The following is a 55921-nucleotide window of genomic DNA, read 5'->3' as shown; positions in this document are numbered from 1 at the left end:
CATCCTCTTCTTCGATCCGGCTTCCCAAAAGTCTCTTCAAAGGATCCTCCGGGCTGCTGAAAAACTGGCCCGCGAAATTTTCCGTTTTCACCTCTGCAGCCAGGAAATTTATATCACTTCTGAAAAAATTCCCAACGCAATCGCAGAAATCCACCTTTTCCAGCTTTACGCGTCCTGTACTGTTCACCGCCCATTGTTCAGTCGAATCAATGGTCAGATTCTCAACCCTGCAGTTTTCAATTTTCAAAACGCCTGAACTCTGAATCAGACATCCGTATTTATCTTTCGACCGCCATGCCTCTCCGGGCTCCGCCCCCTTTATCACACAGTTTTTGAGATTAAGAGACCCACTTTGCCAGATATCAACGTAGGCACGCGGCGTGATCCGGATCTCACAGTTCTCGCAAACTACATTTGCACCGATATCTACCTTTGCATTCAGATACAGGACCTGATTCATCAGCGCAGCATCCTTCCAAAATTCCCGGTTCGTGCTCACATGGGAGATTGCTTGCTGCTTTGCTTGCTGAAAGTCAATGTTCATCGTTTTTTCACTCCTCAAATAGTGCTGTCTTTTATCTTGCGAATATATGCGTCCTGACTTCCAAGCCACATGTCAATTCCTTTTCCGAACACCTCGGCGGTGACGAGCCAGCCGGTTTCCGTCTTTCGCTCAACTTTTGCGGTGGGCAGCCGGTCGAGCACGGCCTCGATACTGGGCCCGGTGTACTCAAAGCGGATGCGCCGCAGCTCGCCGCCGTACATGAACTGGATGCGCTTGCGCATCTCGCCCTCCTGAAACCGGTCCTTGTACGGAACGTGGAAATGTTCACCTGTCACGGTCAGCGCTTCGATTTTGTCGATGCGGTAAATGGTAGGGGATTGATCCTGCGGATTTTCAAAGTGCTCTTCCTTATCGATCCCCTCAATGAAAGCCGCAAGATAGAAATAGTACTCGCTGAACAGGATTCCCACCGGCTGGACCCGCCGGGTGACCGTATCGTTTTTGTGTGTGCGGTGATACGTGATCTCCAGAACCTGATGCTTTTCTACCGCAGTGCCGATCGTCCATAACTGCTCCACAAACATTTTCCCATGATGCGGCTCGACATAGTGGAATTTCTCATTGGCAATCAGCGACTGCACCTGTTTCAGGCTCTCTCTCGGTGTGCAGCAGCGCACCAGTTTATCAAGGATGGGGAACATTTCATCGCATACCATGCTGCGGCTTTCCAGCAGGATTTTGGCTACGGCTAGCACTTCACTGTTGGTCAGTGCTGTTGCTTGATCTGCCCTCAGAACATAAGCGCGCGTTTTTGCATCATATACCAGACACCGGGATTCGCCGGAAAGAGTAAAAAAATTCCGGAGATCTTCAATATCTCGCTGAATGCTCTTTTCGGCTACTCCAAATTTTTGAGCAAGCTCACTTTTTCTCAGGGCTTCGCCCTGGGTAAGCATGATGTACAGTTCTAAAAGGCGTGTGTTCTTATCAGTATCCGCCATCTTTTCATCACCTCCTCAGTCACTTTAGCACAAGTGCATACCCCAAAACTGTCCAACCGGCAAAATCTATATTATTTTCTCTATATTTGCAGCAATTCTATCATATATTCACGGCAAATTCTACTATATTCTCTTAATATCACTTATATATTCATGGTACACTCAGCAGGAGGTATCGAGTTATGAGTGATATTACAGTCGCACTGGGTAAAAAAATAAGGTCGCTCCGTCAGGCACATGGCTGGACGCAGGAAAATCTTGCCGAGTATGCCGATCTTCATGTATCGTATATTGTTCTTTTGGAAAAGGGAAGCAACCGGGCAACCATTGAGACTCTGGACAAACTGGCAAAGGCCTTTGGCATTTCCATCTCAGATCTGGTCCAGTCTCTGGATGAAGCACGCGATGATCCCGTGCAGAAACAGCTGCGTGAAGTTCTCGAAGATTTTGTTCAGAAGATCGATGCCATATACAAGCAATAATCATCCGGTTCAGCCATTTTCTGTCCTTCTTCCATGATACGGTCTGTCTGTCTGCAGTTGTTAAGCTGCGAGCATAAAAAAGGAACGATGCGCAGGCATCGTTCCTTTTTGTTATTCCATCGCTTCCAGAATTTTCTTGATCTGGGCAACAATGGCATTCAACTGTTCCTCGGCCTGATGATCTTCTTTCCTTTTTTCAGCCTCCCGGCTGCAGAACTCCAAAAGCTGTTTCAATAATACCAATAAATCAGGTGTCACTTCCATTAATAAGCTCCTCTCCCATGCGAGTCACGAAATCCAAATCAGTTGCTCTGAAAGCGCAGAATAAAAGATCCGTACAATCCGGGATCTGCCCACTTGATAAAATAACATACAATGCGTTAAAAGACGAGCGTTTCTCCTGAAGAAGAGTGCGGGAAAAGAATTTCAATCTGCAGCCGCAACCCGGTAAAACGTACTCTTGCTGACGTTCATCTTCCGCATGGCCTGCGTGGCGGTCAGATTGCCTTTACGATATTCCTCTAAAACAGGTTGAAGCGCCGTTCGGTCAATGGGTTTGCGTCCCTTGTATCTCCCGGCCTGTTTGGCGATGGCGATGCCCTCCCGCTGTCTTTGCAGAATATATTCCCGCTCCAGTTCGGCCACGGCGGCAAATACCGTCAGCATAAATTTTCCCGTTGGTGTGGTCGTATCAATGGCTTCTTTTTTACTGACGAACCCGATGCCCTTCGCGTTCAGCTGTTCCATCAGCTCCAGCAGATCCCGGGTGTTTCTGGCAAAGCGGCTGATGCTCTCCACCACGATGGTATCGCCCTGCCGTGCGAATGCCAGCATCTCCTGCAGCTGGGGACGGTTCGCATTTTTGCCGCTGGCCTTATCAAGATACACTTTCTCAACGCCCAATTCCCGCATCAGTACTTCCTGACGGGCACTGTTCTGCTCCGCGGTGCTGACGCGGACATATCCAATCAACATAAACTTCATCCTCTCTTCGATAAAAAAGAAAGCCCGCGGGCTTTCTTTTTTTGCTGTTATTCATCCATCCGTGCATAGACGGTTTCTGCAATGGCATCGTAAAACGCTCCCGGCATATTCAGCAGTTCTTCAATATCACTTTCATCGAATCCTTCCTCGAGCAGAAGAAACACATCGTCTTCCAGAAATCCCATATTGCAGGCGGTTTCCAACAGCGTGTCCAGAGAGGTGGCCGTGTTCTTCCTAAAATGGCGGCGGCTTTGGGGCATCCAGCAGTCATAAGCGCCGCAGTCCCACCAGCGCAGGTGTTTGTGCAGGTGGGACGTATCAAAGCGGCTCATCTGCAGCCGTCCGTCCGGGCGGCTACACAGGATGTCCCCTTCGGACAGACTGACGATCTCTTTGCTGTGCGGCAAAAAACTGCACTGGGTAAGGGCTTCTTTCAGGATGTCTGCGGTGCTGGCATAACAGATCAGACCGTTCTCAAACCGATAGATGCAGAGCGGACTGTTTCCCTTGACCAGATACAAATGATTGAACTGATTGAGAATTGTCAGGGAGAACGAACCTTCCAGCCGGGCAGCTGTATTTCCAATGGTTTCGGCATCCAGCCGTCCGTCCTGCTCCAGAAGCTGCACCGCTACATAGCGGCGAACACGTAGGTAATTGAGGAGACTGTATACGTCTTTACGTTATTTGTTAGAGTTGAATAAAAAAATAAACAAAAGGTTTATGACAACCCTATACAAATTTCGCGCTCAATTTCTTTCTGGTGGGCCGGTGTAAAAGTGTAAGCATGTTTGTTTTTACACTCTGCCTAAATACTTATGTCCATGAGGCAAAATTAAAAAGGCTGAGAGCTATCCCAGCCTTTTGAGCTATATATAATTACGAATTATCTCTTATTTGATGTACATCCAACAAGCTGTCCAGCACTTTCAAGAACGCGTCGGGCGGTAACTGATCAGAACCTCCCACAATATAAAAATTAACGAAAAAGAAATGCTGTATGGCACATATAAAACGATTCGCCAGCGTCACCAACTGACTTACGACTGAATTCACACGATTCTCGTCTATCACTTCCATTTGATGATGTTGATAATGATACAAGTCACCTATCGTTTCTTCCCATTGCTTTCTGCACGTAGGTGTAGGAAGAGATTCCAACCATTCAAATATAGTAATTCCTTCAATTTTAGGGAAAGCCGTCTGAAGCCGTTTTCTCCACACCGCCCGTTCTCTTTTAGGGAAGGTATCCGTTATATCACTCGCCTGATTCTGTTCAAGTAACATGATGTACCTGTAATACACATTTTTCCAAAGATACCTGTAGCGAAACTGTCCCCATCGCTTCAAATCATGCGAATTACATCTTTTCTCCAGCTCCTCTAATGGGGGCCGTCCATTTCTAAGTGCAGATTTATATACACGCCATCCACTCCTCGCATAGTTTAAAAGCATTGACGCTGTTGAAAGAGCTTTTTGTGTATTCTCGATGTCATAGACCTGCTGGACCAAGTTTGCAAAAGAGCGCAAAATCAGTTCTTCGCGAAGGATTTCAAGAGAGCAATCCTTGTCACCTTCTTTGATCGACACACTTCTTTTGTTTTCTAAATCCCTTGGCCCTTTGATGTACTTCGGTGTTGGTGTAGACGCATAATAAAAAAGGACATTGGTATGATAGGCAAATCGTGAAATGATTTTGGGACTCCAACCTTTTACCAAGTTGCTGTGCTCCTCTTTTGAATAATTGCTCAGAAGGTCATTCTGGACAGTTGGATTACGTTCATAATTTTTGACACCACACAAAAACAGTTCATCTTTTCGCAATTCGGCATATGACATAAATGCATTTCGAAAGCGCCGCGACTCCGTTTCGATGACCTGTTGCACATCATAGACATCACCTTGAGAAACAAATCCAACCAACGTCTTGTTTTTATGATAGAGCTTACTTATGTTCCTTTTGAAATCTGTGTACTTCTCTTCCGCGCCTTTTAAAAAAGGTCTGAATATTTCATAACAAAATTGATTGTACCCTACTGTCCATATAACATTCTCATCATCGGAAGTCGCAGATACCAATGCTTCTCCCACACCACGCATACAGTACCACAGGTTTTCTTCATATGTTTGCCAGAGAAAATCAAACAACTCTTCTTTTTCCCATGAAAGTATCGTCTGGATATTTACGATTGTATTATGAATGTCTAGTGATGCATCCGTTTTGATCCAATTCCAAAAATCAAACTTCAACAGATTCACCCATGTAGCAAGCTCATCCTCACCATGCATAAGCTTCTTTACCTGTTCAGCCTGATAAATAAAAAATTCTGCCAAATCTTCGCCCCAGTATGCATATAGGCCGTCAACTAATTTGTCGAATTCTGGAATCACCATCGTATTCAGCTCCTAAAAAATCGCAAAAACTGCTTTAAAATCCGCTTTGAATCCAGAGTAAAATAGAAAAAAACAAGCAAAGGAGCGCCGACTGAACATGAATGACTTTCTGGAAATGCTGAAAGAAATTGAAGAACTGGGCCAACTTGCCACTCGAGAGAACGATCTGCCCGAAGATAGAGTGGTAAAAGAGCCCCCGTTTGACGAGACAGACACCCCCGTCTCAGATGACTTGGACTCGATTCCGGTAGCGGACTGGTTTGATGCGCCAGAATACACACAGGAGGAGCTTGAAAAAGCGTGCCAGTGTGTAGGCTGGGCGGTATACCTCGCCACTCGCAGTGGATACGGTGAAGCTGCTCTGGCCTACCTCACGATTAATGGTCAGAACGCATTTATCGAACAGTGCCGCAATGAGCTTCTTCCACATTTCGATCAAACCAGTTCGCCGCTTCTGCCAAGTGGATCACTCATTGGGCCTTTTCGGCTGGAAAGCGAGGATGATCAAGATGAACTCCACTAACTTGTCTCTCCATCTCCAAAGCGAAAATGGAACAACTTTCCATTTATCTGAAAGTGGGATTCGCTTTACTGAATCTGGTAAAACAGGGTCAGTAGTGCTATCCAATTTTTGTCTTCTGGTGCAGGACTTTTTTATTTTAATTGAAGAATCCAATACTAGCAAAGGCCCATTGTTCCGTCTGTCTGTTACCCAAGAATCTGAAACAAGTCTTCTACCAGATGCCTTCTCCACGCAATCGCTCCGCAAGTGGCTCAAGGCTATACCGGATCCGCGGCTGACAATCTTTCCAGAGCGCAAGGCCATTGAACTGATTATCGACAGCGTCCGTCTTCAGCTACGAGATGAACCTCGAAAAGTTTTTTCAGTTGCGCACACCGGCTGGAATCGGTTGGGTGACCGCTGGGCCTATGTCCTCAGGGAGAAAATCTTTTTGCCCTCAGATATAGGGCTTAACGATGTGCAAAGCGATTGGAAACTGCAAGCGCGTGAAGAGCATTTCGCTGTAGATGATGCCGACAACGAAAGACTGCAATCCGCCGCCTATTTTCTCTCTCTCGCCCGCTCCATTCCACAGGTAACAGCACCGCTCTGCTTATACTTGATTCTCATGCTTCTCTATACTCGGCTGATACGACTAGGCATATTCCCCGATTTTTGGCTATGGGTGGCAGGTCCTTCCGGAAGCGGCAAGACCAGCATCTGCGAACAATCGCTCTGTTTTCTTTCTGGCACTGGGCGGAAAGCCTTTACTGTCAGCTTGACCAGCACAAGCGCCGGTCTCAACCATCTCCTTGCCAGCCAGTACGACCTTCCGCTGATCCTGGATGATTATTCCACCAGCGAAGGCACGAAGCAACAGCGAGGCTATCAAGATGTAATAGATGCTACCATGCGCCATGCCACTAATGGTACTGGACGGTACACACGAAACGGCTTCCAGAAAGATCACTGTCTCGCCGTTGTAACTGCCGAAATGCCTCTGCAAAAATACTCTATGGCATCACGAGCTCTATCCGTTTTCGTACCTACTGGAATTAATTTTTCTCTGCTCGATCGGATTCAGGAAGATTCCCATTTCTCATCCTTCATCGATCATTTTTTAGCCTGGCTGGTCGCCCACCCCGATATTTTCCAAATATTCGAATCCGGGAAAACGTGGATTCTGTCTCCCGATCACCATCGTCCCTATACTGATGCAAGGCTCACTTCGCACACCCGCTTTTTGCATGCAGCGCATCTGATGCTTAGGAAGTATCTGCAGGACATTAAATTTCCTGAATCGAGTTTGGATAAAGAGATCCGCTATTTGTCCACTGAGGTTCAAAAGTTGGGGGAAATCAACACCGCCTTCCTTCAGAAGCTCAAGCAAAGCGCCATTATCGGGGATGACGCCGGTTGGATACCACAACTGAGTCGTGCTTTGCTGGGGAACGGAGCCTTCGTTTTTGGAAAAAATGCCAACAGTCTGACGGATGTCACCGTTGATGCTTGCTGGCATCAAGGCAATATCGCAGTGAAACCTCAAGCAATTCTCCGTTTTCTGCGGCAAACATTCCCAGAAGGGGCTTGGGACACACAAACAGTTTACCGAGCCCTTGCTGCAGCCAATCTGGTGAAACCCGGAAAAGACGGAAAGACTACGCGGGTCATCGGAAGATGCTGCAGAGTGCTGGTTTTTGAGACTGAAAATCTGCGCCTGCATGCTGCCGCAAGTTTGTGAAGTTGAAACAGATATTATCAATATGAAAGCGACATGATATACGACATTCAAGGAGGATTCTGCTATGGATAAGAATGCATACACACAGATCAAATTCGACAGTTCACGCACATCATCGAAACTGCTTGCCAGACTTTTGGCCCGCCAACTTGCAGCCCGCTGGATGCGTGATCCACATACTGCTTTCATAACGACACTCTGACGCTCTATGTAACCCGGAATATCCCTGCTTATTTCATAGGCAGGGACATCCCACAACAAACACGAAAGGAGGCCGCAGCTTATGGCCAAATCGAAAATGCGTGCCGCGGCCTACTGCCGTGTATCCACCAGTAAAGAGGAACAACTCGACAGCTATTCTGCCCAACAGGACTTTTTCAAGGAATATTGCCAACATCACAATTTCGACCTTCTCCGCATTTATGGTGATGAAGGCAAATCCGGCACAAAAATGAAGAATCGAAAACAGCTGCTGGAGCTTCTGTCTGATGCAGAGCGTGGACTATATGACGTGGTGCTGATTAAAGATCCCAGTCGCCTCGCCCGCAATACGATTGATTTCCTGACGGCCGTTCGCAAATTAAAGGCTTGTGGCATTCAGGTCATTTTTGTAAACTATGATCTCACCAGTTCGGAAAGCAACGAATTCACTCTCACCATAATGTCTGCTATCGCTCAAGAAGAAAGCGCCAATATGTCCCGCCGCGTCAAATTTGGAAAACGACTCAATGCGGAGAAAGGACGCGTTCCGAACATTGTCTATGGGTATGATAAGACCAAAGGTGATTACTTTCATCTTAGCGTAAATGAACAGGAAGCGCAAGTCGTTCGAGAAATTTTCGAACTCTACGCCAACAAAACGATGGGGGCATCCTTGATTGCGCGCGAGTTGAATCGCCGTGGACTAAAGACTAAAAGAGGCTGCGATTTTAATTCCAACGGTATCGTAACAATCATTAAAAACCCCATTTATATTGGCAAAATCGTCAATGGTCGGCAGAGGGTAGAAGATTTTCTGACTGGTACTCGAGTCGATACACCTCCGGAAGAATGGCTTATTACGGAAAATCCTGACTTGCGAATCATTTCCGACGAACTTTTTTCCCGTGCACAACAGGCACATGCAGATGCTCGCAAACAGTATCCCCACCCTCATACCCACAATGTAGGTGCCTACAAATTCTCGGGTCTCATTCGCTGCAAATGCTGCGGGTATCATTTTACCCGGTACACCCGGACCTACAAAAACACGTATGTGCGCTGGTGCTGTGCAAACAAAAATCTTCCCGGTGGAAAACTTTGTCCCAATCGGACCCACCTAAAAGAAGATGAGCTTGAACAGGCAATTCGCAACTATCTTTCCTCGTTTCTATCGGAGCAAAAAGACTTGCAGAAACTGATGGCTGAGGAATTTGAACGTGTAATCCGGCAAAACAGCGCAGGAGAATATACAGTTGATTCCATTCAAAAAGCCCTTTCGAAGCTGAGCCGGGAAAAGGACAAGTTGATTGAGTTGTTCAACAACGACATCATTACATTGGATGAGATGAAAGTGCGCGCAAGTTCCATCAACTCCGAAATTGCAGAATGGGAGCGCAGGAAACAATCTTCTGCCGCTGTTTTTGACCCCAATGAACTACATAAACAAATTGCTTCTCTGTTTGGAGATATACGGTCTGTTCTTCTCAATAACAGCTTCGACAACAGACTGCTGAAACAGCTCATCGATGAAATCATCGTTGACGAGGCAGGACAAATCGAAATCAAGTTCCGAGCACTGAAAGAATTACCGCCTTTTTCTATGGCACTTTATGAACCGGCTGAATAGTCGGTTCTTTTTTATGGAAATCACCGCGAATCATTACCCCAGTTTGCACATATTCCATGGTCAGGGCAACCAAATTTTTTAGTTCAAATCACCTGCAATCTTTTGGATGTCTTTCCAGTTAGTTCTCCTTTATCTCTATCGAGCTCCACACGCTATCCAGCTGAATAAAATCCGATTTATAAGCGTACTCCATAAATATTGAACCCCAAATAACGCTTCTTGTCCCAGAAAGCTCTCCAGCATAAAGTTTTGTGTATGAAAACCGATGTTAACATCGACTTTTCTATTTGATAAAGCCAATTCTTTCCGCAATCAGATTGAACAAAGTCTTGGCACTCCAGCCCGAGCAGATGAGGTTCCTGTCTTTAGAAGTCAAAGGGGTATGAAGCTCACGTTCTGCAAAAGAAAAGCAGCGATGAATCAAAAGAATTCATCGCTGCTTTTACGTGGAGTGTAAGACCAATTGAGATATTTGCAAAAAGTCTTTATTCTCAAGGCTTCGCCGGTCTTCACTCATTATTTTTCTGCCGTTTTCGCTGCGATAGCTGCGGACTTTCCACTCGAGGGTCATTTTAGTGTTCGACCAAAAAAGATGTCCGCTTTATCCATGCCGAAAGATTGACTGAGGGAAGCACCTGCTTCATCGGACACATTATCCAAGGAGTTCGTCCAGCAGGTAGTTGTATTCCGGCAGCTGATCCGTGTACTCTTTCATCCATTCCCGCATAGCTCGCTTTTCCAGATTGGTGGCTTCCGTGTAATCCTCGCTGTGCCCTTCCTGCTCCATAAAGTCGTATGCGAGATTCTGATAGATCTCTTTCACCAATGTTTCGGGATCTTCCAGTCGTGTTACATCGGAGTCATCAATGGAATCCGCCGCAGGCAGGCCAAGCAGAACATACCCGAACTTTTTCGAATAGACCACATCGAGCAATTCAGAGCCTTCAATGTAGTTCTGGAATACCCCAAGGACCCTCTCAAGCTCACTTTTCTTTTCCTCTAATGAACTCATGGCAACATCTCCTTCCCGCCGGAATGACCGACTTTCCCGGTCTGGTGTATGTGGTTCTTTTATTATACCGCATTTTCTTTGGCCGTGGAAGAGAGGTGGGACGGGAACTTTTCCCAATCACATGGTCTGTTCCATTGTTGCCACACGGAAATAACCATGAGAATAGGCGGGGGCCAGATCGATTTCGCCATCTGGGCAATAGACCCGGACTCCTGCTGCGGTCAGCTTTTCTCCAATCGCCGCCAAACCTTCGGCGTCACGAGCCAGACGGTCGCCGTTCATCACCAGCACCCGGTCATAGACCCCATGTCGTGCATCACGGATCAGCGTTCGAATGCTCTGTCGGTTTGCGTCCAAGCCGCTCTCATATTGGAGCATCTCTGCGGAAATCGAAAAGCCAAGCTGGCCGGCGAGGCTTCGGAGTGCGGTAAGCTGCTGGTTCATGGCGAGACGGTTGCTTTCCGTGGACGCTCCATCCACCCGGCAGTAAAGGCAGCACTTAGGCATCTGATTTGACCTCCTTGAACGAATTTTGGAAGAAGCTGCCACTTAGCCCTGACATTCATCCCGGATGAAATCGTACAGGACTTCCGGCTCCTTCAGGCACCACTTGGTTTTTTCATCATCGGTCCAGACTTCGTAGCCTGGGGCGGCCTCGTAAAGCCACCAGCTGATATAGTCGTACTGGTCGTTGACCGCTTCCTTCAGCACATCCAGCAAGGCGGCAAGAACCAGCGCTCCGCCCTCAAAGACGAAATGTCCATCTCCCATCATGGCGAGTGCCTTACTGAACTGTTCGTCTCGATCCTTTTGCGCTTGGATCTTTCGCAGGGCTTCACAGAAGGTTTCCTTGGACAGCATTAAAGTCCCCCTCCCGGATTCTCCCCCTCCGCTTCCTGTTCGGCTTTCCATTTCAGAAGCAAGGAGATGGCCAACTCCTGAGTAGCGGGATTGACGCAGAACTCGAAAAACTTCACAGCCAACATTTCTGGCGTCAGCCCCATCGGGGCGATCACCGCTTCCAACTGTTCCAGAAGCTCCGCATCTACTTGGATTTCCACGAGCTCATATTGCTTTTCATCCATGGTGCGTTTCCTCGCCTTCCGAAGATTCCTTCCGCAACTCGTCCAGTCGCTGCCGGAACAGCTCCTGGAGCTCCTTCCAGACCTGCGGCTGCTTGAGGGTCACTATCGGCTGGTTCAGTTCCCGCTCCAGATCGGCGACAGCCACCGAAAGCGTCTTTTCATCGAACAACTGGTAGTGGCGACGAAGATACTGGACGACCGCCGCACTCTCCTCATCTTCGCTGCGCATGGCATAGCGGAGGGCGCTGTTGATGACACAGGAAAAGTCATCCACATAGTCAAGGTTGAACCAGGAGGCTGGGCAGAGAACCAGGTCATCTTTGCCTTCCTCGGTGATCACCAGCCCAATGTCCTCGCGGCTTATCCTTTCCAGCACGGTGTCCAGGTCATCTGCCAGTGCCTGGCGTGAGATGCGTTCCATGTTTTCCAGAGGTTGCAGAATCGGCATCCTTTCTTTCCTCCTATCGTATTCTTTGATTTTGCCAGATGTAAGCACTCGGCTTAAGCCGTGCCACACTTGCGGATATGGCTCCTGCTCTCCATATCGACTCAAATGTTCGCTGATCTTTGCTGCGGCGGCGGAACGGGCAGCCGCATCAAGACGGCTCAGGTTCCGGCAGGTAAATTCTGCAGCTATGCCGGGCATATAGGTGTGCCGCCCCAGACTGTACTGGATCGCCGCCAGAACGATATGCCGCTGCCCTCCATCTAAAATGGGAGCGAGGATTCTCACGGAGAACAGCAGCCCGGTGCTTCCTTTTTGGGACTGGAGAGAGAGGCCGTTTCGCTCGGCTCGTTCCATCGTGTGCGTCCAGTCCTGCCGTGCGATGAAACCGGCTACAGGAGCCACCTCATAAAAGCCTTTTTTATGTCTCACGGCTGCACCTCAAGCCCGGCTTTTGACTGACCTTTATACAGAAGATTGTTGGCCTCCATCTCCTCAAAGGTGACCGGCTCGAAGTGATTGACATCCACTCCGGCATTCAGCATTCTCTCGTTTGCCTGGATGAGCGGCCAGTAATCCGCGTCGGTATTGCCGTGGATGTGGCCAAAGACCATGTAGCAGCGCATGATGTGAGGCCAAGACATCATGGGGTAGTGACAAAGTGTGTACTGCCGCTTCCCGTCTGCGACATACAGCAGGTTATTGACGCTTTCAAAGAATCGTTCCGTCTGACAACTCCTGATCCATCCCCTGTCATGATTCCCAAGGATGAGATGTTTCTTCCCCCGCAGCCGCCGCAGGTATTCCTCCGGCGGCTTTTGGCTGCGGTAGATCAGGTCGCCGAGGATATAGACAGTATCCTTCCCTGTGACCTTGTGGTTCCAGTTTTCGATGAGAGTTTCGTCCATCTCCTCGATACTGGAAAAGGGCCGATTGCAAAGGCGGATGCAGTTTTCGTGACCGAGATGCAGGTCAGAGGTAAAGAAGATCATGGGGTTTCACCCTCCTTCTTCATCCTGGGAACTGGGATTGGCTGCCATCGGCAGTATTTTGCAAGTTCATCCTGACGCTCCCGAGGCAGGTTCATAAAATCGACAATGCTCTCTCCCGGAAACCTGTCGTGGCAGTAGGCGGGAAAGACTCCCTCCGGCACGATGCCGATGGACTCCGCTCCGGTCAGGCGGGCCTTCAGTTCCTCTGCATTTCGGATGCATACGGGAACGCCTGCCCGATAAAGCGCCAGGAAGAAACGGACCGCCTCAATCGTCCGGGTCTCCGCAAGACCGGCCACCACCAGATAGTAGCCATGCGCATCTTGGTGTACGATGCAGTCGATATGGGTGCTGTTGCCGCCCCGGCATACCTCCCAGGGGTGACCGGTGCGGGGACGCTCCTTCAGCCACCGTGCAAAAGCTTCGGGGGAATCTCCGCCCAGCTTGGACAGTCCCTCGTCCCGCCCATCGGCGTGGAGAGCGTACTGCTCTTTTTCCGATTTCTCCGTTCCAGTGTATCCCATGGCCCGATAGCCCAGGGCACAGAAGTGATAGAATTCGTTTGCGGTCACGGATGGGAGCCGCTTGTTATTTTCCAAAGGATACCCAACCGCCGAGGTGAGAAACTCCTCCACCTCCTGCTGGGAGAAGTCCTGGAAGAACTCCTCCTTCCACTGTGGGAATACCCTCCACAGATCCCGGCGCAGGATGGTTCCGGTTCGATGCCAGATGGGCAGCTCCCGCTCCACCAGTTCCTGATAAGAACCGGTTTCCACCATCTGAACGGTGTCCCGTACCGCACCCTCCAGCCAGGCGGTGAATGGGGCGATGTCATAGGGGAAGGCGCGCTCTTTGCGGCTGTCCACCTCCAGCACATGCCGATGCCCCAAGAATATTGCCCGATACCCGATCTTCTGATCCTCGCCGGCGGCAAAGTGGAACCACGCTGCCTCCTCCGGGAACTCGGAATGCCACCAGGTTTCAAACTCCTCAAAGCTCTCCACCTGGCCGTCCGCCCGCAGCTCCTCAAAGCTGCCGAAGTCTTCAATGGTACCTCGCTCCGCACGGAGCCATAGTTTCCAGCTTGTGTTCTCCGGGCCTGGCTCCAGCCGGTGGAGAAGGCGGAAGATCCGGTCGATGGCCGCATAGGATGTCTCGTCATAGGTGAAGGAGCAGTTGATGTTTCGGTATTCCACCCGACCCAGCCAGTTGATGTAATGCTTGATCTCCGGCGCTTTCATGTTTCCACCTCCTCAGTATCCGTATCCCCATCCTCCGTTTCCTCAAACTGGAGCCGGAAGAGGGCAGTGTGCTCTCCCACAAGAGCGGGGTATTTGTAATAGACATGGCGGCAGAGGGTTTTGTACAGTTCAAGGAGCCTCGGATTATCTCCGAAGTCCACAAGCCCGTCCATGATTCGCTCGATCTCCCGCTCCTCGGTGATCCTGCCGTTCAACACCTGTTCTACCAAACGGCTGTATTGCTGATATGCGGCGTCCATTAGGCGGGAAATCTCCTGGACGATCTCACGGATTGCGGCAAAGCACGCCTCCTGCTCCTTGGCCTCCGGTCTTTCTTCCTCTGTCATAATGTGTCCCCTCCCGTCAAGAGCTGCGGCGCAGCCTCCACGCTGTGGAAGAGGAAGTGCATCCGGTCGATATGCTTGTCAATATGCCAGTGTCCACAGAACCAGTGGTCGTATTTGAGTTTCCGCTCGATCTCCTCCAGCCATTTCTCGGTAGAGTCGTCCATGGTACTCTGGTCGATCATCGGAAGAAAGGCCTCGCGAGGCTCATACGGATAGGGACAGGTGTGGGAGAGGACGGTATCTACCTGCCACCCGCAGGCGTCCAGCGTCTGGATAACCTTGTCCTTGATCTCCTGGGGAGGCTGCTCATCCGGCCACCAGCCGTAACCTCTGGCCAGCCGGTAGAATTTGTCCACGCTGTAAGCTCCGCCGATGACCAAGTGTCGGAGACCTTCCAGATCAAAGATCTCGCCATCCATAGCAAATAGCAGACGTGGAAAGGCTTCCTCTACCCAGACTGTCCCGCCGTTCCACTGCTTCGTCCGATAGGAAGGGATGCTGGCCGGCCGGATCTCATGGTTGCCGTGGATGCAGAGCATCGTCGGCTTTACGGCGGTAAGAACTTTCTTCATCTCTGTGTCTCGCCGGTTTCGGTAGTAGTTCGCTCCTACATCTCCAAGCAGAACCAGGGTATCCTGCTCTGTCAGCTTCTTGCTGTCGCAAAACTGTATGACCTCATAGGGGTCTCCGTGGATATCACCCGTGTAATAGATCATTGGTCATTCCACCTTTCTTTTCTCATTATACCAACTCGGAAGACCCATATCCGGGACTTTCCAAAAACATATCCACTGTTCCAAAAATATATCCACCTTTACTGGCATAGATCGACCGGCAGTCAATGCTCGTGACTTCCGGTTGATTGCTTTCTCAGGTTCAGACGGTAAAATCAGAGTTATCTGGTTTACCGTATCTGCCGTGATGCTCTTTCAAGGAAGCTTTCAGCGATTTTATAACATCCAGGAGAATCAGCATCTCATAGGTGCTGCAATCCGAAAGAAGTAGAGCGATTTCTTCGCTGGCGCACCGTTCAGTGCTGATGATTTGCTCCATCAAAAGCCGGTCGGGAGATACGCCCAAGGCATTGGCGATAAGCACAAAGGTGTCAAGGCTCATGCTCTTGATCCCGCTCTCTATGTAGCTGATGTAAGATGGCGTTTTATCCACCAGTTCAGAGAGCATCGCTTGCGAAAGGTGGTTGCGCTGGCGGACTTCACGGATGTGTTTTCCAATGACTTTGTAGTTCAGGCTCATAATAAGACCTCCAAAAAATTTTGCAGTCTTATTATAGTGTTTAGATTATATCATCAACTCAACCTTATATCAATTTCACCCCAAGTTGATATACTCTTAGAAATAGATAATCTGGAGAATATATTTGAGGGGGGAAGCCGATGACGGAACATGATTTGACCGAGAGCCAGTTGGTCGGCTCCCGTATTCGAGATGTGCGGATCAATCGCCGGATGAGCCAGGCCGATCTTGCTGCGAAGGCCAATATCTCGCTGCCGCATGTCAGCAATATTGAAAAAGGCAAGACGAGCATGAAGTTGGAAACCTTTATCCGAATCATCGAAGCCCTGCAAGTGTCTGCTGATTCCCTTCTTCGGCCCGATGTGCCGGAGGTGAGAAGCCTATACCAGAGCGAGTTTGACGAGCTGCTGGCCGACTGCTCTCCCAAGGAGCTGGATTCCATCCTGAAGATTGTTCGTGAGTTGAAATCCACTATGGCCAGACGGGATGACAATACCTGAAAAATTGCGAGCTGGAATTGCCGGCTCGCTTCTTTTTTTCTCATCTATCGACCAGAAGTCAACACCTTGACTTCTGGTCGATTTTGTTATTAGTCTGCAGATTATATAATGGCCTGGAAGAGAAATAACACAGGGGGAGCAAATATGTCAGATCTGGCCGTTCAAAATAGAGAGTCAGAGCAGGAAGTTATGCCCTCATTTGATTTCCTGCTGGAAAGGGAGACGGAACGAAACACCCTTTTAGCGGAACATCGTGCCTGGTTAAAGGAAATCAAGCGGGAACGCCCGCTTCCCAAAACACATTACCGTGTGGCGGTATACATCCGCTACTTCAACCAGACCCGCTATGAGGACTATCTCTCAGCTCATAAAAAGCAATTTCTTGATACACTGGCTCTCTGCCCAAACTGGAAGTTTGTCGGTTTCTATGTGGACGAGGGCAGCACTGCGCCCAATATGGAGAACGCTCCGGAGTGGTCAAGGCTCCTTCAAGACTGCTACGAGGAAAAGGTCGATCTGATTATTACCCAGAAAGCAAGCAATATCTCGAAGAAGCTCTCCGAGCTCTCTTTCTGTACGCGCCTCTTGGCAGCACTCCCAAAGCCAGTGGGCGTTTACTTCGTTTCGGAGGATATTTATACGCTGGCTTCCTATTACCAGGAGGATCTACACGACCCGTACTTTTTGCCAGATCCCGGTTGGAAGATACTCCCTGATGACGAACCCCGGAGGGAAATGCTGCATGATTGACAAGTCCACACGCAAACAGCTTGCGGAACGGAAAGAACGGGTCCGCCGGCGTATCAACACAAAAGTTGACCCGGAGAACTATGAATTCATTCCGGCTAAAAAGCCCATCGACTATTACGACAATGATATAAGGCAGCGGGTTGCCGTGTATGCCCGTGTCTCCACAGACAACGTCCAGCAGACTTCCTCCTATGAGCTGCAAAAGAAATACTATGAAGATTTTGTTGTGCATCATCCCAACTGGACATTGGTCAAAATCTATGCGGATGAGGGGATCAGCGGGACTTCTCTGGCTCATCGGGACGAGTTCAACAGCATGATCGCCGATTGCCGCAGCGGGAAAATCGATATGATCATCACCAAAAGCGTGTCTCGCTTTGCCCGGAATGTGGTGGACTGTATCAGCATGGTGCGAATGCTTGCGGAGCTGCCCAGTCCTGTCGGGGTGTTCTTTGAGAGCGAATGTATCTTCTCCCTCAAAGACGATTCCCAGATGGCGCTTTCGTTTCAAGCCACCATGGCTCAGGAGGAGTCTCACATCCGCAGCCGGAGCATGGAGACCTCCTTGCGGATGCGGCTGGACGGAGGTCTGCCATTGACGCCCAAGCTGCTGGGGTATTCTCACGACGCAGATGGAAACCTGGTCGTCAATCCGGACGAAGCTCCCACAGTAAAACTCATCTTCTATATGTATCTGTACGGATATTCCACCTCCGACATTGCGGCGGCGCTCACCGAGCTGGGCCGAAAGACTTATCTGGGAAATGTCAAGTGGACATCCAACTCCATTGTCCAGGTCCTTCGCAATGAGCGGCATTGCGGGGATGTACTGACCCGGAAGACCTTCACCCCCAACTATCTGAACCACAAGGCCAGAAAGAATCGGGGGGACAGACCCCAGAGCCTTTACCGGAACCACCACGAGGGCATCGTTTCCAGAGATGATTTCATTGCGGTTCAGCATCTTCTGAACAATTCCAAGTATGGCAACCGCTCCATCCTCCCGGAGCTGCGGGTGATCGACAGCGGCCTGCTCAGAGGGTTCGTGACCATCAATCCCCGCTGGGCTGGATTTAAGCCGGCGGATTATTACCAAGCGTCCGCCAGTATCCATCCACCCGATGAGCAGCAGGCGGATGCATCCCTGCCCTCGAGCATCACATTGGTTCCGGGAGATTTTGATATGAGAGGCTTTGAAATCGCCCGCAGTGAATTCTTTGATAATTATCACCGTCCCTATGTACTGTTTCAAGACAAGAGGATCAAGTTCAGCACCACATGTGTTCGGTCTTTTGGGAAAGACAACCATGTGGAGCTGCTGGTCAACCCTGTGGAGATGAAGTTCGCCGTCCGTACAGCGGCGAAAAGCAGCCGCAACGCAGTCGTGTTTTCCAAGCTGTCAGACGGAAAGTATCAGCCCAGGGATATCGCCGGTGCGGCCTATGTAGAAACGCTTTTTCAGTTATTCGGCTGGAGTCCGGATTTAAAATACCGGATCGCCGGAGCGCTGTTTCAAACTGAAACTGAATCTGCGTATATTTTTGATGTCAATGATGCGGAAGCGTTTATTAAATCGTACCTGCTTTCCGGTTCAAAAAGCACGGAACAGGCAAAGGAGCCTGTACAGCCCCTTTCTATCTCCGGCAAACGGGTGCGGGCAGTCCCGGAGGAGTGGATCGGCTCTTTTGGCAAGCAATATTACCTCCACCAACAGTCTTTCCCGCCCGTCTGCGATCAGAGTGAGGAAGACTGGAAAATCCGCATGGAGGGCCAGTTGTATGAAACCGGGCAGAAACTCCGCGTGACAGGATTTGACGTGCTGCGTGACTATATCTGTCAGGAACTCGGTCAGTACGGGAAGGAGGAATCCTAAATGTTCGAAGAAAGTCGGGAAAATACCGGCGGTGTAATCGCCGGAATGCTTCGTTCCCTGGAGGACGGGCATTTGGATATTGTTCCGTCTGCTGAATTAAAAAAAGCGGAACTGGCAGCTTCTCCCGCAAACAGCAGTAGTGATGAGGTCCTGGAGATGGCCGGTGACTTTAACTACGATGGCTACCAAGTGGTACGCCGTGAGTTCTTCGCCCATATTAATGAGCCGTCTGTAACTTTCAACAATTACAAATTTTATGTAAATACCGCCTGCCTGAACCGCTTCCCACAAGTTGATTATGTGCAGGTATTGGTCAATCAGGAGAGCAGGATCTTGGCGATCCGTCCCTGTCGGGCGGAAGATCGGGATGCCTGCGCCTGGTGCACCAACGGCTCCGGCAGACGTAAACCGAAACAGATTACCTGCAAGATTTTTTTCGCCAAAGTGTTTTCACTGATGGACTGGAATCTGGACTATCGATATAAACTCCTCGGGCGGATAATCCATGCCAAGGATGAGTGGCTCATCGCATTTGATCTCACAGCGACCGAAGTGTATCAGCGGGTGCAAAAAGACGGCCAGAAGCCCAAGTCTTCTCGAACTCCCGTGTTTCCGGAGGGCTGGAAGACGCAGTTTGGACTCCCGTTCCGGGAACACCAGAAATCTATGCAGGTAGACATTTTTGAAGGATATGCTGTATATGGGTTGCGCGATAACATAGCTCCTGCTGCATCAGAGCAGTCAGACGAGGCTGCCTCTGATACTGGTAGTAAGTCCGTTTTGGGAGGACAAGGACATGAATCATGAAAATCAATTGCAGGCTTACTTAACGCTGGACCCTGCGCGAAACCGGATTCGAATCCACAGGCAAACGATTCGTCTCTTGAAGAATCCTGCGTATGTGCAATTCCTGGTAAACCCTGAAGAGCTGTATATCGCCGTTCTCGGATCGGACAAACCTATTTCAGGCGGGACCGCAAACAAGGTTCGGATGTCAAACACATCCCAGCAGTCTATAGAATTCTATAGTACGATCCTTATTAAAAACTTTTCCGAACTGCTGGGTGGCTTTGACCTGAGATTTAATTACCAGCTGACCGGTGAGATCGATCAAGTCAACCGGGTCGCATATTTTTCCCTCAAAACCGTCAAACAGCTGGAACGCAGGAGGCTACATGACAGAGAAAGCATTTAGGCAGCTTAACATCGATCCGGAATTCAAAAACTTGATTCGTCCACTTCGCCGGGAGGAATACCGGCAACTGGAGCTGAATCTGGTCATGGAAGGATGCCGGGAAGATATCATCGCATGGAATGATACCATCGTCGACGGTCATAATCGCTATGAAATATGCAATAAAATGCGCATTCCTTATGGAGTCAAGGAGCTGGATTTTCCAAGCAGAGATGCTGCCATCGCCTGGATCTGTGCGAACCAACTTGGGCGCCGCAACATCTCAGAAGAAACCAGGAAATATCTGATTGGGAAACAATATGAAGCGGAAAAGAAAGTACAGCGAAATAGGAATGGCTATAATCAGTACCGTCCGAACCCCAACATTACTGTGGGGAGAGGCCGCCCAATAGATGAAGAGAGTGGCCGGCGAACAGCAGCCCGGCTGGGAAGGAAGTATCATGTGTCCGGCGCAACCGTACAGAAATATGCGAAATACAGTGCAGCATTAGATACCATTGAACAAAATGCTCCTGAGCTTGTTCCGCACATTCTTTCCGGGGCATATAAGATTTCTTTCGAAAATATCGTTGCTCTATCAGAAATGGAACCCGAAGAATTGAAAGCACTTAGTAAAAAAATCGGAAAAAATCCCTATGCGTTTGCTCGTTACAGTGAATCGAGACGATGCCTTTATTCCGACGCTTCTGCCAAGCCCGGTACAGCGGCGGCAGAACAGCCGGCAATCAAGACGATGCCCGCCTATGACCCGGATGCGGAAGTTGCTGGACTTACTCTTACGATCCCCTCCTGGATGAGCTCCATCGACCGGACAAAGTCCATGGCACATTTGGAAGCGATCTCACCTGCTGCAAGACAAAACCTCTTGGCGGCGTTGACTGAATTAGAAGGAAAAATCCAGGAAATGCTCAATGCAATTGAGGTGGAATCCTAATGGAAGATTATAGTATGTTTGTTCCCAATGTTCACTTCGAACAGATTCCCATCAAGAACCTCGTATCCAATCAGGAGTACCAGAGGAATATTTCCGAACAGCATGTGCTGAATGCTGCGGCACACTTTGATCTGTATCAGATCAACCCCGTGAAGGTAAGCCGTCGAAATGGGGTCAACTATGTCTTCAATGGCCAGCACACGGTGGAGATCGTCGCCCTGGCCTCTGGCTCTCGTGAAACGCCAGTCTGGTGCATGATATACGATGATCTGAACTACGAGCACGAGGCAGATATCTTCGCCAACCAGATGAAGTTTGTCAAACCGCTCCGTCCCTATGAAGTGTTTATGGCAAATGTGGAAGCCGGGAATCAGGAACAGCTTATGATCAAAGATCTGGTAGAGTCTTATTCTCTTTCCATTGGCCAGGTCAGAAACTATGGCGTTGTCTGTGCTGTCTCCACGCTTGAAAATATATATGAGCGGTTCGGTTACCATGTACTTGATCGAACACTCAGACTCTGCGTAGGCACCTGGGAGGGCGATATGAATTCGCTGTCTGCCAATATGCTCAACGGAATTGCCAGATTGGTCTACACGTTCGGCGATGCCCTGAAAGATGAGACCTTTAAGGAAAAAGTGGGGGAAATGTCGGTCAAGCTGCTTTCGAGAACAGCCAAGGAACGACGCCCCGGTTCTATGGGCTATGCTGAGGCGATGCTTCTGGCCTATAACCGCAAATGCAAATATCCGCTCAAATGGACCAAGCTCTACGAGAAGAATGTGGGGAACAATGAAGGACTGGACATTGATACGGATATGGACGAGGATGAGGGCGAGGACTCTTTTGAGGGAGTCGCCAAAGAATAAGCAAACGGACGGTTCCACCAGGAATCGTCCGTTTGTGATCTTATCATGGAAGGGAAAAGGCAGGGCGCATATACTCTATCGCTCCTCGGCTGAGACCATACTGTCCGGCCAGCCGTTCCCAGTGTCCGGATACTGTTTTGCAGACCTCCTCTGCAGCCTGTTCCGCTTCCTGAGGGGCCAGGCCGAAATAATCGGCTACTTCCAGAGCCAGTTCCAAGTCAATGGTGTTATCATACTCACTCACATTGAGGGAAAGCCGGTCCCCCGAGGGGACTGGGTTCACATCATAGAGAGGGGCCAGCCGCCAGCCGGTGGGTGTCAGAAGGAAACCATGGTTGCGCAGGTGGTCGTCAGTATTGGATACCGCCATGCTGAACACGATCCGCTTCCACAGCTCGACCAGATCCTGCCGGGGTGATGCCCCGTTGGCCCGGATGAACGCCGCCAGATCCAGATAGCTGCTTCCGTCCGCTGCAGAGGCTCCATCGGTCTTGCCCAGCAGGGTCATGGCGGAGGCGAAGTGGATGCGGCGGCTGCCGTTTCGGTCAAATCGCTTGACGAGAAAGGTACTGCCGGTCTTGGAGAACGTCTCCAATTTGGATTCCGGAACATCCAGTCCGCAGAGCCGTGCCAGGTCATGGACGACCTTCTCCCACGCGCCGCTGTTATATTCATCATGCTTGGAAGGGAACTTGGCAATCCACAAGGCGCCATCTGTGGCCTGCACCGTAGCTTTGGGTCTTGCGCCTCCCAAGGAGGAGCCGGGGGCCAGAAGCTCACGCAGCCATTTTTCATTCAGGCCGCTCTCATCATTCTCGAAAGCGATAGAGGCGTTTTCCAGCGTCCGAAGGTTTACCCATGGAGGCGTCGCAAACGCTTTATCGTTCGAAAGAAATTCGCCCCCTTCTTCCAAGCTGAACCGCAGCGCACCCATACGGGATTCATCGTAGACCCCCAACAGGAAGTCGCTCTCGGTGAGCTTACGGGGCTTGCGGTCCTCTTTGCGAGCGTCGATGGCCTCCTTGCGCTTCATCAGCAGACGCCCCCAGCGATCCGGACAGGAGTCGGAAAACAGGCCAAAGAGCTGCTTGTTCAGCGGCACATACTGCCGCCCGCGGTAGAGAGCCAGATCCGGGTCCAGAGAGAAGGAACTCTCGGCGGATGACAGCCAGGCCGGATCATACTCAAAGGAAAAGGTCTCCTGTCCGCGGACGAAGCCGCAGCGCAGCCGCCCCAGCAGAGTGGGTGCCTCTCCACGCCAATTTTCATATACATAGATGGTCTTTTCGTCCTGCGCCATGGGCTACTCTCCTTTCTTGGGCGCCCGCCGTCTGGTGGGCAGCGCCAGATCTTGTAGCTTCCTGCCAAATTCATCATCTTTTGCAATAAGCAGCAGGTCGCTGTCCATATTGTTTAATGCGTGCAGCACAGCGGCATAGGAGCCGATGGATACCGTAGGGGTGCCTTTCTCAATGGATATAAGAGTGGCTCGGCTGATCCCGGCACGCTCTGCTACCAATTCCAGGCTCAACTTCCTGCGCAGGCGGGCCAGGCGGATCTGCTCACCCATCTGTGCCAGGATCTCCCGTGTTTGCGGCATGATGACCGTGGCTTTTTTTGCCATGCACAATCGCCTCCTAACATAAATTATATTATATTATTTCAGCGATTATGTCAATTATATTTGAAGTTATCAATTTTCTTTTTCCAGGCGTTCTTCGATAAGGTACCCTCCTCCGAAGATAATGTCCAGTCTCCCGTCGGGATACACCTTCACACACTCAATCATTTGGTGGACGATGGTATCGTCGTACTCCATCTTTTTGGATGCTCGGTCGGCGATGATCTGCTGTAGTTGAAGGATTCGGCTGTCATTCACCTGATCGGAAGCAAGTGCTTCTTCGAGTTTCTGAATCCGTCCTTGCAGGAGTTCAATGGTATCGGAAAGTTCTTTGAATTCAGCTTCGTGACTCTCGATACCCTCTCCGCTTTCCACGCTCTCATTGATAAGAGATACCATTTTCCGATTCAGCCCATCTATTTTTCGCCGGAGCAGGTCGATCTCATCTGTGCCTCCGGTTAGACCGATTGCTTCACCAATGGTTGCCCGCATGAGTGCCATATAAGTGGACTCGTCTTCCTCGTTGAATCGGTTGATTGCCCGAACAATAGCGGCGTGGAGGGCGGTCTCATCTACCGTGAGCGAGGTTTTGCAGTAGCGCTTTCCATAGTCTAAGCGGCTGATGCAGCGCCAGACAACTCGCTTTTTTCCTCGGGATGTCCAGGTCACGCGCTTATATCGACTTCCGCATTCGGCGCAGGTCATCACATTGGATAGTGCGTACCGGGAGTATTTTCCGGTGGCTGTGGTAGCCGTTTTGGTGGAATTTGGCTCCCGGCTCATCCGCCTGGCGAGTTCTTCCTGCGTTTTGTGAAAGAGCTCTCGGCTGATGATACCAACATGGCTATTCTGTACATAGTACATGGGTGCCTCACCGGTGTTTTTGCGGCGAACCTTGCCAATACAGTCAATTGTGACCGTCTTTTGAAGGATGCTGTCCCCGCAGTATCGTTCATTCCGGAGAATACCCTTAATCATGCTCGCAGAGAAGGAGAAGCGTTTTCCTGGTATCTGGAGATTTTCTTCTCTGAGTTTGGTTGAGATCCGGTTGATGGTTTCACCTGACAGGTACATATTGAAGATCCTCTCCACGATGGATGCCTCCTCCGGGACGATCTCCGGTTCTCCGTCTGCACCCTTGCGGTATCCCAGAAGGCACTTATAGTTGAATATGGGCTTGCCCTCCTGAAATCGCTTACGAAAAGTCCAGGTGACATTCTTGCTGATGCTTTCGGATTCGGACTGTGCGAACCCTGCGTAGATGACCAGATAGAGTTCGCTGTCGATTTGCAGTGTGTCTATATTTTGCTCCTCGAAGTAGATGCCAATCCCTCTTGCCCTGAGCATTCGGACATGGTCCAGGCAGTCCACTGTATTACGGGCGAAGCGGGAAACGGATTTCGTGATGATATAGTCGATTTTTCCAGACAAGCAGTCGTTGATCATCTTCTGGAACTGAGGGCGCTTATCTGCACGTGTCCCGGAGATGCCCTCATCTGCGTAGAGTCCGGCGAACTCCCATTCGGGCTTAGCGGCAATCATCTCGGTATATACCTTTTTCTGGTTGGTATAGGATGTGAGCTGCTCCTCGCTGTCGGTGGATACCCGGCAGTAGGCAGCAACCCGCCGCTGATGATACTGCTCCCTGTTGACAATCAGAGAGCGTTTTGGCTCAATAACCGATATTGTTTTCTTGGGTATCTTGGTTACATTCATTTTCCTCATCTCCGATCTCGACATCGGTCTTGGTATGTAGAACCACCTTTCCTCCGCTGCCAAGCGTCAGGTAGGCGGCGATGTCACTAAAGTAAGCTGGGCTGAATTCCTCCTGGGGAGTCATCAGACTTACCCGCTTTCGGGCGATGGATGCGGCGATCTGCAGATGGGCATCGCTCTCAGCATAGAGCCGCTCTGCCATTTCGATTGTTTTGATGATAATCAGTGCATCGCTGGGGTCATCCCGCTCCAGCTCGGCATCAATTTCCCGGTTGATCCGCTGGGCTTCTGCCGACAGCTCTTTTCGCTTTTGGGGACGGGGGATGAGCAGATAGCTATTGGCGATGATGCGGTTCATCAGGATTGTCACCTGTTCCATCAGGTGTGTATCGGAGATCCGGATGCGCTGACCGCAGTCTGGGTTGGTGCATTCCCAACTCTCCCGAATCCGGTGCTTGCTGCTCACCCTTCGCCGCATAGGGGCGCCGCACTCCGCACATCGGACCAGATCCCGAAGCAGGTCGATCCCCTCCAGATTTTTTTTGAAGGTGTTCCGCTGGCGGGCTGTTTTCACGGCAGCCGCTTCCTCATACTGCTCTTCCTCAATGATAGGGTCATACTCCCCATCTCCAATGTATTTGGCGTTTCCGATGATTCGTGCGATACGAGCTTTATCCCACACATCCGTTCTCTCACTGTAGGGGATCTTCCTCTCAGTCAGCAGCTCGGCAATACTTTGGAGGGATGCGCCGTTGATGTAGGCGCTGAATATCTCGCGGATGACCGCAGCTTCATCCTGTGCGATGACTGTCCTTCCATTTCTCATGGTGTAACCGTATGGGATATAGCGTATCTTCTTCATGGCGAGGTTCCTCTCTGTCAGAGCATTTCTGTGAATCTCAGCCCGCCGATGAGGGTGACTGTCATTTCATCCCGGCGGCTGATACTGATGGTCTGAACGATCTCAGTAAACAGCTTCTCATCGAAGCGGTCCAGTGGTTCCTCGAGCTCTTCCAGCAGCTTTTTCAGCCGCGTCAGTTCCTCTATCATTTGGGTAATGCCCGAGGAGAATTCACATTGGCGCTCCCGCTTCAGCCGGCGCAGTTGGTCGTTGATCTCCTGCACCTGGGCCTTGTGGACCTCGTCCTTGAGGTATCCCTTTGCATGGAGCTGCTCCACCATCACCAACTTGGCGTTCAGATCTGCAATGTTCCGGCTGATCTCCCTTGCGGCCGTGTTTTTCTGCTTTCGCTTCAGCTCGGCGGATTCCAGGCGGAGCAGAGTCTGACCCAGGATGTCGTATTCAGAGAACCGAAGCTTATTGACCATGGCGACGAAGGCATCGTAGATTCTCTCCTCGCTATAGTAGTTTGAGTTGCACTGGGTACGATCCTGAATGTGTTTGGAGCATCCCCACTTTACTGTCCCGGAAACCTGCCGTCTACGAAAATACGAGCCGCACTCAGAACACTGAATGCGGCTCGTAAGAGGGTAGATATTTTGCGTTGTGGATTTCCCAAAGATATCCTGACGCTTTTTCAAGAGGAGCTGGACCTTGTCAAAGGTATCTCGGTCAATAAGAGGAGCGTGGGTCATGGAGGCGTAGAACATATCCTCCTGACCTCGATTTCGGAACTGTTTGAAGGGGACTGTGGTGTCGCGGTAGGTTTTCTGGTATTTGCAATCGCCACAGTACCGCTCATTTCCAAGGATGTATGCTACCTTAGTGGAGCGCCAGACGGATTTTCCGGTTTTGGTTTTAATGCCGCGGCTGTTGAGATCCCGGGCAATCTCCGATGTAGACTGGCCGCTCAGGTAGTTTTCGAACATCATGCGGACGATGGTTGCCTCCGGCTCATAGACCACCAGCGCCTTATTCACCAGCCGGAAGCCATAAGGAGCGTTGCTGTCCACATATTCCCCAGACTGCATCCGCTTCACGATGGAGAGCCGCTGGTTCTGGGAAATTGCCTTGGACTCCTCCTGTGCGATGGCAGAGAAGGTGTTGAGCAGCATCTCATCTCCGAGGGCCAGAGTGTAGATTCCCTCTTTCTCGAACTGCACCCCCACGCCGAGCAGTTTCAGCTTCCGGACATATTCCAGAGACTCCTTGGCGTTTCGGGCGAAGCGGGAGACGGATTTGGTGACGATCAGGTCAATTTGGTGCTGTTCGCACATCTTGATCATTCGCTGGAATTCGGTGCGGTTCTGTGCGTTCATGCCAGACAGACCTTCGTCAGCGAATATCTCTACCAGTTCCCACTCTTTTTTCCTCTGAATGAGGCTGGTATAGACCCGGATCTGGTTGGCGTAGGAGTTCTGCTGATCCGCCGAATTGGAAGATACCCGGCAGTAAGCGGCAACTCGGACTTTGCGAATTTCCTGCCTGGTGATAGGTGAGATGAGTTTGGCCTGCGGCATCAGCGGCTCCTCCTTTCTGGCTAAATTTGGGATTGTACTACATTTTGGTACAATCCACTTTTCCGGCTCAAGCAACATTATATTCAACAAAGGTACAAAGTCTATTGAAAGAAAGCAGCCAAAGAAATTTCTACATAGTCAACAGACGGCGGTGCTCAAAACCCATCAGATTAGACTATGCTGTTGTAGTGGCTAATCCGCAATGACAAGGTCGGAGCCGGTGAGTTTCTGGTAGTAGCGCTTGGCTCGCTCGTATTCGGCAGGGGTGATCACGCCGCCGTCCCGCATCGACTTCAGCACGGCCACAATAAACAGATAATTGGCGCTCTTGGTTTGCGACACAGCAATCATGGCGTGATCCCTCCTAAATATGAATGTGAATTGATACCACAAAAATAGGGGTCACCCGATTTGGCTGCGGAAGCCTTGGCTTTCCTGCTGCATGATGGGTGACCCCCATTGCTTCTGATATCAAGACCATTGAATGTCTTGTTGTCGCCTGTATTCGACACTACTTCCCCAGGCAGGGCGGCAACTTGAACTGCGCTGGCGCACATCATGGGACTCTCACCCCTCCGAGGATCTCTCCGAGCCGCGTAAGCAGAAGTATCATTGTAGGCTGACGGGGTCATGGCGGGGACAGCTTGCCAAGGCTGCCTTGTCCTGAGTGGGTGTCGCTCTGCACCTTATTTGGCCGTCCTTTGATGCGGATCTGCTCCGCACAGGTGGTCTTCGCGCACTCGGTCTGACGCTCTCCCGATCAGCTAAGGTATTCAAGTTGCCGGATATGACCGCCTGGGGCGGTGTTTTTCAAGGTTCGCTGAGATGTTTTGATCTCACGAAGATTGTAACTCTGCGCGTATTCTTCCAACAGAAACAGAATGGAAAGTTTACCAACCCAAAATGGAAAGTTTTTAGAGGGATGCCTCCAATTCGGACAGCAGAGAGATGGCCATCCGCAGTCCGCGCTTCTGTTCCTCTGCAAAATCTCCTTTTCCCACCAGGAGATAATCCAGAGAAACATCAAAGAATGCTGCAAACTCTACGGCCAGCTCGACTGGGCCAGTTTGCTTTCCAGTTTCGATTTTTGCGATGTATGGAGTGCTGACATTCATCTTCTCTGCCAACTGTTCCTGTGTGAGCCCACGCTTTTTTCGCAAGCTCCTGATCCTTGAACCATAGTCCTCTCTATTAAAGTACATGGTGATTTACTCCGTCTTCTGAAATTTGGATGCGAACCAAATTTCGGAGCGGTGGGTCGCGGCAATGGAGCGACCGGACATACCGGACGCTGAGCAGAGGCCGCCATTTTTCGACAAACAAAAAATGCACCCACCGTGCGGTGAGTGCATACGAAGAGAAATATTTGCCGAGCTTTAGCGGTATATAGTGAGTAAGGACAAATGGTGTCGAATAAAAAAGAACCGCAACCCCTTGGAGGATTGCGGTATGTAATGTTACTCTTTTTTCCCTGACCCCCGGCGGGTGTTCATTGCTCCCTATACGATTTCCTGCCATATTCTCCCCTTGCGGGGATAACAGACAAAAAGTGCGTTTCCCCTCACCGTTTCGATGGGGGTATTATAATAGGGAATTTTTAGGGGTTTCTTAGAAATCGCTTAGGTTTTAGGCAGTTTTGCTGAAATTTGAAAATTATCCGCTTTTTATATTATTGTATATTCATACTGGCTAAAAAGCACCAGCCAAAACTGTGCATTCTATATGTGCAATTAGTCTGACAAGACTTTCTACATCTTATTTTTCTATTCTACCAAGGGTACACTAAACTTGTCAACATATTTCTTGTGGTCGGAGGGTTGGCAAGTGGAATATGGAACGATTCGGATTAAGCTGGACGAGCTGTTGAAGGCATCCGGTCTTAGCAAGAACATGCTGAGCCATCGGGCTGAGATGCAGCGGACGCAGATCAACAATTATTGTAAAAACCAAATTACTCGTTTAGATATAGATGTCCTCGCAAGGCTTTGTACGGTGTTGAATTGTGAGATCGGTGATCTATTAGAATTTATACCGCCAGAAAAGATAGAAAAATGAGGCTCACAGGAGGCATAGCAATACTTTGCCAGCATATTGGACGGTCGGCATTTCAAATGGGAACGGTAAATTAATTATAAACGCAGTTGCAAATTCTGAAGCTCATTTTCTATTGCTTATCACCGAGAGCTGTTGTAAAATGACCGAAATACAACAAAAAAGAACCGGTCGAGATCTCGTGCATGAAATCTCGACCGGTTTTCTGTTATTGGGGAATTAACTTAGTATTACTTCGACTCTTTGCGGAAGCACATGAACCAGTCCAGGCAATACTGATTCTCGCTCTGGTTGTCCATCCGCTCCTTGGCTACGCCGCAGCTGCCGGCGGTGGGTACGATGACATCATCGCCGGGCCGCCAGTCGGCCGGAGTGGCGCAGGCATCGGCGTCCGCTTTCTGGAGCGCCAGGATGATGCGCTTGATCTCCTCAAAGTTGCGGCCCGTGGACAACGGATAGTACAAGATGGTTCTCACCACGCCGTTGGGGTCGATGACAAACACCGCCCGTACCGCCTGGGTGTTGGACTGTCCCGGCTGGATCATACCGTACTTGTTGGCCACCTCCATGCGGATATCCTCGATGAGGGGGAAGGTCACATTGATGTGTTTCTTACCGTTCCACTCCAGCTCCTGGATCTTCCGCAGCCAGGCGATGTGGGAGTAGATGGAGTCCACCGAGAGCCCCACCAGCTCAGTATTGAGGGCCTTGAACTCGTCGATCATGGAGCCGAAGGTCATAAACTCCGTGGTGCAGACCGGGGTGAAATCCGCAGGATGGGAGAAGAGGATCACCCATTTGCCGGCGTAATCCTCCGGGAATTTGATAGGGCCCTGGGTGGTGACAGCCTCGAAGGACGGGGCCTTGTCCCCAATAAGAGGCATTCTGTTTTCCTGATCCATGGTAAGCGCTCCTTTCGTTAGTAGTCAAGTTCGATGAATATGATATATGAGTTCTTTGGAGAAAGGCCGTGATACTCTATCTGAACTATCTGAAACAGTATTAACCCAGCAGCTCGCTCTCCAGATCCTGCAGCATGAGATCCAGCGCGGTGATGCCGCCCTCGGCGGTGTACCACACGGCGGGATGAGCCAGATAGACGATGTTGCCGTTCTTGTAGGCATCGGTTCCCATCACCAGTTCATTCTCCATGATCTCCTGGGCCAGCTTGGCGCCGTCGGTGCCGATGGCGGCGTCACGGTCCATGACGAAGATATATTCGGGAGCCTTCTCCACAATGAACTCAAAGGAAGCCTCGTTGCCGTGGGTGGAGGTGTCAATGTTGGCGTCAACACCAATGTTCTCAAAGCCGATCTCCCGGCCGATCATGGAGCAGCGGCCGTCGTTGCCCAGCACATTGTAACTGCCGCTGGTGATGAGTCCAACAATAGCGGTCTTGCCGGCGGCAAATTCGGACAGGGCGGCAATGCGGCCGTCGAAGTCGGCCATCAGCTCGCCCATCGTCAAATATTTGGTTGTTGACAAGAGAATGCACTTATGCTATCCTGATAACATCGTTACCGATACCAATGTTATCTAAAGAGGTGATAGAATGTCGTTGCCGGATCGGAGAATTGATCCCAAGATACTTAAAAGTGCAGAAGAAGAATTTATGGAAAAGGGGTTTGCAGATGCCTCCTTGCGGGAAATATGCAAAAAAGCCGGCGTAACAACAGGAGCCATGTATAAGCGATACCCTGGCAAAGAAGCTTTGTTTGAAGCAGTAGTTGGTCCAACACTTCAGGATATTGAGGAGATGGCGCTAAATATTGAACGGTACGATTACGAGCAGCTGGCACATGGCAAAATGCAATCCGTATGGGATATGTCAAGCACAACACTTAAAACAATTGTGCGTTTTTCCTATGAGCGATACGATGGATTCAAGTTACTCCTGTGCCGTTCGGAAGGTTCAACACACGCAAATTTCTTACATGATTTCGTATCTCACCATGCGAAGCAAACGGTCAAATTTTTAGAGGCAGTTACCCAGCAAGATGATAGAGACAGCCAGATTGATGAAGAGGAAATCCACATGCTGCTGACAGCGTTTTGGTCTACGTTGTTTGAGCCAATCGTTCATGATTTGCCTTTGGAAAAAGCATTACGCCACTGTGAATATGTGGCAAAACTATTTAACTGGCAAGCTATTTTTGGCTTTTAGCTTAATAGGCTAAAAGCCAAAAAAATCCGCGTTGGTTAGCGACCGCTAACAAGAAAGGGGAAAACAATGGAAAGTAATACTGCAAAATTTAAAAAATCAGACAAAATGAACGTTCGCGATTACATAACCGCCGCCATCTTATATGTGCTTATGTTTCTGGTCTATGCGGGAGTTGGCGCACCCATTGGTATGACCGTCGCTGGCAGCTTGTTTGTCTTTGCGGCCTGTGCAGTGGTTTGGGGAACCATTTTCATGCTTCTGTTTACGAAAGTGAATAAGAAAGGAATCGTCTTGTTGTTTGGGTTAATTTGGGCGGCAATGCAGCTTATGAGTTTTTGGGGTGTTGCTCTGATAATTGCCGTTGGCGCGGTGATTGCTGAACTTTTCTGGCGCAAATTGGATCGCCATAAGTTTTCTACTATGTTGATTTGCTTTGCCGTTCAGGTGGTATTTCTCTATTTGGGCATGACGATTCCACTCATTTTTATGAAAGATATGTATTTAGCTGCGGTATCCGCCTATGCGGATCTCTACTCCACAGTGTTTGATATGCTTATCGGGCCAATGTTCTTTGTGGGTCTTGCCGCCACTGTGGTTGGATGTGTGGTTGGAGCATTTCTTGGAAAACTGTTGTTGAAAAAACACTTTCAAAAAGCGGGGATCGTATGAGCAGGGATATCAGACACATTCGTTTTTTAGAACTGGATCCACGAATGAAGCTCTTGCTGGTGGTTGTCTTTGCGTCAGCTACTTTTAGTGCGCCAAATCTGTTGGCCCTGATTTGGATGTATCTGCTGGTTGTAGTTCTGTATCTGGCTCGTGGTCTTTGGTTGGGCGCAAAAAAGACTGCAATGCTGTTTGCTGTGTTCCTGCTAATAAACCTAATTCTTTCTTTCGTACCGCAAAGCAAATTCGCTGCGGGCGTGGGTATGATTCTATTCATGCTGGAACGAGTTGTAGTGTTTTTTGTCATGGGAGCGTGGATGGGCAGCAAGCTACGAGTCAGTGACTTTGTGACTGCGATGCAGAATATGCACGTGCCTAAAGGTGGTACTATCGCACTGGCGGTAGCTTTCCGTTACATCCCGACAGTACAGGATGAATTCCGCTCTATCAAAAATACTATGATGCTACGCGGCATTGGATTGACAGTGCGCAATGTGCTGCTTCACCCAATTAAAACCTGTGAATATGCCATTGTTCCGTTGATCATTAGGAGTATGACGATATCGGATGAACTGGCCGCTTCAGCTATGACACGAGGGTTGGATTTGGAATCAAAGCGCACCTCTTATCGGGAGGTGCGTTTACGAGCGGCCGACTTTTTATATGCGGGTGCCGTTATTTTTGCTGTAATTGCTGGAATTACTGGCAGTGCGTTGCTTGGGAGGTGAAGATATGATTCAAATTGAACATGTTTCCTTCCAGTATGCCAATGCAAAGGAACCGACTTTGCGGGATGTGAGCCTTACTATCCAAAAAGGGGAATTTGTAGTTCTGTTGGGTTCCTCGGGCTGTGGAAAAACGACCATCACCCGGTTGATTAACCGCTTAGTTCCGGAGTTTTTTGAAGGGGAACTGGAAGGAAGGGTCATTGTAGATGGGCAGAATACAGATGAACTATCAATCCAGGATTTGGCTGGTGTGGTAGGCTCCGTTTTTCAGGATCCACGGTCTCAGTTTTTTGCCACGGATACAACAGCAGAAATTGCCTTTTCCTGTGAGAATGTGGGCATTCCAAGAGAAGAAATCTGTCGGCGTATTGAACAGGCGGCTAACGACCTGCAAATTCAGCGCTTATTGGAGCGCAGCATTTTTGAACTGTCCAGCGGTGAAAAACAGTCTATTGCTATCGCCTCAGTCTACGCACTTGCCCCCAAAATTCTGGTGCTGGACGAACCCTCTGCTAATCTGGATGCTGCAGCCACCGAGCATTTGATGGAGATTCTCCATACACTCAAACAACAGGGGTATACCATTATTATATCTGAGCACCGCATCCATTATCTGAAAGACATTGCAGATCGTGCCGTTTTGATTGAATATGGACAGATCACAAGAGAATTGGATGCCTCTGCCTTCCGTTCCCTTTCCAACGAGGAGGCTAACCGAATGGGGTTAAGGAGTACGGATCTTCTAAGTATACGCCCACCTGTGACGCAGAAAAAAACCGGAGCGGAGGAACAAATTTGTCTGGAAAATCTATCCTACCGCTATACCAGAGAAAGTGAAACGCTGGCAAATGTGAACCTCTCTGCCGGGAAAGGAGACATCGTTGGTATCGTCGGAACCAACGGCGTAGGGAAAAGTACGCTGCTGGAAATTGTGTGTGGCTTAAAAAAAGAAACCAATGGGGAGGTTCGATTTGGTGGCCAAGCGGTAAATAGTAAAACCAGGGTGCGCGATACTTTTCTTGTCATGCAGAGCAGCGACTACCAGCTTTTTACAGAAAGTGTGGAAAAAGAACTGTTTCTGGGTAATGACAACAATGAGGAACTGCGAAAAAAAGGCAGAGTGCTGTTGGAGCGGATGGGATTATTGGATTATCGACAGCAACATCCTGCATCAATGTCAGGCGGGCAGAAGCAGCGCCTTTGCATTGCAGTAGCCTGTATGAAAGACACAGATGTGATTTGCTTCGACGAGCCTACCAGTGGCTTGGACTATTCCAGTATGGTCAATGTTTCTTCCCTTCTACATGAACTGGCAGAACAGGGCAAGACCCTCCTGGTGACCACCCATGATTACGAATTTTTGATGCATACCTGCACCCATATTTGCTATCTGCTCAACGGCAGGGTGGAAAGTTTCTTTCCTGTAGAACCCAGATATACACCGCAGATCTATTCTATTCTCTTTCAGAAGGAGGTTGTTTTATGAAGAAGCAAGGTCTTGCAGGCAGTATCCTGTCTTATGCTACGCCATGCAAGGGAAAACTGATTATATCTGTAATTTGTGCATTACTGTCGGTTGCAGGGGGCATCATCCCTTATGTTGCCGCTTACCGTATTATTTGCCTGTTTTTTGACCAAACCGCCACGGCGGAGACGATCTTTTACTGGACCATTGTTGGCACGATCGGTTTTCTCGGCAAGGTTCTGTTTCATGCCATCTCCACTACGCTTTCCCACATTTCTGCATATACCATTTTGGAGTTGATGCGAAAGCGGGTCGCCGAGAAACTGATGAAGGCTCCGCTTGGAGTGGCCCAAGGAATCAACGCTGGTCGCGTAAAGAATATTGTGGTAGATCAGATTGAGAATATTGAAATCCCACTGGCTCATGTGATTCCAGAGGGCGCCGGGGCGCTGGTATTGCCGATAGCGGTATTCACTTATCTCTGTATGATTGATTTCCGTTTGGCGCTGGCATCGCTGATTACCATTCCTTTGGCGCTTATTCCATATGGAATGATGTTGGGCGGCTACAATAAAACCTACCAAGTCTATATGGAAGCCAATGAGCACATGAACAATGTAGTGGTTGAGTACATGGAAGGCATTGAAGTTGTGAAAGCTTTCAACCAGTCGACCTCGTCCTATGAGAAATATCGGAAAGCGGTAGAGAACTTCAAGCAAACCACCTTGAATTGGTACAAATCAACATGGAAATTTACTACCCTTGGTGCCAGTATTCTGCCGACAACTCTACTGGGTGTATTGCCGATTGGCACGCTGCTTTATCTCTATGGCAGCACAACCCTGCCAAAAATCACTATGGCAATGCTGCTCTCTATGGGCATGGTCAGCAGTTTGGGCCGTATGATTCTGTTTTTTAATCAGCTAAAGTCAATTCAGTATTCTGTCAATATTGTAAATAAGACCTTTGATATTGGAGAATTGCCACTGGCAATGGAGGAAAAACCGATCTCGGCTCATGACATCCTAATGGAGCATGTGACCTTCTCCTATACCGGAAAAGAAAATGTAATCCATGACGTAAATCTTGCTATCCCGGAGGGGGCGTTTTATGCTCTTGTCGGCCCGTCTGGTGGAGGTAAATCGACACTGGCCCGCCTGGTGGCACGTTTCTGGGATCCGACAGAGGGAGCTATCCAGATTGGTGGAGTAAATATCAAAGACATTCCTCTGACAGAGTTGGCCGATCAGGTGAGCTTTGTTACGCAGGATAATTTTCTGTTTAACTGCTCCATTTTGGAAAATATCCGGCTGGGCAATCCGCAAGCCACAGATGAGCAGGTTTTGGAGGCGGCCCGAAAGGCACAATGCGATGAATTTATCAACAAGCTGGAACAGGGGTATCAGTCCAGCGCAGGCGAGGCTGGAGACCGGCTGTCTGGTGGTGAGAGACAGCGTATTGCAATCGCCAGGGCTATTTTGAAGAATGCTCCCATCGTGATTTTGGACGAGGCCACATCTTTTACTGATCCAGAGAATGAGGCCAAAATTCAGGAAGCTATCGCAGAGTTGACCCGTGGTAAAACACTTCTGGTCATCGCCCACCGCCTCTCCACAATCAAGAATGCAGATAGGATCCTTCTGATTGAAAAAGGACGAATCGCACAAAGCGGTACTCATGAGGAACTATTGGAAAGCAGCGATCTTTATAGAGATATGTGGCAGGCTCACATTGGCGCAAAGAAATGGTCAGTTGGGTTAAGAGGGGAGGTTTTCGCATGATTAGAATTCTCAAACGGCTGTTCCGTCTGATGAGTCAGTACAAGGGGCGGCTCTATCTTGGTATTGCCCTCTCAATGATCTCCAATATTCTTGGCATTGTTCCTATTATCTGCGGAGTCTGGACAATTAAGCTGATTCTTGATGACAGCAACGGGGCAGCAGTGTTGGAACCGGTATATGTTCTCCAACTCACCACAATCATCCTTGGTTCAGTTTTGCTCCGATGGCTGTTCGCCTATATCCGGGCAACCCGGCAGGATAGCATTGCTCATGAGGTAACCTGTGCAGAACGACTGAAGATAGGTGATATTCTTAAGCGGGTTTCGCTGGGATTTCTCCAGCGGAAGAACATGGGGGAATTTACCACTGCTATCACCACAGATCTGGCTTTTTTTGAAATGCAGACGATGAATGTTGTCAATAACATTATTGACAGCTACATATTTCTTGCAATCACGATAATATGGCTGCTATGCTTTTCTCCTTTTCTGGGGGGCGCCGCGCTATTGGCTGTGGCAATTTCTACAGCCGGGCTGCAACTTATCGAGCGCCAAAGCCGTAAAAATTCCCCGATCCGGCAGGAAAGTATCAATGAGATGGCAGATGAGATTGTTCAGTATGTCCGCGGGATGGCTGTTGTCAAATCTTTCAAGCAGGAAGGTGTAGCATCTGACGGACTCTACCGGGCCTATCATAAGTCGAAAGAAATTAACATTAAGATGGAGCGGAACTTTGCCCCTTGTGACGCATTGCATCGGCTCGGCCTATACATGGGCACCATGGCAATCACCTGCATCACAGCCCTTCTTGCACTCCAAGGGGAAATGGAACTGTATATGGCGATTATGTTGATCGTTTACAGTTATATCATGTTTAACACGATTGAGTCGGCAAATAATTCCCTTCACATTCTGGAAATGCTGGATACAGTAGCGGAGAAACTTCAGAGTATTGAAGATGCTGAATTCATTGATAAAGACGGAAAAGATGTTTCTATTGACCAGTACGATATTGAGTTTAAGGATGTGTCCTTTGGCTATGATAGTCGGGAAGTTTTAAGCCATATCTCCTTCCGTATCCCACAGAACACCACGACAGCGATCGTAGGACCATCCGGCAGCGGGAAAACTACAATCTGCAGTTTATTGGCTCGGTTTTATGATGCACGGAATGGAGAAATACAAGTGGGAGGCCACAATGTTCGGGAATTTACCTGCGATTCTCTACTGAAAAATATCAGTATGGTATTCCAAAATGTGTATTTGTTCCACGATTCAATTCGCAACAATATTTTGTTCGGAAAACCCGATGCCTCCGAGGAAGAAATAATTGCCGCCGCCAAAGCCGCCCGATGCCATGATTTTATTATGGCGCTCCCAGATGGCTATAACACAGTCGTTGGTGAGGGTGGCTCTACCCTATCTGGTGGAGAAAAGCAACGCATTTCGATTGCTCGGGCTATGCTAAAAAACGCCCCCATTGTCATCCTTGATGAAGCAACTGCCAGCATTGATCCAGAAAATGAACATCTTATTCAACAAGCCATCGGCAATCTTACTCACGGTAAAACCATTATTGTGATTGCCCATCGCCTTGCGACTATTGAAAGCGCAGATCAGATCTTGGTGATTGATGAGGGAAAGGTTGTCCAAAGGGGAACGCATCAGCAGCTTGTCTCGCAAAATGGGTTGTATAAACGATTTATCTCCATCCGCGAACAAGCTGAGGGTTGGGCCATTGGATAAACAGAGGATGGACGAAAGGGACAATTATATATGAATAGTAAATGGACTGGTAAAGATTTCGGGATTACAGCCGGGATTTCCTTGGTTTACTTTATGATAACCATGGTGGTCATGATGTCCGGGGCACTTACGCCCATTCTGTGGATTTTTATGCCAGCTCTCATTGGTTTTTTTACGGGAATCCCATATCTGTATATTGTGGCAAAGGAAGCGAAACCCGGTGTTGTGTTTTTAATGAACCTGATCGTAGGTGTAATCTATTTTATTGCCGGGGAACTCTCCAATCTGGTCATTGTTACCTTAATTATCACCACCGTACTTGCAGAGGGCATACGGAAAGTTGGCGGTTACCACAATCTTAAGACGACACTCCTTAGTCATGTCATATTTTCCTTTGGTATGTTCGGTAATCCTCTCTATATCTGGGCGTTCCCCGAATACACGGTTACACGCGCCACAGAGGAAATGTCGGCCGAATATGCGACAGTCATGCAGAATGTTGCGCAGATATGGATGCTGCCGGTTATGATTGCTGCAACTGTTGTACTGGCTCTGGTGGGCAGTATGCTTGGGAAAACAGTTCTAAAAAAACAACTTTCCAGCGCTGCGCTGATCTGAATGAAGGGAATCCTGTTCCTAAAGGAAGGAGACCAACCATGCTGACATCTATGGATAAACGCACCGTAAAACTTCACGCATCCGGCGAAGATTATCTGGAGACCATCCTTGTTCTTCAAAAGAAACTCGGCATGGTACGCTCCGTAGATGTGGCCCGGCACATGGAGGTGTCCAAGCCCAGCGTGTGCCATGCGGTGGCGACCCTGCGGGACGGTGGATTTCTCACGATGGACGAGGATTATTTCCTTCACCTGACCGATGCAGGTAGGGAAGTGGCGGAACAAATCTACGAAAAGCACCGCTTCTTTACAAAAATGCTGACAAATGCTGGGGTAGACCCCATTGCTGCCGAGCGGGACGCCTGCCGGATTGAGCATGTCATCAGCGAGGAAACCTTTGAGCGGTTGAAAGTTGCTCATAAACAGAGCGAGAAAGCGGTGATATCATCGGACGAGTCATGATTTTGGAGCTGCACGAAAGAGATACGGAAGTTTTGGAGCAGATTCTGTCTATCCTCAAAAACCACCCTGAGATAGAAAAAATCGAGGTCGACGAAGAACCGATGGTATCGCTCCCCGGTCTTGAGATTTTTCCGCGCAGACGAAAGGTCTTTCGGGATCGACAGGAGATTCAGCTTACCACAAAAGAATATCGGATTCTCCTGCTGCTGGCCGCCAATAAAGGCCATGTGCTGACCTATGCACAGATTTACGAACAGGTCTGGGGCGATTTCACCACAGGAAATGAGAACAATACAATAGGTTTTCATATCTGCAACCTGCGCGAGAAGCTGTATCGGGCTAATCCAGATGCCCCATTCTACATTCGCTCTGTGCGAGAGGTCGGATACTGCCTGGATATCGATGAACCATAATTTCACCACCAGTCCCTATACCATAGATGTCTTTTCTCTGCTCTAAATCTCCGTTAGAGTAAGTCCTTCTGGGTGGTTCACAATGAACCGCCCCTGGGTCCAGCGAATGGGCGCAGTTCTCCCTTGGCGGAAGATTCAGAGAGTGGTTTGTACTACATTTTGGTACAAACCACTCTCCCTTTTATTTTACGGTATAGAGATTGGAGGTGCTGCTCCCATTCGGCCTGTGCCGGGAATCCTTTTGGAGATAGCCGTGCTGCTCCAGATCATGCAGTGCCCGCTTGACCGTGGAGCGGGACAGCTTCATGTCCGAGGCAATGGTCTTGATGCCCGGCCAGCACTTTCCCTCGGCATCGGAGCGATCCCGCAGGTACATATAGACCGCCTTCGCTCTGGAGGGAAGCTCAGTGTCGGCGTAAATCGTTCCGAAGTAGCTCATCGTTCCTCCTCTCCGAATGTCTTCATTTGCTTTCCTCTTTTTACAGCTCTCTCCTGAGCCGGAGCATGGGCGATGCCGCCCCGGCTGGATACCGCATAGCCGCGGCTTTCGTCCATCTCCTCCGGCTCACTGAGCTGCGGGAGATTCCGCTCCAGATCCACCCGGTTGGCATAGGCCACCGCTCGGTTGGCTCTCTCCGGCACCACATACGGCTCCCCGAAGGTAATGCCCCAGTTTAAGAAGAGCTGGAGCCGGGTCCGCATGGGATGAGTACCGGTTTTCATGACAATAAAGCTGCCCTTGGGAATGGATTTCAGCTCGTCGGGCGTCAGCAGGGCGCGCTCCATCATCTGGAGGCTCTGGCTGGGATCGTTCTTGCCCCGGCTCACCGAGCCGGAGAGGACGGTACGGCTGCCCAAGGCTTTGGACAGCACTTCGGCGGTCTGGCTGTTGGGTGCAAAGCCGCCGAAGATGGTGTCCTGGCAGTTGTCCTGAATGATCTCGCAGCCCTCTTTTCCGTAGTTTTTTTCGAGCTGCGCTAAGGACTGGATGATCGGCACGAGCGTTAACCGGCGAGAGCGTCCAGCTGAGAAAAGGGGCAGTATATCAAACGGGGGCATGGTGCCGAATTCGTCGCAGAAAAGCACCACCCGGTTTTTCAGCTTGCCGCCGTTCTCATCGGCCACAGCGAACAGCTCCCGGCTCAGGTTCTGGATCATGAGACCGGCCATGAAGTTCTTGGTTGTGTCTTCTTCCGGCAGGATCAGGAAGATGGCAGACTTCTCCGAAGCAAACTTCTCAGCGTCAATGGCGCTGTCGAAGCACAGGATCTGCTCCAGCTCGCTGTCCAGAAAGGCATTCAATCGGGACAGCACGGTGGACATGACGGAGGCCATTGCCTGCTCGGCGCTGTTGAGGGCGGCACCGGCAAACCACCTCGCCTTGTGATCCGGCGGCAGTTTTGCCATCAGGAGCTGGAAGTGGCTCTTGCCCTTGACCCGGCTGGGCTCCAGAAGGTCCTGTACAAGCTTGAACACGGAAACGATATGGCGGCGCTCCTGTGGATGGTCTTTATCGGGCGGCAGGAACTCGGCCAGCATCAGGATGACCGAGGTGAGAAGCCCTTCCGCTGCATCGTAGAAGAAAGCGTTCTGGCCGCGGTTGCTGTCATCGCCGTCCGGGTTGACGATGGTCTTGGACAGGATTTTGGCGTATTTCTCGGCCTTGGCCCGGGCCGCGAGATTGTTCGGGTCATTCCGGGCAATGTCCATATACCGGTTGACCAGAGTCAGCAGATTGTTTCCGTCCGAGCGGGTGGGATTTCGCAGGTCGATCACGGCCACATTCTGATACCCATAGCAGTTCTTGGCGATGGCGCCGTAATTGCGGGCGAGGTCGCCCTTGCTGTCCAGCGCCAGCCAGCTCATGCCGCTGGCGCAGGCGTACTCCAGATTGGGATAGAGAAAATAGGCGGTCTTGCCGATGCCGGAAGCGCCGATCATCAGGCAGTGGATGTCATCGCTGTCCACAAGGGCGGTGAGTTCGCCTTTCTTTCCCTTGCACCCCAGCACCAGCCCCTGCTCCGTGGGCAGGTTCTGGCCGCTGCGCCATTTCTTCACCTCGAAGGGGACATGGGCATAAGTCTGCCGGATCTCTTTGGCTGTGGCCCATCTTGCGGTGCCGTGCTGGCCGTCGCCGACCGTTTTGGATTTGATCCCGCTCAGGGTATAGTAGTGGGACAAGGCGGCCAGACAGCCGATGACCAGAAACATCAGCCCGCCGGCGGCCAACAAAATCAGGACTTGGTGTGGCATGGTTAACCCCTTTCAGGGCACACCACTTCCTGCTTGGTTCCATACTTCTGAATGCGCACATCACTCTTGTTACGGCCTACTTCGGGCGAACAGGAAGTGGTGTGCGTTGTTGTTATTTACTGCATGACTTGTGCGAAGGACGGTTCCTCAGCGGTCAGATCATCATTCCAATCCTTGTGTGCGGGAATGAGCCTTTCCACCGTGTACCTCTCTGCCAGCTGTTCCTTCATGCGCCGGCTGGCCAGATGGCCAGCCTCGTCATTGTCGAGGCAGAGCAGGACCGTATTGATTTGCGGCTGCCGCTCCAGCAGCTTCAGCACCGGCTGAATGGAGGTGCCGCAGCAGGCCACATAGCTGTGGCCCTGCCAGTCCTCCGGATGGAGCGTGATGTAGGAGAGCATATCGATGGGAGCTTCGAACACATAGAGGCTCCCATCTGTGCCGATGTGGTGGAAGCTGTGGCGGGGATCGCAGCCCTCCACATTGAGCCGGAAGGCTTTGCCGAAGCTGTTGGCGCTGCGCTTGTGGGCATGGCGGGGGACGCCGTCTTCATCCGTACCCACGAAAACCGCATTGTGGTAATCGGCGTCTTCATACAGCAGCTTCTCTCTGGCGAAGTGCGCCACAACGCTCCGGTCGATATTCCGGTGCTTGACCAGATAGGCATAGACCCGGCGCATATTGGAATTGGCCGGCGGAAGGACAAAGGGCTTCGGCGGCTCCTCCGCCCGTTCTTCGGCAGAGGGATAAACCGTTCCCAGCTCGCCTCCCAGAAGCATGGTCACCGCCTCCGGATAGCTGAGGTGATAAAACCGCTGGACGAAGCTGACGGCGTGGCCGCCCCGCTCCTCGGCGTGATCGTACCACTCGTTGCCGCGGATGGTGACGCTATGGTCACGGGCCAGCCGTTTCTCTCTGCCGGAGGCAAGGAGCTTTTCGCCCCGGCAGCGGAGGAACTCCTCCAGATCAACGGAGGCGGCTCGCTGCTTTTGTTCTTCCGTGAAATGAATGTAAGTCGACATAGGCTCCTCCTGTTACATGGTCTGCTGATAGGATACCTGCTCCTCATGATCATCCGCCTTGTGGCCCATGGCCATCCGCTTTTCCGTCAGCCGCTTGCGCCGTTTGGAATCGATGCGAATCCCTGCCGGATTGCGAGGCGGCATGGAATTGTCCCGGAAGATCCGGCTCATGTGATGGAGCAGCTTGGTTGCCGCCAGCATGACGGACGGATCTCGGAACTGGTCAAAGCGGTCAAGGAAGAATTGGGCATACGCATTGCCCTGGGCAGCGGAGCGGGTGAACCAATCCCTGGCCTGCTCCCGATCCTGTTCCACATCCCGGCCCAGGAGATACAGCTTGCCCAGTGTGTACTGCGCAAACGGGTTTCCTTGTCTGGCGGCGGCAGTCAGGTACTCCAGAGCTTTTCTCACATCCTTCTTTACAGACTCGCCGGTGAGAAAGAGCTTCCCAAGGCGGTATTGGGCAAACGGATTCCCGTGCCCGGCGGCCTTGTCCAGCCAGCGTACCGCCTCCTCGGTGCGCTTTTGAGAGAGCAGGAGCTTCCCGAGTGCGTATTCCGAAAAGTCATTTCCGGCCTCTGCGGATAAGCGAAACCACCGCTCCGCTTTTTCATGATCCCGCATGGTGGAGAGGTCATCCCGGTAGAACTTTCCCAGCTGATGCGCCGCCACTGTGTATCCTTCCGCCCAGAGCTGTTCCAGCTCCCGGACGGCTTCAGCGTGTTCCTCGTCCAGCGCATAGACATCCTGCAGGATCGTTTTGGCGGCACGATAGCGTCGAGCCTGTTCATATACGCTGCTGGATTGCTGCTCCTCATGTGCCGCCTCCGGCTCCGGCTCATCTTGCATCTTCTCATCTTCAAAAGTCGGGAGGCCGAGGCGGATGTTCTCGGCCTCCCGGATGATATCGTTTTTGATCCGACGAAACTCTTTCTGCTGAGAGAGCGGGAGATGCTCCCGCAGTGTGCGGCTGCCATAGCACTCGTTCAGCTCATCCCGGATCTGATTCCAGGTTTCGTAGCACTTTGCCACTTCCGGCTGCCGGGCCAGCTCGTCCACGATGGTGTCCACCAATGCTTTGAGCGGTTTCTTCAGATAGCCATACTGCTTTTTCCCGGTGGTGGTTTCCAGCGCCTGCACCAGCTGGCGCATCTGTTTCTCGATGACGGGGTTGTCGCAGAGCTGATGCTCCATCTTCTGAATCAGCTCCCGCATGGCATCCTGCGCCGCTTCGATCAGCTCTTTATAGGCAACATCCTTCCGCTCGTAGATCTGGATCATCTCATCCCGGAAGATGGTGTTGGTCAGCTTGGAGCGCATGGCTGCAATGCCTTCCCTGGTCAGGAAGCCCTCTTTCGGATCGTCTGACCAGACCATCATGTGGATGTGGGGGTGATGCCCCTCATTGTGGAAGGCCGCATACCAACGGAAGTGATCAGCCAGTATCTTCATGGCCTTGGCCAGATCCTGTGCGTGCATCATAAGCAGGTCGCGCCATGCGTCCGCATTGTCGTACCCCAGCCGGGCAGCATCCTCACGGCGCAGGGAATAGATGATGGTCCACACATTTCCGTCATGGGCTTCCAGCTCGGACATGGCCGCGTCAAGGTCGACTGCGGCTGCGGAGCTGAACAAGCCGTGGGTGCCGCGGCGCTCCACACGGGGGCGGGTGGCGATGTAGGACATATATCCGCTCTCTGAATTTATCTCATGGAGGTTTGCATCCAGCGCCATGGTGATGAAAGCTGATGCGGTACCAAGGGTAGGTGCCTTGCGGTAATCCTCATACTCGAACAGCTCCACGGCATCAGGGAAATCATGCAGGAGCTTTTGGATCAGCTCCTGTTGTCCCTTGGTGACGGGACCATTTCCGGTCAGCTTCTCCACACCCTCGCGGGTGGCGATGTACTTCATGTACCCGCCGGCCTTTTCGGATTTGATGTAGCCGCTTTTCTGTACGAGCTTCGCCATGGGTTACACCGACTTCTGGAAGTCCAGCGCATCCTTGAACGAGATACGTCCGTTGGTGCGCTTCATATCCCGGATGGCGCGTCCCCGCAGACGCTGGTATTCGCCTTCGTCGATGTCGGTGTCGTAGGCGATGATCTGCCCCAGCACATTGAGATCCACACCCTGCTTGAACAGGAGCGAGCCCATGCGTCCGGCGAAATTGTCCAGGGTGCCGGTGAGCATGGCGGAGAGTGCTTCGGGCAGGAAGCCTCCGGCGTTCTTCGTGTTCAGATAGCCAATGTAAAACCGGAGCGCATTCTCCATGAATTCGCTCCGGCTGGCGCAGTTGTCGAGGCGCAGGTAGATGTCTACCTTCTCATCCAGATCCTCAGAAATCCAGAATCCCTTCTTCGTTTTTCTGCTTTCGGACTTCAGTAAAACCACTCCTTTTTTCGTCAAGTCCCCGCTGAGAACCCTTGCCACAGCGGGACTTTCCCCCATCATAGGGTCCAACAGCGCTTTCCACCCGCCGGATTGTCCCCGCTGCGAAAAGCCGGAAACTGCCCGCACTGCGGGCAGAAGTGGGAGAGCCGGGGAAGCCTTGTCCCCGGCTCTTTCTCCTGCTTCGCTTTCGTCAGCTTCCCGCCCTCTTGGAAAGCGGCCCAAATCCCGCCTGTTTCTCCGGGGTGGGGTACACGGTCGGCCACCCGCTGAAAGCCGCACACAGCGGCTCACAGGGGGCAACGGGGGCGTTTGTTTTTGTCAGCACAACTGGGGGCCGATTCCCGGCTCCGCCTCCTGATGTTGTTCCACCTCGTTGAGTAGATCTTCGGTTTCAGCCAGCCACGCTGAGAGGCAGTCTATCAATTCATCTGACTTTCGATAGACGCTTTTGTAGATTTGAGAAACTGGTGCGTCGTCATCATTGGTGTGCGCAAACTCATCGGTGTACACATCTCGCGCCTTTTGCTGAAGGGCAGTCGCCGCATCCAGCAGTTCATACACACGGTTGAGCTGCCGGTCGCCAACTGCGCCGCATATCATCGCCGGGGTCATCTTCTGATAATATCCAAACCGCACACGCATATACGGGAAGTCCGGCTGTTCCAGATGGTTGGAGAAGGCCAGGATAAAATTTCGCAAGTCGAGCTGGCCTTCGAAGGTAGTCCCTACCGATTTGGTACAGGCGTAATCATAAATCTCACGATACCGATGAATCTTCCCGTCCTCCAGCACTTCGCAAAAGCAATTCCGAATAAAATCTGCTTTGGTCATATTCTTGTTCATCACCATCCTTCCGCATTAAGCGAATTACAACGCAGGGCCATTCATCTGCATTTTCTCTGCTTCATACTGCGCACAACAACCCGCTAACCCTTGGCCCCAGTGATGGTGGCAGTATTCCTCCATCTTTGGAAGGAGGAGGGCGCATTCCGCTTCGCTCAGCCGATACTTGAACGCCTCCTCGTCGCCGTTGCCCCGCTGCAGATACAACTCCAGTGTGTCACAGACACGACGGGCCTCCAGATCGTAGTTGGCATAGATATTCAGCCAGTCGTCATTCTCGGAGGTGCAGACATCAGTTCCGAACACTTCATCCGCATTGAACGATACTTCCATGTAGAACTCCAGCAGGTTGTCGTTCTGAGTAATATCCTCCGCGAAGGAGATGTCCTCGGCGCAGAGCCGCCGGTTGCCGGAGAGGTATTCCGATTCCGGCTCCTGGTGGAGCGTTCTCTCCTCCAGTCGGTCCAGGAAGATCCGCCACCTTTCGTCCGACGAAGCGTTGCCCTTCTTCATGGCGAAGTAGGCGGCGGTGCTCACATCCCGGATTCTGAACCGCTTCCAGCCATCCATGATGCTGACGGCTTCCATATCTCCGCTGTCGAGGTCGATATCGTAGGCACCCACCACCCGGCCGGTGTTGTCCAGCCGCTCCGACACATAGGAGTTGAACTCCTCCTGAGAGATTCGCTGGGTGTGCAGCAGCGTTTCGACAAAGCGGTGGGGCGCCTCGTCGGGCGGCTTGCGGATGTAGCTGCGCAGACGGCGGGCGGTCGAGAGCAGCTCAAGTTTTTCCTCGGCCAGAATATAATCGGAGCTGCCGTTCTCCGTGACATGAAAGACGGCGAAGCGCCGTGCGGCCTCCCGAGCCTCCTCCTCCGCCTGCTGCTCTGCCCAGAGCTCATGGCTGATGCGCTCGTACTCCCGCTGAGGAAGCTGGTTGCACATTTCATCAAGGATATTCTCCAGATGCTCCTCCAGCGTTTCCCCCTTCAGTTGTTTGCTCAGAGCGTCGTACCACCGCTCGTCGAGCCAGAGTGTGATCTCACGATCCCTCATTGCATTCCTCCCATTTCCGGCCCGCACTGCTTCATCTCAGGGTACTCGGTCAGGAGGTGCCACACGCCGTTTGCGTAGTTGGCGCTGTTGACCGCCTGACCGAGAAGATCGTCGGCAGAGAGCGACATCGTGATACCGGGCACACCGGGATGCGCCGCGGCACTTTGGCCGCTCATCAGTCCTTCCGCCTGGGCTGCGGTCAGAGGCACAAAGCCGCACGGGGTTATCAGGGAAAAGACGCCGCCAACATGGGCTGCCAGGAAATCACGAACCGTGCATGGGCCTGCGTCATCAGACAGTTCCTCCCGAAGCGTCCAGACGCAGTGGAGCAGCTCCTCACCATGGGAGGCATCCAGACCATTCTCCGCAATCCAGCGGTCTGCCAGCTCATCCAGCGGCTCGTCCAGCCCCAGCAGAAATCTGGCGTCCTCCTCGTTGATGGCGTCCTCGATATTGTCGCGGATCAACCGTGCGGCGGTGATCTCCTCAGCGGCATCGATCAGCTGAGAGGGATCGGCCGCCATCCACTGCTTGACCCGGCGCTCATAGTCGGCGCTGATCCGCTTCTTCAGCTCCTTCTTGTAATTCATGGCGATCTCATCTTTGTTCACTGGATCACCTCCGGTTCCTGGTCAGGCTTCGGTGCGGCGGCTCTCGGGCTGCGCCGGGGCTTGCTCGGTGCGGCGGCGCTTACATCGCTCTCATCGATATACTCCCGCACAGGGGCGGGCACATATTTTTCATAGAGCTTCACCAGCGCATCCGTCATCTCACGATCCAGATCAAGCTCCTTCTTGCCCATATAGCGTTTGAGCGCAGAGAGCTTCTCCTCGTCGAAGGTGATGGTCAGGTTCACTTGCTTCATTGGCACTTCCTTTCTCAGTCGTAGTTGATGTATTCGATCTGCAGCCAGTGGGTCCAGCCCCGGCCCTCCAGCTTTGTTTTCACCACACCTTTCTTGGTATTCATAGCTTCAATCACATAACCGTCACCGATGTACACGCCGATGTGGCCGTCATGCCAGACGGCGAGGCCGGGGATATCCGGCATGGTGTCGATGGTTCCGGACACCGAGGCGTTATAGTACATCTGGTTGGCGCCAAGATCCGGCATCCCGTTGGTCCCATACTCGATGGTCATGGTGTCGGGATTGAGCCAGCCGTACCCTTTGATCAGTCCCACGCAGTCTGTTGTCCGGCCGCCCAGCCAGTTGGCACGGATGAAAGTCTCGTAGGTTCCAACACCGTCCGGGTACTGTTCGATTTTATAGTCCAGCAGAGATTCTGTCAGAACACTGCCGTATGTTCCCCAGACATAGCCCCAGCCGGACTCCCAGGCGTAGATGGCGTAGTTCACGAGGTCTGCGGCGTTCTTGGTGGTTGGATCGGTGAAGGCGGAGATGTCCAGCTCTATGCTGCTCCCATCCCCTCTGAGATACTCGCCGCTGTAACTGCCGCCCCCGGCGCTCCCCGCGATCATGGTATAGATATGGTCGATGTTGCTCTTGTCATCTTCCCTGATCTCCCTGCCCAGATGGGCTTCCAGATTGGCATAGGCCTGGGACAGAGAGACCGGCACCGCGACGGTGTATTCTTCTTCCTCTGTACTTGTAGTCCCGTCCGCCAGGGTCACTTCCACGGTTCGTGTTCTGGTTTCGGTGGTGTAGAAGCACCCCACGAAGCTGTTCGCCGCCCGTGTGGACGGGGCGTCCTCCCCAAAGCAGAGGGCATAAAAAACAGCCTTGACTCTGATCGGGTCAAGGCTGTTGCCGCTGTCCATCTGCCCGTTGGCAGAGGACACCGCCGAATCCAGAAGAGAAAAGGCCGAGCGCATCTCCTCGATGTGATATCGAAATTCCGCCGGAACCTCTGCGGAGAATTCCGCTCCGTAGAAGCACGCCTCCACCGAGTAGTTGTTATGCTCCGCCCCGCCTGAGCCAAGGGAGCAGAGCAGGGCGATCAAAAGAATGACTGGTGAAAAGATTGCCACCAGAATCCAGCCCAAACCTTTCCGGGTCTTTTCGTTGGTAAGCAGCATGGCAGCGGCCTTGGCCACTGCGGCAGCGGAAACAGCCATCAGCGACCACCTGCCGTTCCGAAGAGTTTCTCCTTGTAGGCCGGGGCGTGAACCTCCAGCAGATATCGTTCATTGCCGCACTTGTACAGGCAGACGCCGCGCTGGGGGAACTTGATGAGATTGTATTCCGACTCCTCCAGCTGGAGCATATCCATGTAGGACCGCTTGTCGATGGAGCCGGCATTGAATAGAAACTGATGAGGCGGAATGCTGAACAGGGGTTTGGTCATCTCACGGACGCCCTCCTGATCGAAGTCTTCCAGATTCTGACTGGCCAACAGCATCGCCGATTCTTTCTTTCGCACACGCTTCAGACAGTTTCGGATGTACTCGATGGCGGTGGGGTTGGACAGCCAGATATACAGCTCGTCCAGGGCTGCCACGGTATTGCCCACGGTCAGAAGCTTATCGGACATGAAGGACAGCACATTGAAGAGCATGGCGTTGCGGACATTCTTGGCGGCGCTGAGCATTCCCTTGACGCCGAACACCAGGAAGCGGCTGGAGGTAATGTTGGTATGCCCGTTGAAGAACTGGGCATCAGCGCCCTTGCACATGGAGTGCAGCCCCAGCAGCACCTCTTGCAGGAGCTTTTGGGTGTAGAGCTGGTGACGGTCGGCGTCGTAGGTCTTGAATTCCTCCTCAATGAGATCGTAGAGGTCGGAGAGGATGGGATAGTCCTCCGGACGCATCCGGCTGAAGTTGGTGCGCTCGGTGATGCCGAATTTCCGATACAGCTTGGACAGCATGATCTCGATGGTGTCGATGTGGGCGTCGCTGAAATCCTTGTAGGCCCGGAAAAAGTCCTTGAGGAAGGAGATGTGCTGCGCCAGCAGAGTGCTTTTGCGAAAGGCCTCCGGCGCGTCGGTGGCGTTGGGGTCTCCGCCGTCATCCCAGCACTTGGGTTCCAGCACATTGATGATGTACTGCCCGGCCATCAGGTCTGCGAAGCAGCCGCCCACCGCCTCGCACATCTCCTGCTGTTCATGTTCGGCGTCCAGGCTGATGACGGACTTACCGGACTCCAGCAGATTCAGGATCAGCAGCTTCATCAGGTAGGACTTGCCCTGGCCGGAGTTGCCCAAGATCAGGATGTTGGCGGAGGTCTTGTCCTCGTCCCGCTGGTCGAAGTCCACCAGAATGTTGCTGCCGTATTTATCTTTGCCGATGTAGAAGCCCTTGGAGTCCAGCTTGCCGGAGTAGTTGAAGGGATAGAGATTCGCCACGCTGGAGGCGGGCAGCACCCGTTCAAACTGGATGCCGAATGTGTTGTGGCCGCAGGGATTGACGCAGCGGAAGCCCTGCTGCTGACGGAGCAGGAGCTTATCCACATTCAGCTTGCTCCGCACCAGCTCGGTAAGCACATCGGTCTGGAGCAGCTTGAGGCTGTTGTAATCGGATGCGGTCAGCTCGATGTACACGGCGCAGTGGAGCAGAGGCTCACGGTTGCGGTGCATGGTGGCCACCAGGGTCGCCACATCCTGCAGGTTGCTCTCGGCGGTGACCGTCTGCTGCAGGTCGTTGGTGTTGGAGCTGTTCATGCGGTTCTTGTTGGCCGCATTTTGAATGATGCGCTTTTCCTCAGCCGGGGTGACCTGCCGGGTGTAGATGCGGAGGGTGACGCCGTCCTTTTCTCCCAGATGACGGAGGATGGCCTGCTCATCCGTGCTGGTAGGGTATTCCCTGAGTGCCCACACACATCGGAAAGTGTTGCCGCAGATGAAATGATCCGGCATGAAGCTGACCACAGAGGGGGCGATCATATCCAAAAAGGATTTGATGGACGCCTCCTCACGGCCCTGCGGAACAGGTCTTTTCGCTTTCTTTGCCAAAATGGATGCCTCCTATTCTCCGTGGAGGCATCCCGGCCATGGAGTGGAACACCTCCACGGCCTATGATGAATTGATTTACTCGCCCACGATGACCCAGCGGTCCCCGTCGTGGTCCTCGAACTTCTCGGTGGTCACATTTTGCTCGAAATAAACGCCCAGCATCCGCTTGAGATCCTGCTCGCTGGCGCGGCGGGTGGTAAACCCATTGTCATTGATGCTCTGCTCAATGCGGCTGAGATACGGGAACACATCCGTTTCCTTTTCGCTTCGCAGCCGGATGATGATATAAAACTCCCGGCTGGATGCCATCAGCACCTGGATGCGATCCAAATGCTTGCTGTCCTGCTCCAGAAGCCGCCGGATGGCAGGAAGCTCCTCGCTGCCCATGCGCTCCTGATAGAAGTTTTTGTTTCGCTCAAAGGACTCCTTGGAGTTGAGGGCCAGCATCTCAATTTCCGCCTGCCCCTTGACCACATTCAGCAGGGCGTAGATCCTGGCGCTGATGCTGGAATCGGACAGGACGCTGATGTTGGTGGGCTTGATGATAAAAAAGACCAGATCGCCCATGCGGGTGGCGATGCAATAGTCCTTGATGCCGTCGATCCCCATGAGCTGCCGGGTCGATTGCGCAGCATTCTCTTTTTTCTTTCTGCTCATAGCTTCATTCCTCCTTTGGGAAAGCAAGGCGGGAAAAAGCCGGTGCAGCGCATGGTGACACAGCAGGTCACCCGTCTGGGGTTCTGGCTGAACCAGTATTTTGCCCTGGCGTTCTTGGCACTGTAGCAGAGGGACTTCTCGCACAGAAGTCCGCCCACATAGCTTTTCAGCAGGGCCCGCAGGCTGCGAAAGCCATAGTAATATCTGCCGTCCTGGCTGCGGCAGCTCCACTTGTTCTTGGCGTCCTGCCAGAAGAAGGCGTTGCGGCACTCCCACCGCTTGCGCTTCCGGCTCCATCGGAGCGTCAGGGAGGCGGACAGATCCCGTTCCTCGATTTCCGGCAGGCCGAAGCTTTCCTCGTTGTCAAAGAGTGTGTCGGCGTGGAACATATCACATTCTCCATTCATAGAATTGCTGTTTGGTGATCAGGAAGGCAATCGCATAGCGAATGAAATCCAGAATGCTGGTGCCGTCAAAACGGATGCTGAGGAAGGCATAGACTGCCGTCAGCACCAGCGGAATAAAAATTTCGGTCTGTGTCAGCGCCAGGATAGAGACCAAAAGCCCTACGCCAATGACGCCCACATCCCTGAGTTCCCAAAGCCACAGCATGGCCTTGGCAGTCAGATTGTCGGGGTAGATATACAGGGTGGTTCACCTCCAAAAACAAGCCGCCGGGGATATGCTCCCCAGCGGCCGGTGCGGCATTTTTATGCTTCGGTCATCTCGGCGGGCTGATTCTGCGCTTCGTACTCAGCCAGCGCCTGCTCGATAAGACCGATGACGAATTCTTTCTGCGTGATTTTTCTGCCGCGCTTTTTTTCTGCGGCAATGAAGTTCTTCAGCCGCTGATCCAGCTCCTCGGTGATCTTGAATGCGAGAGTCTTGGTTTCTGCCATAGTGATTCCTCCTCCTTTGAAGTGTTCTTTGAGTATCAGCTCCACATACTCGCCCAGAGTCTTGAGGCCAAGCTGTTCCTTTTCTGCCACAGCTCTGGCGTGCAGTTCTTCCGGGATCATTCCGCAGAGATTCTTCTTTGCTTCCATGGGTTACTCCTTTCTCTGATTTTGTAAGCAAAGCATACTGCGCCCGGCGGCAAATAGCTATTCACAGAACCCAACGAAGAAGCAAGCTGCAAACGAAGCATAAGCAACAAGCCCGGCTCAGCCGGCGAGAAGCACCAGAGCAATGCCGAAAAGAACATAGTCCACGCATGGAATGGCCACGCTGTTGCCCAGCGCCTTATACCGGGAAGAGTCCGAGGCGTTGGGAATGTCAGTCCAACCATCCGGAAAACCTTGGAGCCTTTCACATTCCAGAGGCGTCAGCCTGCGGATGAGCCTTGGCTGATCTGTACCCTGCAGCACCAGATCCGTGGCATCCTTGTGCTGGCGTGCGCTTTGTGTGCTGGTTACCTCTCCATCCTTGAAAATGTCGACTCGCTGCCTGCTGAACACGGCATGGTGATCGGTGGCGGTCAGCGTATAGGCGAGGTCTGCTTGGTATCCGATCCCGTTGCCACCGTTTTGAGGTTGCCGGTCAATAGCATTGCCGGTGATGCAGAATACCTGTTCCTGCTCCACAAGCGGGACATTGTTTCCGCCTGTACCATACCGCGCGGACATGGTAGGCGCCACTTTATGGGGGCCGGTGTAGCGGGAATCAATGCCGTGGTTCTCGTAGACCAAGGGCTGATGCCCGTGTTCCTGGGCCCGAAGTGTCCCTGTGATGTCCAGGCTGCACTCCATCACGCTGCCGCCTTGGTCGTTCAGGCATAAGATGGATGGCATACAGTTTCCGCTGGCGCTGCCTTTCAAGGTGGGGGCAAGCTCCTCGCCGTAGCCGATGCTTCCGGCAGAGGCTCCGGCTCCGGCAGAGAAACCGGCGGTCAGGACACAGGGGTACCCCTGACCGGCCTGACCGCCGCCTGCACTCAGGGATGTGTGCCGTTCCGGCGTCAGGAAACAATCGCCGTTGCCTTTGGCAACGACACCCTCCGCGATGAAAGTCTGCTGCTTCATTCCCGGCTGGGCGCCCAATGCTCCGGCCACATCGTGCAGATCTCTGACCTCATCCCGCTGGTTTGCGGCAAAGGCAATCGGCTGGATAAGGCCGTTGCGGCCAGTGGACATCCCGCAGTTCACGCCCAGGGTGGCCGCTACCGCACCGGTCAGATCACCGTTATAGCCATCGAATCCCTCGGTGCAGCTGTCCTGCTGACTGGCGTGAGGCGGTTGCTGATTGTGAACCGTATCGGTCGGTGGAGCGACTCCTGACTGAATTTCAAGCGCCTGATTAAGCTTTCGGGGCAACTCTTTCCCGCGTTCAGAGGCTCTGCGCAGGATGCCCAGGCAGGCTTTCCTGGTCAAATAGTATTTGTCTGGCGGATCGTCCTGCAAAATCTGCGACAAGGAAGATTCTTTTTCTTCTCTGGGGGACACCCCAGTATTGAGCGTCAAGGCATCTCCACGCCAGGGAGAAATCAGCTCCCAATAGAATTCGCCCAGCAGGTTCCCAGCGCCCGGTGTCAGGTCGAGGGATTGAAACACCACTGACTTTAATTCGGACGATCTCCTCGAGGACGATCCGGAAATCCTCTCCTTTTGGTGTTCCGCTGGAGAAGGCTCCGGGCACATTCTCCCACACCATAAATCGAGGTCGTATATCGAGAGCTGCTCGGCCTCGTTGTCTATCTGCATCTCTCATCTCCTTTACGATTCGCACCTGTTCCATAAAAAGGCCGGAGCGTTCTCCGAAGATTCCGGCTCTCGCTCCGGCCACGGACAGATCCTGACAGGGAGAGCCGCCGCAGATGATATCCACCGGCGGCAGCTTTGCTCCGTCAAGCTTTGTAATGTCGCCCACATGAACCATATCGGGAAATCGAAGCCGAGTCACCTCGATCGGGAAGGCTTCGATCTCACTGGCCCACACAGGTACGATGCCGTTGTGAACCGCAGCCAGGGGAAAACCGCCAATCCCATCAAACAGGCTGCCCATTGTCAGAGTCTTCATTTGGCTACCGCCTGAACAACGGTCCTTGTGGTATTGACCGCAGCCTGGGCGGTATAGACTGCAGACATGATATTAGCTCTTGTGGTGGTATCCAGGCCAAAGGCGCCGGCAATACGGGGGATCTCGCCGGCGGACAGCATCAGGCCGAGGCCAAGAAGCGCATGGTCCTTGAATACCATGAGGCCGGCGATGAGAATGGTGGATTGCAGGAAAGCGGTCAGGCACAATCCGATGATCTGCTTGCACCATTGAATAAATCCATCCGTATAACCGCGTGGGACGCTGAACATATAGAGACTGCCTACTGCGATTTGAATGAGCAGAATGCCGCCGCGCTTTAGGTTTGCGAAGAAGACCTTTATCACGGCGTAGGCCATAAGAATGATGCAGAATAAAAGCATGATTGGGCTGGTGATGGAAGCAAAGCCGAAGTATGAGCCGGTGGTCATTCCAGTCAGCGAATCAATGCCGCTGAGTGAATCCACAATCTCGGTTGCCGCCTCGCCGATGGAGGTGCCATACCCTGTGATCCCCGCGGTGAGGCTTGCCTGCAATGTGACGGAAAGCTCATAGAGCCGAATCGGCACAACCGTAAACAGGCTCACCGCCATAAAGCCCTTGATGGCACACAGAGCGGTTTCTTTGAGGTTCCCTCTGCCGGAGGAATACTCGATGCCGCACTCAAAACAGGCCACCACAAGACCGGTCACATAGAGCGCCCAGGCCAGATAAGAGAAAAACAGTACAATGCTCTGCACCCAGCTCAGTTCGAACAGCTCGACGCCCATGTTGCCCATCTCGGCGAAAAAGTTTCCAAGAAAGCCCATGACCTGACCGTAGATCCAATCCACGATCTGACCGAGGATGGTGTCGGCAACAAAATCCCAAATAAACAATGGTTCGTTCACCTCTTTTCGGGGTGAGGCCGCACCAACTGCTTGGGATAAAAGGCCAGGGGCCGTACAGCTGGTACGGCCCCTGGGTCAG

The 55921-nt window shown here is 51.7% G+C and carries 62 protein-coding genes and 2 pseudogenes (1 of these 64 running past the window's edge); 22 read left to right on the top strand and 42 right to left on the bottom strand.

Features of this window, described 5'->3' with window-relative positions; genetic code table 11:
* Positions 1-460, bottom strand: partial view of a hypothetical protein gene (locus WMO24_RS12140; protein ID WP_349216679.1) — the 5' portion only. Its footprint begins 350 nt before the window's first position; only the first 460 of its 810 coding nucleotides appear in the window; it begins with the start codon at positions 458-460; the stop codon falls past the left edge of the window.
* Positions 461-558: 98 nt separating this feature from the next.
* Positions 559-1506 (bottom strand): helix-turn-helix transcriptional regulator, encoded by a 948-nt coding sequence (locus WMO24_RS12135; protein ID WP_349216678.1) that lies wholly within the window; start codon positions 1504-1506, stop codon positions 559-561.
* A gap of 182 nt (positions 1507-1688) precedes the next feature.
* Here WMO24_RS12135 and WMO24_RS12130 point away from each other — a divergent pair, with 182 nt between their 5' ends.
* On the top strand, positions 1689-1988 hold the full coding sequence (locus tag WMO24_RS12130; protein ID WP_349216677.1) for a helix-turn-helix domain-containing protein: 300 nt from the start codon (positions 1689-1691) through the stop codon (positions 1986-1988).
* A 111-nt stretch (positions 1989-2099) separates the two neighbouring features.
* On the opposite strand, the gene WMO24_RS12125 is transcribed toward WMO24_RS12130, so the two are convergent.
* The 4 genes from WMO24_RS12125 to WMO24_RS12110 all read right to left on the bottom strand — a co-directional run bounded on the left by WMO24_RS12125 (position 2100) and on the right by WMO24_RS12110 (position 5366).
* Positions 2100-2252, bottom strand: a complete 153-nt coding sequence (locus tag WMO24_RS12125; RefSeq protein WP_349216676.1) for a hypothetical protein — start codon at positions 2250-2252, stop codon at positions 2100-2102.
* Positions 2253-2414: 162 nt separating this feature from the next.
* The gene (locus WMO24_RS12120; RefSeq protein WP_349216675.1) at positions 2415-2963 is read right to left on the bottom strand and encodes a recombinase family protein; all 549 of its coding nucleotides are present in this window, start codon (positions 2961-2963) and stop codon (positions 2415-2417) included.
* Positions 2964-3019: 56 nt separating this feature from the next.
* Positions 3020-3601 (bottom strand): hypothetical protein, encoded by a 582-nt coding sequence (locus tag WMO24_RS12115; protein WP_349216674.1) that lies wholly within the window; start codon positions 3599-3601, stop codon positions 3020-3022.
* A 250-nt stretch (positions 3602-3851) separates the two neighbouring features.
* Positions 3852-5366 (bottom strand): hypothetical protein, encoded by a 1515-nt coding sequence (locus WMO24_RS12110; RefSeq protein ID WP_349216673.1) that lies wholly within the window; start codon positions 5364-5366, stop codon positions 3852-3854.
* A gap of 97 nt (positions 5367-5463) precedes the next feature.
* Here WMO24_RS12110 and WMO24_RS12105 point away from each other — a divergent pair, with 97 nt between their 5' ends.
* From WMO24_RS12105 to WMO24_RS12090, 4 genes are all read left to right on the top strand, one after another.
* Positions 5464-5889 (top strand): hypothetical protein, encoded by a 426-nt coding sequence (locus WMO24_RS12105; RefSeq protein WP_349216672.1) that lies wholly within the window; start codon positions 5464-5466, stop codon positions 5887-5889.
* On the top strand, positions 5867-7609 hold the full coding sequence (locus tag WMO24_RS12100; RefSeq protein WP_349216671.1) for a nucleoside/nucleotide kinase family protein: 1743 nt from the start codon (positions 5867-5869) through the stop codon (positions 7607-7609). The genes WMO24_RS12105 and WMO24_RS12100 overlap by 23 nt, the downstream gene beginning before the upstream one ends.
* A 64-nt stretch (positions 7610-7673) precedes the next feature.
* Positions 7674-7811: a hypothetical protein gene (locus tag WMO24_RS12095; RefSeq protein ID WP_349216670.1), complete on the top strand. Its 138-nt coding sequence runs from the start codon at positions 7674-7676 to the stop codon at positions 7809-7811.
* Positions 7812-7892: 81 nt separating this feature from the next.
* A complete protein-coding gene (locus tag WMO24_RS12090) occupies positions 7893-9437 on the top strand; it encodes a recombinase family protein (RefSeq protein WP_349216669.1) in 1545 nt (514 codons plus the stop codon).
* Positions 9438-10089: 652 nt separating this feature from the next.
* On the opposite strand, the gene WMO24_RS12085 is transcribed toward WMO24_RS12090, so the two are convergent.
* The 10 genes from WMO24_RS12085 to WMO24_RS12040 form a co-directional block, all read right to left on the bottom strand.
* A complete protein-coding gene (locus WMO24_RS12085) occupies positions 10090-10449 on the bottom strand; it encodes a hypothetical protein (RefSeq protein WP_087334825.1) in 360 nt (119 codons plus the stop codon).
* Between the two features lie 117 nt (positions 10450-10566).
* Complete coding sequence (locus WMO24_RS12080) at positions 10567-10956, bottom strand: recombinase family protein (protein WP_215655340.1); 390 nt, start codon at positions 10954-10956, stop codon at positions 10567-10569.
* A 42-nt stretch (positions 10957-10998) separates the two neighbouring features.
* Complete coding sequence (locus WMO24_RS12075) at positions 10999-11310, bottom strand: hypothetical protein (protein WP_349216668.1); 312 nt, start codon at positions 11308-11310, stop codon at positions 10999-11001.
* Entirely contained in the window at positions 11310-11534 is a 225-nt protein-coding gene (locus tag WMO24_RS12070) for a hypothetical protein (protein WP_122791194.1), read from the bottom strand. The genes WMO24_RS12075 and WMO24_RS12070 overlap by 1 nt, the downstream gene beginning before the upstream one ends.
* The gene (locus tag WMO24_RS12065) at positions 11527-12411 is read right to left on the bottom strand and encodes a hypothetical protein (RefSeq protein ID WP_302435840.1); all 885 of its coding nucleotides are present in this window, start codon (positions 12409-12411) and stop codon (positions 11527-11529) included. Before WMO24_RS12065 ends, WMO24_RS12070 begins: the two co-directional genes overlap by 8 nt.
* Positions 12408-12971: a metallophosphoesterase gene (locus WMO24_RS12060; protein WP_087937003.1), complete on the bottom strand. Its 564-nt coding sequence runs from the start codon at positions 12969-12971 to the stop codon at positions 12408-12410. Before WMO24_RS12060 ends, WMO24_RS12065 begins: the two co-directional genes overlap by 4 nt.
* Complete coding sequence (locus WMO24_RS12055) at positions 12968-14212, bottom strand: hypothetical protein (RefSeq protein ID WP_349216667.1); 1245 nt, start codon at positions 14210-14212, stop codon at positions 12968-12970. Before WMO24_RS12055 ends, WMO24_RS12060 begins: the two co-directional genes overlap by 4 nt.
* Positions 14209-14559, bottom strand: coding sequence for a hypothetical protein (locus WMO24_RS12050; RefSeq protein ID WP_087937020.1), 351 nt, complete (start codon positions 14557-14559; stop codon positions 14209-14211). The genes WMO24_RS12055 and WMO24_RS12050 overlap by 4 nt, the downstream gene beginning before the upstream one ends.
* Positions 14556-15275 carry a metallophosphoesterase gene (locus tag WMO24_RS12045; RefSeq protein WP_349216666.1) on the bottom strand — a complete coding sequence of 240 codons (720 nt, stop codon included), beginning with the start codon at positions 15273-15275 and terminating at the stop codon, positions 14556-14558. Before WMO24_RS12045 ends, WMO24_RS12050 begins: the two co-directional genes overlap by 4 nt.
* Before the next feature lie 160 nt (positions 15276-15435).
* Positions 15436-15813, bottom strand: coding sequence for a helix-turn-helix domain-containing protein (locus tag WMO24_RS12040; RefSeq protein WP_349216665.1), 378 nt, complete (start codon positions 15811-15813; stop codon positions 15436-15438).
* Between the two features lie 140 nt (positions 15814-15953).
* Between WMO24_RS12040 and WMO24_RS12035 the strand changes: the two genes are divergently transcribed.
* From WMO24_RS12035 to WMO24_RS12005, 7 genes are all read left to right on the top strand, one after another.
* On the top strand, positions 15954-16313 hold the full coding sequence (locus WMO24_RS12035; protein ID WP_349216664.1) for a helix-turn-helix domain-containing protein: 360 nt from the start codon (positions 15954-15956) through the stop codon (positions 16311-16313).
* Positions 16314-16457: 144 nt separating this feature from the next.
* Positions 16458-17063 (top strand): recombinase family protein, encoded by a 606-nt coding sequence (locus WMO24_RS12030; RefSeq protein ID WP_302435838.1) that lies wholly within the window; start codon positions 16458-16460, stop codon positions 17061-17063.
* A complete protein-coding gene (locus tag WMO24_RS12025) occupies positions 17056-18936 on the top strand; it encodes a recombinase family protein (RefSeq protein WP_349216663.1) in 1881 nt (626 codons plus the stop codon). Before WMO24_RS12030 ends, WMO24_RS12025 begins: the two co-directional genes overlap by 8 nt.
* Positions 18937-19743 (top strand): hypothetical protein, encoded by an 807-nt coding sequence (locus WMO24_RS12020; protein WP_204246273.1) that lies wholly within the window; start codon positions 18937-18939, stop codon positions 19741-19743.
* Positions 19733-20131 (top strand): hypothetical protein, encoded by a 399-nt coding sequence (locus tag WMO24_RS12015; protein ID WP_087936991.1) that lies wholly within the window; start codon positions 19733-19735, stop codon positions 20129-20131. Before WMO24_RS12020 ends, WMO24_RS12015 begins: the two co-directional genes overlap by 11 nt.
* Positions 20112-21065: a ParB N-terminal domain-containing protein gene (locus tag WMO24_RS12010; RefSeq protein ID WP_087937054.1), complete on the top strand. Its 954-nt coding sequence runs from the start codon at positions 20112-20114 to the stop codon at positions 21063-21065. Before WMO24_RS12015 ends, WMO24_RS12010 begins: the two co-directional genes overlap by 20 nt.
* Positions 21065-21934 carry a DUF6551 family protein gene (locus tag WMO24_RS12005; RefSeq protein WP_130848597.1) on the top strand — a complete coding sequence of 290 codons (870 nt, stop codon included), beginning with the start codon at positions 21065-21067 and terminating at the stop codon, positions 21932-21934. Before WMO24_RS12010 ends, WMO24_RS12005 begins: the two co-directional genes overlap by 1 nt.
* A 43-nt stretch (positions 21935-21977) precedes the next feature.
* Here the strand turns inward: WMO24_RS12005 and WMO24_RS12000 are convergent, their stop codons facing one another.
* The 7 genes from WMO24_RS12000 to WMO24_RS11970 form a co-directional block, all read right to left on the bottom strand.
* Entirely contained in the window at positions 21978-23234 is a 1257-nt protein-coding gene (locus WMO24_RS12000; RefSeq protein WP_226923505.1) for a type II toxin-antitoxin system HipA family toxin, read from the bottom strand.
* A 3-nt stretch (positions 23235-23237) separates the two neighbouring features.
* Positions 23238-23558: a helix-turn-helix domain-containing protein gene (locus tag WMO24_RS11995; RefSeq protein WP_302435836.1), complete on the bottom strand. Its 321-nt coding sequence runs from the start codon at positions 23556-23558 to the stop codon at positions 23238-23240.
* 69 nt (positions 23559-23627) lie between these two features.
* Positions 23628-25271 carry a recombinase family protein gene (locus WMO24_RS11990; protein ID WP_226923504.1) on the bottom strand — a complete coding sequence of 548 codons (1644 nt, stop codon included), beginning with the start codon at positions 25269-25271 and terminating at the stop codon, positions 23628-23630.
* Positions 25228-26133, bottom strand: coding sequence for a recombinase family protein (locus WMO24_RS11985; protein WP_349216662.1), 906 nt, complete (start codon positions 26131-26133; stop codon positions 25228-25230). Before WMO24_RS11985 ends, WMO24_RS11990 begins: the two co-directional genes overlap by 44 nt.
* A 17-nt stretch (positions 26134-26150) precedes the next feature.
* Complete coding sequence (locus WMO24_RS11980; protein ID WP_302435834.1) at positions 26151-27692, bottom strand: recombinase family protein; 1542 nt, start codon at positions 27690-27692, stop codon at positions 26151-26153.
* A gap of 192 nt (positions 27693-27884) precedes the next feature.
* Entirely contained in the window at positions 27885-28043 is a 159-nt protein-coding gene (locus WMO24_RS11975; RefSeq protein ID WP_349216661.1) for an SHOCT domain-containing protein, read from the bottom strand.
* Between the two features lie 563 nt (positions 28044-28606).
* On the bottom strand, positions 28607-28894 hold the full coding sequence (locus tag WMO24_RS11970; RefSeq protein ID WP_087331501.1) for a helix-turn-helix domain-containing protein: 288 nt from the start codon (positions 28892-28894) through the stop codon (positions 28607-28609).
* Between the two features lie 622 nt (positions 28895-29516).
* Here WMO24_RS11970 and WMO24_RS11965 point away from each other — a divergent pair.
* Positions 29517-29747, top strand: coding sequence for a helix-turn-helix domain-containing protein (locus WMO24_RS11965; RefSeq protein ID WP_040648020.1), 231 nt, complete (start codon positions 29517-29519; stop codon positions 29745-29747).
* Between the two features lie 227 nt (positions 29748-29974).
* Here WMO24_RS11965 and WMO24_RS11960 read toward each other — a convergent pair whose 3' ends face one another.
* Entirely contained in the window at positions 29975-30646 is a 672-nt protein-coding gene (locus tag WMO24_RS11960) for a peroxiredoxin (RefSeq protein WP_349216660.1), read from the bottom strand.
* 100 nt (positions 30647-30746) lie between these two features.
* A pseudogene (locus tag WMO24_RS11955) lies at positions 30747-31199 on the bottom strand (ABC transporter substrate-binding protein); the annotation flags it as partial.
* Positions 31200-31296: 97 nt separating this feature from the next.
* On the opposite strand from WMO24_RS11955, the gene WMO24_RS11950 reads away from it, so the two are divergent.
* From WMO24_RS11950 to WMO24_RS11910, 9 genes are all read left to right on the top strand, one after another.
* The gene (locus WMO24_RS11950) at positions 31297-31908 is read left to right on the top strand and encodes a TetR/AcrR family transcriptional regulator (RefSeq protein ID WP_349216659.1); all 612 of its coding nucleotides are present in this window, start codon (positions 31297-31299) and stop codon (positions 31906-31908) included.
* A gap of 66 nt (positions 31909-31974) precedes the next feature.
* Entirely contained in the window at positions 31975-32577 is a 603-nt protein-coding gene (locus tag WMO24_RS11945) for an MptD family putative ECF transporter S component (RefSeq protein WP_349216658.1), read from the top strand.
* The gene (locus WMO24_RS11940; protein WP_349216657.1) at positions 32574-33302 is read left to right on the top strand and encodes an energy-coupling factor transporter transmembrane component T; all 729 of its coding nucleotides are present in this window, start codon (positions 32574-32576) and stop codon (positions 33300-33302) included. The genes WMO24_RS11945 and WMO24_RS11940 overlap by 4 nt, the downstream gene beginning before the upstream one ends.
* Positions 33303-33306: 4 nt before the next feature.
* Entirely contained in the window at positions 33307-34788 is a 1482-nt protein-coding gene (locus WMO24_RS11935) for an ABC transporter ATP-binding protein (protein WP_349216656.1), read from the top strand.
* Positions 34785-36548, top strand: coding sequence for an ABC transporter ATP-binding protein (locus WMO24_RS11930; protein WP_349216655.1), 1764 nt, complete (start codon positions 34785-34787; stop codon positions 36546-36548). Before WMO24_RS11935 ends, WMO24_RS11930 begins: the two co-directional genes overlap by 4 nt.
* Positions 36545-38293, top strand: coding sequence for an ABC transporter ATP-binding protein (locus WMO24_RS11925; protein WP_349216654.1), 1749 nt, complete (start codon positions 36545-36547; stop codon positions 38291-38293). The genes WMO24_RS11930 and WMO24_RS11925 overlap by 4 nt, the downstream gene beginning before the upstream one ends.
* Positions 38294-38323: 30 nt before the next feature.
* On the top strand, positions 38324-38911 hold the full coding sequence (locus WMO24_RS11920; protein ID WP_349216653.1) for an MptD family putative ECF transporter S component: 588 nt from the start codon (positions 38324-38326) through the stop codon (positions 38909-38911).
* Between the two features lie 38 nt (positions 38912-38949).
* Positions 38950-39372, top strand: a complete 423-nt coding sequence (locus WMO24_RS11915; protein WP_349216652.1) for a metal-dependent transcriptional regulator — start codon at positions 38950-38952, stop codon at positions 39370-39372.
* Positions 39369-39785 (top strand): winged helix-turn-helix domain-containing protein, encoded by a 417-nt coding sequence (locus WMO24_RS11910; protein ID WP_349216651.1) that lies wholly within the window; start codon positions 39369-39371, stop codon positions 39783-39785. Before WMO24_RS11915 ends, WMO24_RS11910 begins: the two co-directional genes overlap by 4 nt.
* 181 nt (positions 39786-39966) lie before the next feature.
* Here the strand turns inward: WMO24_RS11910 and WMO24_RS11905 are convergent, their stop codons facing one another.
* The 17 genes and pseudogenes from WMO24_RS11905 to WMO24_RS11825 all read right to left on the bottom strand — a co-directional run bounded on the left by WMO24_RS11905 (position 39967) and on the right by WMO24_RS11825 (position 55830).
* Positions 39967-40224 carry a helix-turn-helix domain-containing protein gene (locus WMO24_RS11905; RefSeq protein ID WP_087272026.1) on the bottom strand — a complete coding sequence of 86 codons (258 nt, stop codon included), beginning with the start codon at positions 40222-40224 and terminating at the stop codon, positions 39967-39969.
* Positions 40221-42038 carry a type IV secretory system conjugative DNA transfer family protein gene (locus WMO24_RS11900; protein WP_087238860.1) on the bottom strand — a complete coding sequence of 606 codons (1818 nt, stop codon included), beginning with the start codon at positions 42036-42038 and terminating at the stop codon, positions 40221-40223. Before WMO24_RS11900 ends, WMO24_RS11905 begins: the two co-directional genes overlap by 4 nt.
* Positions 42039-42154: 116 nt before the next feature.
* Positions 42155-43060 (bottom strand): DUF3991 and toprim domain-containing protein, encoded by a 906-nt coding sequence (locus tag WMO24_RS11895; protein WP_349216650.1) that lies wholly within the window; start codon positions 43058-43060, stop codon positions 42155-42157.
* 12 nt (positions 43061-43072) lie between these two features.
* Complete coding sequence (gene mobP3, locus WMO24_RS11890) at positions 43073-45031, bottom strand: MobP3 family relaxase (RefSeq protein ID WP_349216649.1); 1959 nt, start codon at positions 45029-45031, stop codon at positions 43073-43075.
* Between the two features lie 3 nt (positions 45032-45034).
* Positions 45035-45676 (bottom strand): hypothetical protein, encoded by a 642-nt coding sequence (locus WMO24_RS11885; protein WP_349216648.1) that lies wholly within the window; start codon positions 45674-45676, stop codon positions 45035-45037.
* A gap of 96 nt (positions 45677-45772) precedes the next feature.
* Positions 45773-46297 (bottom strand): hypothetical protein, encoded by a 525-nt coding sequence (locus tag WMO24_RS11880; protein ID WP_349216647.1) that lies wholly within the window; start codon positions 46295-46297, stop codon positions 45773-45775.
* Between the two features lie 24 nt (positions 46298-46321).
* Positions 46322-47353 (bottom strand): hypothetical protein, encoded by a 1032-nt coding sequence (locus tag WMO24_RS11875; protein WP_349216646.1) that lies wholly within the window; start codon positions 47351-47353, stop codon positions 46322-46324.
* Positions 47350-47964, bottom strand: a complete 615-nt coding sequence (locus WMO24_RS11870) for a hypothetical protein (RefSeq protein ID WP_349216645.1) — start codon at positions 47962-47964, stop codon at positions 47350-47352. The genes WMO24_RS11875 and WMO24_RS11870 overlap by 4 nt, the downstream gene beginning before the upstream one ends.
* Positions 47961-48218 carry a DUF6103 family protein gene (locus tag WMO24_RS11865; protein ID WP_087295551.1) on the bottom strand — a complete coding sequence of 86 codons (258 nt, stop codon included), beginning with the start codon at positions 48216-48218 and terminating at the stop codon, positions 47961-47963. The genes WMO24_RS11870 and WMO24_RS11865 overlap by 4 nt, the downstream gene beginning before the upstream one ends.
* A gap of 14 nt (positions 48219-48232) precedes the next feature.
* Positions 48233-49429: a hypothetical protein gene (locus tag WMO24_RS11860; RefSeq protein WP_349216644.1), complete on the bottom strand. Its 1197-nt coding sequence runs from the start codon at positions 49427-49429 to the stop codon at positions 48233-48235.
* The gene (locus tag WMO24_RS11855) at positions 49429-51192 is read right to left on the bottom strand and encodes a VirB4 family type IV secretion system protein (RefSeq protein ID WP_349216689.1); all 1764 of its coding nucleotides are present in this window, start codon (positions 51190-51192) and stop codon (positions 49429-49431) included. The genes WMO24_RS11860 and WMO24_RS11855 overlap by 1 nt, the downstream gene beginning before the upstream one ends.
* Before the next feature lie 145 nt (positions 51193-51337).
* A complete protein-coding gene (locus tag WMO24_RS11850; RefSeq protein WP_349216643.1) occupies positions 51338-51919 on the bottom strand; it encodes a hypothetical protein in 582 nt (193 codons plus the stop codon).
* Positions 51916-52326 (bottom strand): hypothetical protein, encoded by a 411-nt coding sequence (locus tag WMO24_RS11845; RefSeq protein ID WP_349216642.1) that lies wholly within the window; start codon positions 52324-52326, stop codon positions 51916-51918. The genes WMO24_RS11850 and WMO24_RS11845 overlap by 4 nt, the downstream gene beginning before the upstream one ends.
* A complete protein-coding gene (locus WMO24_RS11840; protein WP_349216688.1) occupies positions 52310-52567 on the bottom strand; it encodes a hypothetical protein in 258 nt (85 codons plus the stop codon). Before WMO24_RS11840 ends, WMO24_RS11845 begins: the two co-directional genes overlap by 17 nt.
* A gap of 62 nt (positions 52568-52629) precedes the next feature.
* A complete protein-coding gene (locus tag WMO24_RS11835) occupies positions 52630-52965 on the bottom strand; it encodes a 4-oxalocrotonate tautomerase (RefSeq protein ID WP_349216641.1) in 336 nt (111 codons plus the stop codon).
* A 117-nt stretch (positions 52966-53082) separates the two neighbouring features.
* Positions 53083-54934, bottom strand: a pseudogene (locus WMO24_RS11830) (DNA cytosine methyltransferase).
* Complete coding sequence (locus WMO24_RS11825; RefSeq protein ID WP_087295596.1) at positions 54931-55830, bottom strand: conjugal transfer protein TrbL family protein; 900 nt, start codon at positions 55828-55830, stop codon at positions 54931-54933. The pseudogene WMO24_RS11830 and the gene WMO24_RS11825 overlap by 4 nt, the downstream one beginning before the upstream one ends.
* Positions 55831-55921: the final 91 nt, after the last annotated feature.

The organism is Ruthenibacterium intestinale (assembly GCF_040096265.1).
Taxonomy (GTDB): Bacteria; Bacillota; Clostridia; order Oscillospirales; family Ruminococcaceae; genus Ruthenibacterium; species Ruthenibacterium komagatae.
Note: the sequence above shows the minus strand (reverse complement) of the source record. Positions and strands in the feature narration are given on the sequence as shown.

Coding starts and splice junctions, on each gene's coding strand:
- WMO24_RS11905 (WP_087272026.1), bottom strand. CDS start 40,224: ATGAGCTACTTCGGAACGATTTACGCCGACACTGAGCTTCCCTCCAGA.
- WMO24_RS12045 (WP_349216666.1), bottom strand. CDS start 15,275: ATGATCTATTACACGGGTGATATCCACGGAGACCCCTATGAGGTCATA.
- WMO24_RS11980 (WP_302435834.1), bottom strand. CDS start 27,692: ATGCCGCAGGCCAAACTCATCTCACCTATCACCAGGCAGGAAATTCGC.
- WMO24_RS12085 (WP_087334825.1), bottom strand. CDS start 10,449: ATGAGTTCATTAGAGGAAAAGAAAAGTGAGCTTGAGAGGGTCCTTGGG.
- WMO24_RS12080 (WP_215655340.1), bottom strand. CDS start 10,956: ATGCCTAAGTGCTGCCTTTACTGCCGGGTGGATGGAGCGTCCACGGAA.
- WMO24_RS11925 (WP_349216654.1), top strand. CDS start 36,545: ATGATTAGAATTCTCAAACGGCTGTTCCGTCTGATGAGTCAGTACAAG.
- WMO24_RS11900 (WP_087238860.1), bottom strand. CDS start 42,038: ATGCCACACCAAGTCCTGATTTTGTTGGCCGCCGGCGGGCTGATGTTT.
- WMO24_RS12110 (WP_349216673.1), bottom strand. CDS start 5,366: ATGGTGATTCCAGAATTCGACAAATTAGTTGACGGCCTATATGCATAC.
- WMO24_RS12055 (WP_349216667.1), bottom strand. CDS start 14,212: ATGAAAGCGCCGGAGATCAAGCATTACATCAACTGGCTGGGTCGGGTG.
- WMO24_RS11880 (WP_349216647.1), bottom strand. CDS start 46,297: ATGAACAAGAATATGACCAAAGCAGATTTTATTCGGAATTGCTTTTGC.
- WMO24_RS12120 (WP_349216675.1), bottom strand. CDS start 2,963: ATGTTGATTGGATATGTCCGCGTCAGCACCGCGGAGCAGAACAGTGCC.
- WMO24_RS12030 (WP_302435838.1), top strand. CDS start 16,458: ATGTCAGATCTGGCCGTTCAAAATAGAGAGTCAGAGCAGGAAGTTATG.
- WMO24_RS12095 (WP_349216670.1), top strand. CDS start 7,674: ATGGATAAGAATGCATACACACAGATCAAATTCGACAGTTCACGCACA.
- WMO24_RS11940 (WP_349216657.1), top strand. CDS start 32,574: ATGAGCAGGGATATCAGACACATTCGTTTTTTAGAACTGGATCCACGA.
- WMO24_RS11985 (WP_349216662.1), bottom strand. CDS start 26,133: ATGAAGAAGATACGCTATATCCCATACGGTTACACCATGAGAAATGGA.
- WMO24_RS12130 (WP_349216677.1), top strand. CDS start 1,689: ATGAGTGATATTACAGTCGCACTGGGTAAAAAAATAAGGTCGCTCCGT.
- WMO24_RS12070 (WP_122791194.1), bottom strand. CDS start 11,534: ATGGATGAAAAGCAATATGAGCTCGTGGAAATCCAAGTAGATGCGGAG.
- WMO24_RS11850 (WP_349216643.1), bottom strand. CDS start 51,919: ATGAGCAGAAAGAAAAAAGAGAATGCTGCGCAATCGACCCGGCAGCTC.
- WMO24_RS12010 (WP_087937054.1), top strand. CDS start 20,112: ATGACAGAGAAAGCATTTAGGCAGCTTAACATCGATCCGGAATTCAAA.
- WMO24_RS11930 (WP_349216655.1), top strand. CDS start 34,785: ATGAAGAAGCAAGGTCTTGCAGGCAGTATCCTGTCTTATGCTACGCCA.
- WMO24_RS12090 (WP_349216669.1), top strand. CDS start 7,893: ATGGCCAAATCGAAAATGCGTGCCGCGGCCTACTGCCGTGTATCCACC.
- WMO24_RS11970 (WP_087331501.1), bottom strand. CDS start 28,894: ATGTACTTTAATAGAGAGGACTATGGTTCAAGGATCAGGAGCTTGCGA.
- WMO24_RS12005 (WP_130848597.1), top strand. CDS start 21,065: ATGGAAGATTATAGTATGTTTGTTCCCAATGTTCACTTCGAACAGATT.
- WMO24_RS12135 (WP_349216678.1), bottom strand. CDS start 1,506: ATGGCGGATACTGATAAGAACACACGCCTTTTAGAACTGTACATCATG.
- WMO24_RS12050 (WP_087937020.1), bottom strand. CDS start 14,559: ATGACAGAGGAAGAAAGACCGGAGGCCAAGGAGCAGGAGGCGTGCTTT.
- WMO24_RS11910 (WP_349216651.1), top strand. CDS start 39,369: ATGATTTTGGAGCTGCACGAAAGAGATACGGAAGTTTTGGAGCAGATT.
- WMO24_RS11975 (WP_349216661.1), bottom strand. CDS start 28,043: ATGATTGCTGTGTCGCAAACCAAGAGCGCCAATTATCTGTTTATTGTG.
- WMO24_RS12025 (WP_349216663.1), top strand. CDS start 17,056: ATGATTGACAAGTCCACACGCAAACAGCTTGCGGAACGGAAAGAACGG.
- WMO24_RS11945 (WP_349216658.1), top strand. CDS start 31,975: ATGGAAAGTAATACTGCAAAATTTAAAAAATCAGACAAAATGAACGTT.
- mobP3 (WP_349216649.1), bottom strand. CDS start 45,031: ATGGCGAAGCTCGTACAGAAAAGCGGCTACATCAAATCCGAAAAGGCC.
- WMO24_RS12060 (WP_087937003.1), bottom strand. CDS start 12,971: ATGATCTTCTTTACCTCTGACCTGCATCTCGGTCACGAAAACTGCATC.
- WMO24_RS11855 (WP_349216689.1), bottom strand. CDS start 51,192: ATGATCGCCCCCTCTGTGGTCAGCTTCATGCCGGATCATTTCATCTGC.
- WMO24_RS12020 (WP_204246273.1), top strand. CDS start 18,937: ATGTTCGAAGAAAGTCGGGAAAATACCGGCGGTGTAATCGCCGGAATG.
- WMO24_RS12015 (WP_087936991.1), top strand. CDS start 19,733: ATGAATCATGAAAATCAATTGCAGGCTTACTTAACGCTGGACCCTGCG.
- WMO24_RS11865 (WP_087295551.1), bottom strand. CDS start 48,218: ATGAAGCAAGTGAACCTGACCATCACCTTCGACGAGGAGAAGCTCTCT.
- WMO24_RS11960 (WP_349216660.1), bottom strand. CDS start 30,646: ATGGATCAGGAAAACAGAATGCCTCTTATTGGGGACAAGGCCCCGTCC.
- WMO24_RS11990 (WP_226923504.1), bottom strand. CDS start 25,271: ATGAATGTAACCAAGATACCCAAGAAAACAATATCGGTTATTGAGCCA.
- WMO24_RS12105 (WP_349216672.1), top strand. CDS start 5,464: ATGAATGACTTTCTGGAAATGCTGAAAGAAATTGAAGAACTGGGCCAA.
- WMO24_RS12125 (WP_349216676.1), bottom strand. CDS start 2,252: ATGGAAGTGACACCTGATTTATTGGTATTATTGAAACAGCTTTTGGAG.
- WMO24_RS11845 (WP_349216642.1), bottom strand. CDS start 52,326: ATGAATGGAGAATGTGATATGTTCCACGCCGACACACTCTTTGACAAC.
- WMO24_RS11915 (WP_349216652.1), top strand. CDS start 38,950: ATGCTGACATCTATGGATAAACGCACCGTAAAACTTCACGCATCCGGC.
- WMO24_RS12040 (WP_349216665.1), bottom strand. CDS start 15,813: ATGAGCCTGAACTACAAAGTCATTGGAAAACACATCCGTGAAGTCCGC.
- WMO24_RS12000 (WP_226923505.1), bottom strand. CDS start 23,234: ATGGCGCAGGACGAAAAGACCATCTATGTATATGAAAATTGGCGTGGA.
- WMO24_RS12035 (WP_349216664.1), top strand. CDS start 15,954: ATGACGGAACATGATTTGACCGAGAGCCAGTTGGTCGGCTCCCGTATT.
- WMO24_RS11895 (WP_349216650.1), bottom strand. CDS start 43,060: ATGTCGACTTACATTCATTTCACGGAAGAACAAAAGCAGCGAGCCGCC.
- WMO24_RS11995 (WP_302435836.1), bottom strand. CDS start 23,558: ATGGCAAAAAAAGCCACGGTCATCATGCCGCAAACACGGGAGATCCTG.
- WMO24_RS11935 (WP_349216656.1), top strand. CDS start 33,307: ATGATTCAAATTGAACATGTTTCCTTCCAGTATGCCAATGCAAAGGAA.
- WMO24_RS11835 (WP_349216641.1), bottom strand. CDS start 52,965: ATGGAAGCAAAGAAGAATCTCTGCGGAATGATCCCGGAAGAACTGCAC.
- WMO24_RS12100 (WP_349216671.1), top strand. CDS start 5,867: ATGATCAAGATGAACTCCACTAACTTGTCTCTCCATCTCCAAAGCGAA.
- WMO24_RS11860 (WP_349216644.1), bottom strand. CDS start 49,429: ATGGCTGTTTCCGCTGCCGCAGTGGCCAAGGCCGCTGCCATGCTGCTT.
- WMO24_RS11920 (WP_349216653.1), top strand. CDS start 38,324: ATGAATAGTAAATGGACTGGTAAAGATTTCGGGATTACAGCCGGGATT.
- WMO24_RS11875 (WP_349216646.1), bottom strand. CDS start 47,353: ATGAGGGATCGTGAGATCACACTCTGGCTCGACGAGCGGTGGTACGAC.
- WMO24_RS11950 (WP_349216659.1), top strand. CDS start 31,297: ATGTCGTTGCCGGATCGGAGAATTGATCCCAAGATACTTAAAAGTGCA.
- WMO24_RS12075 (WP_349216668.1), bottom strand. CDS start 11,310: ATGCTGTCCAAGGAAACCTTCTGTGAAGCCCTGCGAAAGATCCAAGCG.